This is a genomic window from Sphingomonas sp. GM_Shp_2 (assembly GCF_026540875.1).
Classification (GTDB): Bacteria; Pseudomonadota; Alphaproteobacteria; order Sphingomonadales; family Sphingomonadaceae; genus Sphingomonas; species Sphingomonas carotinifaciens.
In genome coordinates this window covers 1-45275 of record NZ_JALNUQ010000033.1, presented here as the reverse complement: position 1 = coordinate 45275, position 45275 = coordinate 1, and the positions used below count along the sequence as shown (strand labels likewise).

Here is a 45275-nt window from a genome sequence, read left to right as displayed (position 1 = left end):
CGTCGATCGGCGTGGCGAGCCAGTCGAACGGATCGTCGCCGACGATCAGGTCCACGCCGGCATCGTGCCACCATTCGAGCGCGCTGGCGGCAAGTGCGGGATCGATGGTCTGGTAAGCCCCCATATTGGGTTCACCCATGCTTCAAGGTTGACGAAAACGTCAATCTGTCGGATCGGCAAAAGGGACAAATTGGTGTTGGCCCGCGCCCGAAAGAAGCGACGCTACCGCCACCGGAGGGATGCGCATGACCGAACGCGAATCAATGCCATATGACGTCGTCATCGTGGGAGCGGGCCCGGCGGGCCTGTCTGCCGCGATTCGTCTGAAGCAGCTGGCCGCCGAGGGTGGCGCCGAACTTTCGGTCTGCGTGCTGGAAAAGGGCTCGGAGGTCGGCGCACACATCCTGTCGGGTGCGGTGATCGATCCGCGCGCGCTGGACGAGCTGCTGCCCGACTGGCGCGAGGATGGCTGCCCGATGGCCGAGGTGCCGGTGACGCAGAACCATCACTGGATCCTGTCCGCCACGAAGAAGCGCGTGCTGCCGCATCTGTGGACGCCGCCCTTCATGCACAACAAGAACACCTATACCGGCAGCCTGGGCAATCTGTGCCGCTGGCTGGCGGGCAAGGCCGAGGAACTGGGCGTCGAGATCTTCCCCGGCTTTGCCGCGGCCGAGATCCTGTTCCACGACGATGGCCGGGTGAAGGGCGTCGCCACCGGCGACATGGGCGTGGCGCGCGACGGCACGCGCAAGGCGGACTGGCAGCCGGGGCTGGAGCTGCACGCGAAATATACCTTCTTCGCCGAGGGGGTGCGCGGGCATCTGAGCAAGGAGATCATCCGCCAGTTCGACCTCGACCGCGACAGCGAGCCGCAGGTATACGGCCTGGGCATCAAGGAATTGTGGGACATCGACCCCGCCAAGCACGAACTGGGCAAGGTGGTGCATACGCAAGGGTGGCCGCTGGGCGACGATGCCAATGGCGGTGGCTGGATCTATCACCAGGCGAACGGGCAGGTGTCGATCGGCTTCGTCACCTGGCTGAACTATTCCAACCCCTATCTGTCGCCCTTCCAGGAAATGCAGAAATGGAAGACGCATCCCGAGATCGCAGAGCTGCTGAAGGGCGGCAAGCGTGTGTCCTATGGTGCGCGCGCGATCAACGAGGGCGGGTTGCAGGCGATCCCGAAGCTCGTCTTCCCCGGCGGCGCGCTGATCGGCTGCTCGGCCGGCTTCCTGAACGTGCCGCGGATCAAGGGCACGCACACCGCGATGAAGTCCGGCATGATGGCGGCCGAGGCTGCGTTCGAGGCGGTGCAGGCGGGGCGTGAGGGCGACGAACTGTCCGCCTATCCTGACGCGTTCGAGCGGTCCTGGGTCAAGAAGGAGCTGTCGATCGTCCGCAACACAAAGCCGCTGGTGGCACGGTTCGGCGACTTCATGGGATCGGGGCTGGCGGGCGTCACCATGTGGCTCGAATATTTCAAGCTGAAGATGCCCTTCACGATGAAGCAGCACCGCGATCACGAAACGCTGTGGCGCAAGGATCAGGTGAAGCCGCCGGTCTATCCCAAGCCGGACGGCGTGCTGACCTTCGACCGGCTGTCCTCGGTGTTCCTGTCGAACACCAATCATGAAGAGGACCAGCCGGTGCACCTGACGCTGAAGGATGCGTCGGTGCCGATCGAACACAACCTGCCGCTCTATGACGAGCCCGCGCAACGATATTGCCCGGCCGGCGTCTATGAAGTGGTGGGCGTCGAGGAGGGTGATCCGAAGTTCGTGATCAACGCGCAGAATTGCGTCCACTGCAAGACCTGTGACATCAAGGACCCGACCCAGAACATCAACTGGGTCGTGCCCGAAGGCGGTGGAGGCCCGAACTATCCGAACATGTAGCCGCATCATCGGGATCGTCCTGGCGTTCTGCCCTGCCGCCGCCATCGCCTCGGCGGATGGGGGCAGGGACGACCTGTCCGCCTATCTGGCGGCGCGGATCGCCGCGGCGCAAGGGCGGCCCGATGCGGCGGCGGCGCGCTTCGGCGAGGTGCTGGCGGGGCGGCCCGACGATCCGGTGATCGCGGTGCGGGCCTATCGCGAAGCGCTGGCCGCGGGTGACGATGCGCTGGTCCGCCGGGCCGCGGCGGTGTTGCAGAGGGCCGATGTCGCGCCGCTGGACGTGGCGCTGATCGCGGTCGCCGATGCCGCGCGGCGGAACGACCCGGCCGCGCTCGATGCCGCGGCCACCCGGCTTGAGCGTGGCGGGCTCGCCATCCTGGCGCCCTCGCTGCATGGCTGGGCGGCGTTTGCGCGGGGCGAGGACCCGAACCCGATCCTGACCGCGACCAAGGATGTGGTGGCACGGCGCCTGTCGCTGGAAACGCAGGTCCTGCTGTCGATCGCGGCGGGGCGTGACGATGGCGGCGGTGCGCGCATCGCGATCGAGGGGGCGCAGTCGCCGCTCGATATCCGCATCGCCGCCGCACAGTTGCTGTTCCACCGCCATCGCCGCGATGCGGCGCGGGCATTGATCGCGGGAAGCGATCCGACGCTGACCGCGCATCGCCGCGGTATCGGGGCGAAGCCGACGCTGGCTTTCGGGGTATCGCGGCTGCTCGCCCGCGTAGGTGCCGAGATTGCGGGGCAGGGGCCGCGTTCGCTCGCGATCGCGCTGGCCCGCGCCAGCCTGTCCGCCGATCCGGGATATGACCGCGCGCGGCTGGTGCTGGCCGACGCCCTGGCGCGCGACGGCAGCGAGGCGCAGGCGCTGGCGGTGCTGGACGCCGTGGGGCGCAAGAGCCCGTTCGTCGAACCCGCCGCGGCCAGCCGCATCGGGTTACTGGATGCGATGGGCAAGGGCGGCCTCGCACTCGATCTCGCACGGGCCCGCGCGACGGCCCGCAATGCATCGTCGCGCGACTGGCAGGTGTTCGCCGACCTGTTGTCGGAGGATGGCCGCTTTGCCGAGGCGGCCGGCTGGTATGCGCGCGTCGTGGCGGCGGAACCGCCGGTGCCCTGGGCGGCGTGGATGCAATATGGCAGCGCGCTCGATCAGGCGGGGCAATGGGCGCAGGCGGAGCCGGCCCTGGCGCGGGCCGTGGCGCTGGCGCCCGACGAGCCGCTGGCGCTCAATTACCTCGGCTATGCCCGGGTGATGCGCGGGCAGGATGTCGCGGGTGCGACGAAGCTGCTGGAGACGGCGAGCCGGATCGCGCCGAACAATCCGTCCATCACCGACTCGCTCGGCTGGGCCTATCATATCGCCGGCCAGTCGCGCCGGGCGGTGCCGCTGCTGGAGCGTGCGGCGGCGGAGGAACCCGCCAATGCCGAGATCGCCGAGCATCTGGGCGATGTCTATTGGGCGCTCGGCCGCAGGTTCGAGGCGCGTTATGCGTGGCGGGCGGCCGCCTCGTATGCCGAAGCGCCGGACGGCGAGCGGCTTGTCGCCAAGCTCGCCCGCGCGCCGGAGGGGTGAAGGGGTATCCGCATATGGGCGGGATGGCGCCGGTCGTGCCCCACCGGCCAGGGGGTGGGGGTCAGCCCGGACGTTTGTCCAGCAGGCGCAATTTTTCGATGCGGGTGCGCTCTTCCTCCGGGATCAGCCCTTCCAGCACCGTCCAGAAGCCGGTCACCGCCTGTTGCCCCGCGCGGGCATAGGCCAGGGACAGCTTCTCGCGCAGCGCCTCGAACAGCGTGCTTTCCATTGTCAAACCCTCGGGCGTCAGGCGCAGCAGCCTTTGGCGCCGATCCCGGTCGCCGGGCCTCGTCTCCAATAATCCTCGTTCGGTCAGTTCGTTGAGCACGCGGCCCAGCGACTGTTTGGTGATGGCCAGTATCGACAGCAATTCGCTGACCGTCATGTCGGGCCGCCGCGCGATGAAGTAGAGCGCGCGGTGATGCGCACGCCCCAGCCCTTGCGCCGCCAACCCGCGATCGATCGATCGCACGATATGGCTGTTGCCGAAATACATGAGTTCCATGCCCTTGCGGAGCTCTGGTTCGCGGAGAAATTGTGCCGATGCGGACTGGTTCAAGGCAGTCATGTTGACCGGTTTAGCCATCGGTCCTACGCGTCCGCAACCTGATTGTTTGAGAGGACCGCCATGCACGCGCCGACGACCGTCCCGTTCCGCTTCGATCCCAGCGCGACCCCGGTCGACGCGAGCGAGCGTGCGGCGCGGCTGGTCGACCCTGGTTTCGGGCGCGTCTTCACCGATCACATGGCGCTGATCCGGTGGGACGATGCGCAGGGCTGGCACGACGCGCAGATCACCGCCCGCAAGCCGCTCACCCTCGATCCGGCCGCCGCGGTCCTGCATTATGCGCAGGAAATCTTCGAAGGGATGAAGGCCTATTCGCTGGAGGATGGCGGTATCGGCCTGTTCCGGCCGGAGATGAACGCGCGCCGGTTCAACGATTCCGCGCGGCGCATGGCGATGCCCGAATTGCCCGAAGCGCTGTTCCTGGAATCGATCGAACGGCTGGTGCAGGCCGATCGCGACTGGATCCCGACGATGGAGGGCGGGTCGCTCTATCTGCGGCCGTTCATGATCGCCAGCGAGGTGTTCCTGGGGGTGAAGCCCTCGTCCGAATATCTCTACATGGTGATCGCCTCATCGGTCGGTGCCTATTTCAAGGGCGGCGCGCCGGCGGTGTCGATCTGGGTCAGCCAGGGCTATACCCGCGCGGCCCCCGGCGGCACCGGCGCAGCCAAGTGCGGCGGCAATTACGCGGCCAGCCTGCTCGCGCAGAAGGAGGCGATTGCGCAAGGGTGCGACCAGGTCGTGTTCCTGGATGCCGCCGAGCGCAAATGGGTCGAGGAACTGGGCGGCATGAACGTCTTCTTCGTCTTCGATGACGGCTCGCTGGCGACGCCACCGCTGAGCGGGACGATCCTGCCCGGCATCACGCGCGATTCGGTGCTGACGCTGGCCCGCGATGCCGGGCTGACGGTGCGCGAGGAGCCTTATTCGCTCGATCAGTGGCGCGCGGATGCGCAGAGTGGTCGTCTGGTTGAAGCGTTCGCATGTGGCACGGCAGCGGTGGTGACGCCGATCGGGAGCGTGGCGGAGCCGGCCGGGCGCTTCACCATCGGATCGGGTGGACCGGGCCAACTCACCACCAAATTGCGCGAGCAATTGGTCGCGATCCAGCGCGGTCATGCGGCTGACCCGCATCAGTGGCTCCGCCGCCTAGATTGAGGCTTTTCAAGTGGCGCGCCGCCCTTTAAGGCGCGCCACTCCACTGGGGCGTCGCCAAGCGGTAAGGCAACGGTTTTTGGTACCGTCATACGCAGGTTCGAATCCTGCCGCCCCAGCCAGTCCTTGATGCCAGCGATCGAGAACGTCACCCGCGCAGCGCGGTTCATCGGTAGCGTCGAAGGCTGCAGTTGGCGGCTGAGAGCGCAAAATCTTGTAACCGGTGTGACGATGGTCAGCCCTTCTGAAGAGGGACCAGCCGGTCGTGCGTCGGCGCGCATGACCGGGCAGAGCGACATGGTAGCGATGCGCGGCTTGGCCTGCTCGATTACGTCGTCGCGATGCGGGCGGCCGATAAAGAACATCTGTTCCCAGGCCAGGCGGTGCATAGCGGCCAGCATATGGTCTGCACCGGATTGAAGGCGTTGCAGACGTTCGAGGATACGCGGACCGACCTGCTTGGGCAGCAGATCGGTAGCGAAAACGCCGGCCGCTATGCGGGCGCGACGCGACCGCAGAAGCTGGCGGATGTCGTGGACCGCCTGCCCATCGTCACCGGTCGGGCAGAGATCATCGCAGTCCCATCCGATCCATCTTCTTGAGCAGACCGACGCGCGACAGGCCCAGTTCGCGGGCGGTGTGCGTATGGTTGTGCCCGGTACGCTGGAGCGCCTCGACGATGCGGCGCCGTTCGAGCGCGGCGACTTCCTCTTCGAGACTTTGGAATGCGATGCCGGCGACGCTCTCCACTGGCGATGACGCGTCGCCGACCGCAAAGGCGAGGTCGGCCGCGGTGACGACGGTGCCCGCCGCGTTGGGGATCGCCAATGCGGCGGCGCATTCTACCGCGGCGCGCAATTCGCGGACGTTGCCGGGCCATGATCGGTCCGTCAGCCAATCCAGCGCGTCCGGCGAGAAGCTCGCCCGGCCTTGGCTCGTCCGCCGCAAAAACAGGCTGGCCAGCAGCGGCACATCGGCCGCGCGTTCGGCCAGCGATGGCGTGCGCAGCACCACGCCCTTCAGCCGGTAGAACAGGTCTTCGCGGAAGCTGCCCTCCGCCACGGCGGCGGAGAGGTCGCGATGCGTTGCTGCAACTATCCGCACGTCGGCCGTGCGCGGGGCGCGGCCACCGACCGGCTGGTAGCTGCCATCGTTGAGAAAGCGCAGCAGCTTGACCTGCATCGCAGGCGGCATTTCGCCGATCTCGTCAAGGAACAGCGTGCCGCCATGCGCGGTCTTGATCAGGCCGGGCCGGTCGGCGGTCGCACCGGTGAAGCTGCCCTTCAGATGCCCGAACAGCTCGCTCTCGAGCAATTCGGTCGGGACCGCGCCGCAGTGGATCGTCACCAGCGGGCGAGCGGCGCGGGGCGAGGCGGCATGGATCGCGCGGGCGACCAGTTCCTTGCCGGTCCCGCTCGGGCCCAGCACCAGCCCGGGGAGCCGGGTTGGCGCGACGCGGCGGATCAGGTCGCGCAAGCCCGCCATCGGGCGCGAGGTGCCGACCAGCCCCATATCCTCCTCCGCCCCGGCCTGTGCCCGCAAGGTGGCGACCTCGCGCGCGAGCCGCGCCCGTTCCAGTGCGCGCGCGACGACGACGCGCAGCATATCGGGATCGACCGGCTTGGCGAGGAAATCCCACGCCCCGGCTTCCACGGCCTTCAGCGCCAGCGCATGATCGGCATGGCCGGTCATCACTACGACGGCGGCGGGCGCGAAGGCGGGGATCAGCGCCAGCCCCGCTGCCGGATCATGATGCGGCGGCATGGCGAGATCGAGCAGGACCAGATCGGTGGGTCTGGCCTTGAACGCCGCCACCGCCGCGTCGCCATCGCCCACGACCTCGACATCATGGCCGAGGCCGCGCAGCCATGCGCCGGTCAGCCGCTGAAAGGCGGGTTCGTCATCGGCGAGCAGGATCATCGGGGCGCTCCGAAGGTAAGGCGGAAACAGGTCGACCAGCCGGGCCGCTCGGCGAGTGTGACGGTACCACCATGCGCCTCCATGATCCGGCGAACGATGGCGAGGCCAAGGCCGGTGCCGCCGGGACGACGCGAGACGAACGGGCGGAACAGGCTGTCGCGGATCTCGGAGGTGATGCCGGGCCCATCGTCGCAAATGTCGATCGTGAGCGGCGGCCCGGCGTCCGCGATGATCGCGACGCGGGTGCCAAGCGTACGGGCATTGTCGACAAGGTTGGTCAGTGCGCGCAGCAGCGCATGTCGATCCGCCATCACCAGCAGCCCATCGGGCACGTCTACCTCCATGCCCAGCGATGCGACGAGGTCGGCGACGCGGACCGGCTGCGGTACGACCGTCCAGGCGCGGGCATAATCGAGGATGTCGGTGACGAGATGGTTCATCCGCGCCACCTGCTCGGCGATTTCGGATCGCACCTCGGGCGGCGCGCCGGTCGCGGCCATCTGAACGATGCCGAGCGGGTTGCGCAGGTCGTGCGCGACGGTCGCCGCCAACGCGCCGAGTTCGGCGAGCCGCGCCGCGCGTTCGGCGTCGACCAACTGACGCGCAACGGCAAGGCGGCGGGCGCTTTCCGTCACCAGTCCGGCAAAGCGCTCGGCGAGATGACGGGTCGCGATCGGCGCATCGGCCCACCCGACAAGGTTCACCGCCTCGCCCTCGACCGTCAGCGTCGGACCATCCGTCGGCAAACTTAGCCGATGCCGGAGCAGCGTACGCGCGAGGTCACCCAGCGATGTCTCGTCGGTCGCTTCCGCCAGCCGGTCACGCCATGCGGCCAAATCCGCCTCGCTGATCCGCCCGCCGGGAAAGACGATCCGGTCCGCCAGTCGCTTGAGCGGGGCGAGGATGGCCAGCCCCAGCGCGAGTGTCGCCGCCAGCGCGCCCCACGTCGCGAACAGCCCCGCCGGCCGGCCCGCCAGCGCCAGCGGCAGCGAAGCGATCAATGCACTCGCCGCGCCCGCGCCCGCGACGAGCATCAGCCACACCAGCCCACGCCGCGCCCAGACATCGGCAGCCATGAAGCGGTGCCGCACGATGCCATAGACCAGCGCGACCGAGTAGAAGGGTAGCAGCAGGACCGGCCAGGGATAGGAATCGATCCCCAGCGCCGGAAAAACGAAGCCGGTCAGCGCGATGAGCCCGATCAGGCTGGACACGAACACCGCGCCCGCCTGCCGCCGGTGCCAACCGTCTTGCTCGCGCCATGTCTGCGCCAGCCGCAGATGCCCTATGATCGACAGCAGCGCTGCCACCCCCAGCACGCACCAGCCGACGACCGACGGCACGAACATTCCGGGAAAGCCGTGCCACGGCACGACCGCGCCGACCCCGAAGATCAGCCCGATCAATGTCGTGAAGCCCGCGGTCGCGTACGCCGCGACCGCCACCGGCCGCAACGCCCCACATAGCGCGAAGGCGAAGGCCAGATGGACGAAGCCCGCCGCGGGCAGCGGCGACAGCGCGATCAGCGTGGTCGTCACCGGCCCGGCCACCGGGCCGAGGATCGCCGGCAGGACCTGCGCGATGCTCCAAAGGGCGACACCTAGCAGGAACACCGCCAGCAGCGTCGATCCGGGTACGGCCCTGACCCGTAGCGCCACGAACAGCGCCAGCAACACGCTGGCGATCGCGGTCAGCGAGAGCGCGCCGATATAGGCGAAGAGGCCGACAGCTATATCCATCGTTGACAGCATCGCAGCATCTTCCGTTCACGGTGTAAACATCGCACCCGCCTCGCCAGAGCGAAATGCGCGGATTTCCGCCATCCGCCGCAATTGGCATGCCATTCGCAAAGGGTCTTCCGAGCCGGGCAACCGTCGCCCGGCACTGCCAAGGAGACCATCCATGCTGTTGCCTATCGCAGCCTTGCTCATCACCTATGCGCTGACCGCGTTGATCGCGCTGCTCGCCGTCGTAACCCTGTGGCGTCCGCTGTCGATCCTGCTCGCGGAGCTGTGTGGTACCGAGGAACGCTCACGCTTCTGGACCATGTGGTCGACCGTTATGATGGTCGCGACGCCGATGCTGTTCGTGTCATGGCGTGGGGTCGCCACCGATCCGACCGAACTGGTGCAGGGTACGATGACCAGCGCGCTGATCGGCGTGCTGATGGCGCTGCTCGGCATGGGCTTCGCGGTGTGGAGCCGCAACCCCCGCGCCGCCGCCTGACGGGAGCGGAGGGGATGCATGTCCTGATCGTCGGCGCGAGCGGCTTCATCGGGCGGCACCTTGCCGCCCGGCTGGTGACGGAGGGCGTCCGCGTTACCGCCGCCGGTCGGTCGCCGGATCGCCTTCGGCGACAACTGCCGGGTGCCGCAGCGATCCGCTGCGATCTGGCCGCGGACAATGCGGACGACTGGTGCGATCGGCTCGCCGGCGTCGACGCGGTGGTGAACTGCGCCGGGCTGTTCGGCGACGACCGGGGCTATGCCAGGGTTCATAGCGGCGGCGCGATCGCGTTGTTCGATGCCTGTCGCGCCGCCGGGGTCGGCCGCGTACTCCAGATTTCCGCTTTGGGCGCGGCGGCCGATGCGGCCAGCGCCTATCATCGCAGCAAGGCCGCCGCCGACGATCATCTGGCGGCGATGGAGGCCGCCATAGGGTGGGCGATCGTCCGGCCGTCGCTCGTCATCGGCTATGGCGGGCAGAGCAGCGCGCTGTTCACTACGCTGGCCGCCCTGCCGGTCACGCCGGACCTCGGACGCGCCGATGGCATGGTCCAGCCGATTCACGTCGACGATCTGGTCGAGATACTGGTTCGCCTGCTTCGCGCCCCGCTACCACTGGCCGCCCGGATCGATGCGGTCGGCCCCACGCCGATGACCACCGCGACCTTGGTGACGATCCTGCGAGGCTGGCTCGGCCTGCGGGACGCGATCCGCATGACGGTGCCGCGATGGCTGATCGCCGGAGTCGCGTGCCTCGGCAACGGCCCCGTAACGCGCGAGGGCATGGCGATGCTCGCCGCGGGCAACACGGCCTGTGTCGAACCGCTCGTCGCCATGACCGGCTACCGTCCAGCGCCGATCGCACAAGCGCTGGCCCGCCGCCCGGCGAACGAAGCCGATCTGCGGTCGGCACGGCTTGCCCCGGTCGCGCCGGTCCTTCGCGCCGCCCTTGCGCTGGTCTGGTGCGCGGGTGGAGCGGTGCCGTTGTTGTTCACGCCGCTTGCGGTGAACATGGAGTGGCTGGCGCGGGTCGGCCTGTCGGGTACCCTTGCGACCACCGCCTTGTGGGCTGGCGCGCTGACCGACGTCGCCATCGGGGGCGCGTTGCTCCTGCGGGTACGCGGTGCAGCGCTCGCCGGGATCGGATTGATGGCGGTCTACATGCTGATCCTGACGGCGATCGCACCCGAACTCTGGGCCGATCCCTTCGGCCCGCTCGTCAAGAACCTCGCTGTCTTCGCCCTGTCACTCGCCGTCAGCGCGCTGGAGACTCGTCATGGCTGACTATCTGCTGCTGAAAACCGTCCATATCCTCAGCTCGACGCTGTTGTTCGGCACCGGCCTCGGCACCGCCTTTCATGGATGGATGGCGAACAGATCCGGCGACGGAGGGGCCCGGCGGGTGGTCAACCGTAACGTCGTCCTCGCCGACTGGCTGTTCACGACCCCGGCCGTCATCGTCCAGCCGGTGACGGGCGTGTGGCTGGCGCATATCGCAGGCTTTCCGCTGACCACCGGCTGGCTGGCAGCATCGATCGCGCTTTACCTGATGGTGGGAGCGTGCTGGCTGCCGGTCGTCGGAATCCAGATCCGGATGCGCCGCATCGCCGATGCCACCCCGTCGCACCTGCCGCTGCCGGCTCGCTATTTCCAGCTGTTGCGATTGTGGTTCCTGCTCGGTTGGCCGGCGTTTATCGGGGTGATCGTCATCTTCTGGCTGATGGTGACCAAACCGGAGTTCGCATGGTGACCCAGCCCCTGTTCCGCCGCCTGCTCGGGGCCACGATAGACGACCTGCCGCCAGTCCTGCGCGAAGCGCATGACAGCCGGATCGACCAGCACTGGCGTGGCGTTGCGCATGTCGAGGCAAGCACGAACCCGCTGGCGCGGTTGCTCTGCCGTCTGATGCGACTGCCCGCCGCCGGGAGCGCCATTCCGGTGACGGTCCGGTTCGAGCGGCGTGGTGCCGCCGAGCATTGGCACCGCGATTTCGCCGGGCGCCGCTACCACAGCAGCCTGGTCGAGCGGGACGGGCTGATGATCGAGCGGATGGGCTTGGCGACCAACATCTTCCGCGTGTCGGTGGAGGAGGGCGCGCTCCGACTGGATCTGATCGGCTTTCGGTTTCTGGGCCTTCCTTTGCCGTCCGCCCTCCGCCCGCATTGTCCCGCCCGGGAGCATGAAGACGACGGACGCTATGTCTTCGACGTGCCCATCGACCTTTGGCCTTTCGGCCGGATCATCCGCTACGTCGGCCGCATGGACGGGATCGATGACTGACGGCCCGATCATCCTGTTCGACGCGCAGTGTGTCCTGTGTTCCGCCAACGCCCAATTCATCCTTCGCCACGACCGCCAGCGTCGCTTCCGGCTGGCTGCGATGCAGGGCACGACAGGGGCAGCGCTGTTTCGCCAGCACGGCATCGACCCGACCGATCCCGACACGATCCTGATCGTCGACGGCGATCGGGTCTGGCGCGACAGCGATGCGGTGATCGCCATCTACACCGGCCTCGGCTGGCCGTGGCGCGTCGCGGGGGCGGTCCGCCTGGTACCGCATTGGCTGCGCGACGAGGCCTATCGCTGGATCGCTCGCAACCGCTATCGCCTGTTCGGCAGGCGGTCGACATGCTGGCTTCCAGCGCCGGAGGATGCTGGCCGGGTTCTATCTTAGCCGCATGATGCAGGCCGCTTCGCAAAGAGGGCGGGGTGGCGATGTATAGCGGCCGCAGGAGAGCGACCTGCGCAATACCGGAAGCGGTGGTTCGATCGTGTTGCTCGCGCCGAGGCGAGGGCGACCGGCGTCGGGACACTTCTGCCGTGCTCTAGCGGCATGTAGAACGGCAGATCTTGCCGATGGCCAGCATGCGGCGTCTGTCCAACCCACACCATCAAACCGATGGATGAAATACCTGCATCTTCGCGGGCGCCGAACGTAAAGACCTGCGGGTGGTCGATGCACTGCCGGTGCTGCGCACGGGCAAGCTCGACCATGTCACCATGATCGAGCGCGCAGCCGAAGGAGCACGGGCCGCTCCGGAGGAGGAGGACGCCTAACCCGCGATGTCCGCCCAGCTGAGATCGAACCGCGCCAGATATTTGCGCAGACGGTCGGCGTCGTTGGTCGAGGTGCGTTGGCGGCGTGAGGCGGCGAACAGGGTACGGCCGGCGTCGGACAGCGAGCGACTGGCGCGGCAGGTTTCGACGACATGTGCCAGTTGGACGCGATCAAAGGGATCGAGTGCGTCACGCTGCTCGGCGGTCATCAGGGTCGACAGCGCGTCCCCGTCCGCTTTTCCGCTTCGCCATAGCCGTTGCAGACGCGCGATCTCGGCCGTGACACAGTCGAGATTGATCCGCCCGGCCGGGCTGAACGTCGCCATCCGGGTCACGCTGGCAGCGAGATCGCGGAAATTACCGGGCCAGCGCGCCTCGGCGCTGGTCGCAAAGCTCAGATAGCGGTCGCGCGCCTCCTTGTTGAAGGTGATGCGGTCGCCCTCACGCTCGGCATGGCGATCGAGTTCATAGTCGAGATTGGGTGCGATATCCTCCCGCCGCCCGGCAAGACCGGGCAGGACGAAAGTCCAGAGGTTGAGGCGCGCATAAAGGTCGTCGCGGAACGTGCCGTCCGCCACGCAGGCGACAAGGTCGCGGTTGGTGCCGGCGATCAGCTGGAAGTCGCTCTCCACCTCCCGGTCGGCGCCGACCGGGAGGAAGCGCTTGTCCTCGATCGCGCGCAGGATCATCGCCTGTTCGTCCAGGCCGAGCTCGCCGATCTCGTCAAGGAACAGGACGCCGGTGTCGGCGGTCCGCAGCAGGCCGGCGCGGTCGGCGGCGGCGCCGGTAAAGGCGCCCTTGCGGTGACCGAAGAGTGCCGACATCGCGCCGTCGCCCTTGAGCGTGGCGCAATTGACCTCGACCAGCGTCCCCTTCACCTGACGCTTGAGCCGCTTCAATTCATAGATGCGCCGGGCGAGCTGGCTCTTGCCCGCGCCCGTCGGCCCCATCAGCAGCAGCGGCGCGCGGCTGCGGATCGCCACCTGCTCGATCTCGTCGATCATCGCGTTGAAGGCTGAGTTGCGGGTGTCGATGCCCGATTTGAGAAAACTGGTGCTCTCGGCACTGTCGGCGGCGAAGCGCGTGGCGATGCTATCGTAGCGCGACAGATCGAGATCGATCGCGTTCCAGCGTCCCGCCGCGCTGCCGCCGCTCCGGCTGGGCTGCGTCTGGAGCAGGCGGCCGGGGAGATAATGGGCTTCGCTCAGCAGAAACAGGCAGATTTGCGCAACGTGCGTGCCCGTCGTGATGTGGACGAGGTAATCCTCGGCCTCCGGATCGAAGGGATAGGCCCGCGTGAAGTCGAGCAGCTTGCCGTACACCTCCTCGAAATCCCACGGGTCGGCAAAATCGAGGATGTGTGGCTCGACGCGCGTTTCGGGCGACACGGAGGCGATGTCCTCCGCCACATAATGGGCGAGCCGCTGGTGCTGGGTGCCGTGCAGCAGGACCAGTCGGTCGACACGCAGATCCTCGTGCATCGTCAGCCCCACCGACGGCCGCCATTTCGACCAGCGTGACGGGCCAAACTTGCTCGCATCGAGCGTGGAGCCAAGGAAGCCTATGACAACAGTTGGGCGCACGACGATACTGTAGGATAAAAGATGATCGACGTCGATCGTCTATGCTCGGAGAGGCTGTAGAGCACCGATCGTCGCGCGTCATTGCAGCAGCCTTATTAAGCCACCGGAAACGCACGGTTTTGCCAGTTTCTTCTGCTCGCTTCCTGGAATTGGCACGGCTTTCGCAATGCTATTGGCATCGGGTCACTTGGTATCGAACGATCCGATAAGCGGCAGGGGCGGTCGGAATGGGCCGGCCGCCCCCAAGCAAACAGGACGTAGCTTGGTCTGTGTAGAACGCCTGCTTTGGGAGCAGGATGTCGCAGATTTGAAAGCTACCGCCCTGTCTGGTTTTCGAAGGGAGTTGGACGATGGCCAACAGGGGATTGTTCGCAAGTGCGGTGGCAAGGCTGTTGCCACGCACCGATGCGGTGAACCGGGAGGGCGCGGCGGCCTATGCCTATGGGCCGGAAGCCACGCTCGCGCAGCTTGCCGTGACCGTCACGCTGGCCGACAGCTTCTACGCCGGTGCCGACCAACACCTCGCCGAAGCGCTGGCAGCCGCCCGGGCGTGCGATCCCGCGTTCGTCGCCAGGGCCGCGGTCTATGCGCGGCAATCGGGTACGATGAAGGATATGCCGGCGCTTCTCGCTGCCTATCTGACGATTGCCGACCCGGATCTGTCCGTGGCGGTGTTCGACCGCGTGATCGACACCGGGCGGATGGTGCGCAGCTATGTGCAGATCCTGCGTTCGGGGCAGGTCGGGCGGACATCGCTCGGCTCGCGGCCGAAGCGGCTGGTGACGCAGTGGCTGGAGCGGGCGTCGATGGGCGACCTGATGGCAGCAGCGACCGGTAGCGACCCGAGCCTCGCTGACATCGTCAGGATTGTTCATCCCAAGCCTGCCGATGCGGCTCGCCGCGCCTTTTATGGGTGGCTGATCGGAAAGCCGTACGACCTTGCTGCACTGCCAGCCGAAATCGCCGCCTTCGAGGCGTGGAAGCGCGATACGTCGCTACCGCTGCCGCCGGTGCCGTTCGAGTGGCTCACGGCCTTCCCGCTGACCCGGGAGCAATGGGCCGAGCTGGCGACGCGGATGGGTTGGCAGGCGCTCAAGATAAACCTCAACACGCTGGCCCGCAATGGCGCGTTCGGCGTGGCGGGGGTGACCGAGGCGGTGGCTGCACGGCTCGCCGCGCCGGCGCCGGGTGTGCTGCCCTATCAATTGCTGGTCGCCTTGCGCTCGGTGGGGGATGGAGTGCCGCTGGCGGTGCAGGCGGCACTGGAGACGGCGCTCGAGGCATCGCTGGCCAAGGTGCCGGTGGTTGCGGGCAACGTCGTCGTCTGCCCCGACGTTTCGGGCTCGATGCAGTCGCCGGTCACCGGTTATCGCAAGGGGGCGACGACCACGGTGCGGTGCGTCGATGTGGCGGCTCTGGTCGCCTCGGCGATGCTGCGCACCAACCGCCAGGCGCGGGTGGTGCCGTTCGAGGTCGATGTCGTCGATCTTGCGCTCGACCCCAACGCCCGTCTTGCCGTCAATGCGGCGCGACTGGCGGCGGTTGGCGGGGGCGGCACCGATGTGTCGGCCCCGCTCGCCCGGCTGAACCGGGAGGGGGCGAAGGTCGATCTGGTCGTCATCGTCTCCGACAACGAGTCGTGGGTCGATGCGGCGTGGCACGGGGCGACCGCGACGATGCGGGAGTGGGAGCGGCTGAAGCGTCGCAACCCGAACGCTCGGCTCGTCTGCATCGATATCCAGCCGCACGGCACCACCCAGGCGACAGGGCGGCCGGAGATACTGAATGTCGGAGGGTTCTCCGACGCCGTGTTCGACACGATCGCCCGTTTCGCCCTCGGGCAAACGCGCGACTGGGTCGAATTGGTCAACGAAACGGAGGTTTGAAGGAAGGCCGTGGCGAATGCCGGCGGGACTACATCCCAGACAGACCGGAGAGTAGAGCGCCCGGGCAACCGGGAGATGCGGGTTCAAATCCCGCCATGGGAGTGTAGCTCAAGGTCGCTCGACGTCTCGCCACCTCTCGTCGCCACGGCCCATTTCAACACGGCGAATGCTGGTCGGACTACATTGTAGGATGCCAGCCGCCCGGCCGATAACCGGGAACGCATCTCACCATCCCCTCGTCGCCGTGACCCATCCATACGCTGGCAAATGCCTGCGGGACTACATCGGTAAAGGCCGAAAGGCCGAGCGGTTCGAGTCCGCACCGGGGCGATCCGGATGTCTCGCAGATCCTCGTTGCCAGCACCTGATTATGCAAGGAGGTCGTCATGACCGCAACGACGTACGAATATACTGATGTTCCCGGCGGCGTGCCGATCAAGGCCTGGACGCGTGGTGTGCCGGTCGAGGACGGCGCACGGGCACAATTGGCGCGGGCGGCGCAGATGCCGTTCATCTTCAAGCATGTCGCCGCCATGCCCGACGTCCATGTCGGCATCGGCGCGACCGTGGGGTCGGTGATCCCGACCAAGGGCGCGGTCATCCCCGCCGCGGTTGGGGTCGATATCGGCTGCGGCATGATGGCGGCGCGCACCTCGCTGATGGCAAGCGATCTGCCCGACCATCTGGAGGGCGTCCGCTCGGCGATCGAGCAGGCGGTGCCGCAGGGGCGCAGCGTCGGCCGGGGCAAGCGCGACAATGGCAGTTGGGGCAGCCCGCCGCCCGCGATCGTATCGGCGTGGGCGACCCTGGTGCAGCGCTTCGACAGGATCTGCGAGAAGCACCCGCGGCTCAAGAACACGAACAACCTTGTGCATCTGGGGACGCTGGGCACCGGCAATCACTTCATCGAGCTGTGCCTCGACGAAGAGGCGCGGGTGTGGGTGATGCTGCATTCCGGCTCGCGCGGGGTCGGCAATGCGATCGGCAGCTTCTTCATCGAGCTGGCGAAGCAGGACATGCGCAAATGGCACCTGAACCTGCCCGACGAAGATCTGGCGTACTTCCCGGAAGGGACCGACCATTTCGACGATTATGTCGAGGCGGTCGGCTGGGCGCAGGATTATGCGGCGCTCAACCGGCGGATGATGATGACCAACGTCATCGCCGCCCTGCGCCAGGTCATCGCCAAGCCGTTCGAGGCGGAATTGGAGGCGGTCAACTGCCACCACAACTACGTCACGCGCGAAAACCACTTCGGCGAGAATGTGCTGGTGACCCGCAAGGGCGCGGTGCGGGCGGCGAGGGGGGTGATGGGGATCATCCCCGGATCGATGGGCGCCAAGTCGTTCATCGTCCGCGGGCTCGGCAACCCAGACTCGTTCGATAGCTGCTCGCATGGTGCCGGGCGGGTGATGAGCCGGACGCAGGCAAAGAAGCTGGTGACGCTCGACGAGCATATCGCCGACACCGCCGGCGTCGAATGTCGCAAGGACGAAGGCGTGATCGACGAGACGCCCAAGGCCTACAAGCCGATCGAAGCCGTCATGGCCGCGCAGGCCGACTTGGTTAAGATCGTCCATACGCTGAAACAGGTGGTGTGCGTGAAGGGGTGAAGCGGGAACAGCGACAGGCCGGGGGCCTGTTGCTTCCCTTCACCGGCGGTAGCGCCGCCGCCGCCGCAACAAGGAACTTCCGATGACTATCCTGCAAGGCGATGCAATCCCCCCGGCCGTCCGGAGCGACATCGAGCGCCGGCTGGCGGCGGTCGAGGCGAACGAGGGCGTGCGCCTGCTGCTCACGGTCGAGTCCGGCTCGCGGGCGTGGGGCTTTCCGTCACCCGACAGCGATTACGATGTTCGCTTCATCTATGTCCGGCCGCGCGACTGGTATCTGTCGCTGACGCCGGGCCGCGACGTGGTCGAGGCGCCGATCGTCGATGACATCGACCTGAGCGGATGGGACATCCGCAAGGCGCTGGGCCTGCTGCTGAAGTCGAACGCCGTGGTCAGCGAATGGATCGAAAGCCCGATCCGCTATCGTCCCGACGACGAGATCGTTGCTGATCTCGCCGCGTTCGCGGACAGCGTGATCGATGCCCGCTCGCTGGCCTGTCATTATGCCAGCCTGGGGCGGAACGCAGCCGATCGGTGGCTGGATGGCGATGGCGCGGTGCCGGTGAAGAAGTATTTCTACGCGTTGCGTCCCGCGCTCGTGATCCGGTGGTTGCGGCGCGAGGGTGGAGGTCGTCCGCCGATGAACTTGCAGGCGCTGGTCGACGCCGTCGGCCTGCCGGACGGACTGGCGGACGACGTTGCCGCTCTGGTGGCCGCGAAGCGGCGGAGCAACGAGCGGAGCAACACAGCGCGCCTTCCCGCACTCGACGCCCTGATCCGTGACGAGCTTGCCCGCGCCGACGAGGTGCAGGGCGGTACCGTCGATCCGCGCTCGCGCAAGCGGGCCGAGGCGCTATTCCTGCATCTGGTGAACACATGATCGAGATTGACGGGGCGGAGGGCGAAGGCGGGGGACAGGTCGTGCGCAATGCATGTGCGCTGTCGCTCGTCTCCGGCGAGCCGGTTCGCGTGACCAACGTCCGCGCGAAGCGGTCGAAGCCGGGACTGATGCGCCAGCACGTTACCGCGATCGAGGCGGCGTGCACGATCGGCAGCGCGACGTGCGAGGGTCTGGTCGTCGGGTCGTCCGATCTGACCTTCCGTCCCGGCCGGGTGAGCGCCGGCGACTATCGCTTCTCGGTCGGAACGGCGGGATCGACGGGGCTCGTGTTGCAGACCGTGCTGATGCCGTTGCTGCTCGCCGAAGGCCCGTCGCGGCTGGTGCTGGAGGGCGGCACCCACAACATGCTGGCCCCGCCGTTCGACTTCATCGAGCGCTGCTTCCTGCCGATCGTGCAGCGGATGGGCGGCCAGATCGAGGCGCGACTGGTCCGGCACGGCTTCTACCCGCGTGGCGGTGGACGGATCGAGGTGGATATCATTCCCGGTCCGCTCCGGCCGATCGAGTGCCTGACGCGCGGCCAGGCGCTGGGCGTGTCGGCGTGCGCCTTGTTCGCCGGCCTGCCCATGACGATCGCCGAGCGGGAGATCGCGGTGGTCTGCAAGGCGTTCGACTGGTCGGAGCGCGAATGCTTCATGCGGGAACTGCCGGTAGATCAGGGGCCGGGCAACATCCTGTTGCTGGAGGCGCGGTTCGAGCATGTCACCGAGATCGTCAGCGGTTTCGCCCAACTGGGCGTGACGGCGGAGCGGGTCGCAAAGACGGCGGTAGGCCGCATGCGCGGCTATCTGGCGTGCGAGGCGTTTGCCGGACCGTATCTGGCCGACCAGTTGCTGCTGCCGATGGCGCTGGCAGGCGGCGGCGTGTTCACCACCGTCAAGCCCAGCGAACATGCGCGCACGGCGGCAACGGTGATCGAGCGCTTCACCGGGCGACATACCCGGTTCGAGCAGCAGGCGGGAGGGGCCCATGCGGTGACGATCACCTGACGGATTGCGAGCGTAACGACTTTCTGCTATCTGCCCCGCGAGCCCGCGCCAATCGGCGGGCCATACGGAGACATGCTGTGTTCGACCTTGCCGCCCATTGCGGTGCACGGGTCGGCGGTCTCCGGCCTTTCGCGTAAACGTCCCACGACGTTGGCGGCGGGCCGGCATCCGCCCCCGCCGTACCTCACCCATTCGACAGGAATGACGTCGATGCGCGCTCTCGCGCCATCGGCCCGAGACTCGTGGATACGATATGGACGAACTGGATATCGTCCGGGGCCTGATGCTCCGGACGGCGGGCGCGTTGCCCGCCACGGCACCGCTCGCCAAGGCGCTGCTGGAATGGGCGGAGCCGCATCGGCCCTGGCTGCTGCCCGAGATGGAAGGCGAATGGAACTGGGAAACCCTGCTCGCCGGTCTCAATGCCTCGCGCGACCTGCCGGTGCGGGTGGAGGCGCTCGCCCTCGCCGGTGCGCTGGCGCGGTTGCTGGGCTTCTCGCCGATCGATGCGGCGTTGCTGCACCTTATGGTCGCGTGCGACCGATTGCCTCGCGTTGGAGCACTGGCGCGATTGCTCAGTCGTCACGGGCGTGATCTGCCGCAACTGCTTGGCGAAATGGCCGGAGCCGAGGCGGAGGATGCCGAACGTACGGCACGCCGAGGAGCCGTCACGCGGCTGGGCCTCGCCTGCTTCACGGCAACCCGTGAGGGGGAGGCGGATGTCGAGATTCGCTGGACCTTGCAGCGCCTGCTCGACCGGGCTCCGGGAAGCGAAGAGGCGATGCTCGACACGCTGGTCGGCCGGCGGCAGGCTGCCACCCTGGGTCTGGACGCCTTCGGGCATGTCGAGCCGATCGACTTCCTCGTCCGGCTGCTGCGCGGGGCGCTGGGCGAGGGGGCGGCGGGGGTCAACATCCTGATCTACGGCCCGCCCGGCACCGGCAAGACCGAAGTGGCGCGTACGCTGGCCGCGGCGGCAGGCGCGGTGCTGCACGGCGTCGGCGAGGCGGACGAGGATGGCGAGGAACCGCTTCGGTGGGAGCGTGTCGCGGCGCTGGCCCTGGCGCAGCGTCTGCTCGGCGGACGGGGGCCGGCGGTGCTGCTGTTCGACGAGATGGAGGACCTGATCGGCGATGCCAGCCCATCCTCGGGCGGCGACTGGTTCAGTCGGCGCGAGGGCAGCAAGGTCTTCGTCAATCGGCTGCTGGAGGCGAACCCGGTGCCGGTGATCTGGACGACCAACGCGATCGGCAATGTCGATGCGGCGATCCTGCGGCGGATGAGCTTCGTGCTGCGCCTCGACCTGCCGTCGCGCGCGGCGGCGGCGGCGATGCTCGACCGGGTCGCGCGGGAGGAGCGGGTGACGCCGGGTCCGGGCTTCGCCACCCTGCTCGACGCCGCACCCGAGGCGGCGACGGTTCTGCGGATAGCAGCGCGTGCTGGCAAACTGGCCGGTGAAGAGGATGGCGGCACCGTCGCGGCCGAGGCACTCGTGTGCGCGTTGCGTGGCGGCACGTTGCCGCCACCGGGACCGGCGGCGTTCGACCTCGACCTGTTTGAAACCGATCGGCCGGTCGATCGCCTGTTCGCGGCCATGGCAGATGGTGGCGCCAGCGACGTCTCGCTGCTGCTGACCGGGCCACCCGGCACCGGCAAGACCGCCTTTGCACACCATCTAGCGCGCGCTCGACAGGCCGCTGCTGGTCAAGCGGGCATCCGACCTGCTGTCCAAGTGGGTCGGCGAGACCGAGGCGCAAATCGCCGACGCCTTCGCCGAGGCGCGGCGCCGCGAGGCGGTGCTGTTGTTCGACGAGGCGGACTCGCTGCTGTTCGACCGCAGTACGGCGCGGACCAGTTGGGAAGTCGGACAGGTCAACGAACTGCTGACGTGGCTCGACCTGCATCCGCTGCCGGTAGTTGCGGCGACGAACCACGAGGCGGCGCTGGATCCGGCGACATTGCGGCGGTTCGTCTTAAAGCTGCGGCTGAAACCGCTCGGCGCGGCGCGCGCCGCCGCCGCATTCCAGCGCTTCTTCGGAGAGCCCGCTCCGAGGTGCCTTCACGCCGTAGAGGGACTGACGCCCGGCGACTTCGCGGTGGTCGCGCGGCAGTTACGGCACTGGCCCGCCGCCGACGCGGCGGACCTTGTGGCGCGGTTGCAAGCCGAGGTGGCGGTTCGGCCCGGGATGTCGGTCAGACTGGGCTTTTGAACGGCGGACGCGTGGCAACCGTCACGCGTCCGCCACTCCGTCCAGCGCGTTGGAAGGCGGCTGGTTGGAGGAGCTAGAGCCGCCGGCGCGGCTCTAGCTGGACGGTATCGGGAGCGGCTTGAGACATCATGCAATGGCCGCAACTACGTCGGCACGGCGGTCGTGTGGGGCGAGGCTGGCCACCACTGATGCGAAGCCAAAAAGACATTGTGATCAAACGAGGTGACGGTCCAAGCATCCGTCCCATCCGCGAGCGCAGGCTCGGCGTGCCGAGGGTAAAGATGCCCATGAGTGCGACCAGCAACACTCTTTAGCTGAGACGTGCGGTCGCCTGCGTCATCAACGGCGCGACGATCAGCACGCCCATCACTCGGCCGATGACCAGATTGCGATAGGCGGTCGCGGTGGTCCGGACCGCGGCGCCGTCATAAGCGGTTTCCAGATTCACGATCTCGTGGTCGACGTCATGACGCGGTGCGCAAACGGCACCGCTGATCTGCACTTCGGTCGCAGGCGTTGCGGCGGCTCGCCGGTGCATATCCGACGATTGTGCATGCCATTTGCCTTGATCCCGACCTATTGCCTGCCCTACGGTGTTACGTGATAACATAACCATACAAAAGGGTTTGCCATGAGATCGTTCGCGATCGCAGTGTCCTTCGCCTGCGCGTTTTCGTCACCGCTTTCGGCACAGGATGCCGGTCAGGCCGCCGATCCGGAAGAGCCGGACACCGAACGGGGCGAGATCATCGTGACGGGCAGCCGCTTTGGCGGCCGCACCGCGACGCAATCCTCGACGCCGGTGGATGCCATCTCCCGCGAGGAACTGCAGCAGAGCGGCCGGGTCGACCTTATCCAGATGCTCAAGGTCCAGGTGCCGAGTTTCAGTGCGCCCCGGCCGCTTGCATCGGGCGTCGGCGACTTCATCCAGCCGCCATCGCTGCGTGGGCTGGGTGCGGGCGAACTACTGGTGCTGGTCAACGGCAAGCGTCGGCATACGACGGCGGATCTGAATTCGAGCAACGGCATCGGCCGCGGCGACGTCGCGGTCGACTTCAACGCCATACCGACGCTGGCACTGTCGCGGATAGAGGTGTTGCGCGACGGCGCGGCGGCCCAGTACGGCTCCGACGCGATCTCGGGCGTCATCAACATGATCCTGGACCGCTCCATCGGCACCCATGCCCAGGCAAGCTACGTGCAGACCACCCAGGGGGACGGCGATACTTATGAGGTTTCCGCCTCGACCGGGGTACGGCTTGGCGAGGAGGGCGTTTTTCGTCTCACCGCCGCCTATCAGGATCGGGGCGGGACCAACCGTGCCCGGCCGGATACCCGGCAGCAATATTTCGGACTGAATGCTGCCGGCCGCCCGGTTGCGCCATCGGGCAATTACGGGTCGGGCGTCGGCCTCACGCCCAGCAACGGTGCGCTCGACCCGCGTGAGGCGGCTTTCGATCGCAACGTCTTCCAGCAGGGCGATCAGCCGAGCCGCAACTACCAGCTCTTCTACAACCTCGTGGCACCGATGGCTGGTGGCGCCGAGCTGTACAGCTTTGGCGGGTATAACCGCCTGAACGGCGACATCCGGTATCTTTTCCGCCGGGCCGGGCAGGACGAAACCGTGCGCGCCCTCTATCCCGACGGCTATAGCCCCGGCCTCGCCACGCGCTTCGAAAATGTCTCCACGGCGCTTGGCCTGCGCGGCGACGATATGGCCGGGTTCGCCTGGGACCTTTCGACCGCCTATGGGCTCAGCACCGTCCGCACCAGCTATGTCGACAGCGTCAACGTGACGCTTGGCGCCGCATCACCCTCGCGTTTCTATCGGGGCGGCAGCGACTTCTATCAATGGACCAGCAACCTCGACTTCACCCGCGAAATCCCGCTGGGTGACGACCAGCCGCTGCGGATCGCGTTCGGGGCGGAGTATCGCGAAGAGGATTATCGGCTCTTCTCCGGTGCACCCGACGGTTATCGCAACGGCGGCGTGCTGATCCCCGATGGCCCCAATGCCGGCCGGCCGGGGCCGATCGGCTCCCAGCCCGGACCCAGCAACGGTCCCGATGATCGCGCGTCGATCGATCGCAACAGCGTTGCTGCCTATGCCGAGGTCGAAAAGCAGGTTTTCGAGCGCCTGCTTCTTTCCGGCGCGGTCCGGCACGAGCGATACTCCGACTTCGGCAACACGACCAATTTCAAGGTCGCCGGGCGCCTGGGGCTGTTCGGTGGGCTGGCGCTGCGCGGGTCCTATAACACCGGCTTTCGCGCACCGGCGCTGGCGCAGTCGGGCTACAACGCGTCGAACACGCTGATCCTGAACGGGACGCAGGCGATCGTGCGGGTCGCAGCGGTCGACAATCCCGCGGCGCGACTGGCAGGCGCGACCGATCTCAAGCCCGAAAAATCCCGAAACGTGTCGGTCGGGGCGGTGTTCGAAGCCCAAGGCTTTACGGCCACACTGGACGCGTATCGGATCAAGGTGCGCGACCGGATCGCGATTTCGTCGACGTTCCAGGATACGCGGCTGACCAACTTCCTGGCCGCCAATGGCCAGTCCGGCTTTGCCGCGCTGTCCTTCCTGACCAATGCGGTGGATACCCAGACGCAGGGTATCGATCTGGTGGTGAATTACCGGCACCGCTTTGGCGACGGCAGCCGGTTCAGCGGCACGCTGGCAGGCAATTACAACAAGACCCGCTTCGATCGGATCGCGGGCACGCCTGCGCCGATCGCCGCGCTGGGCATCACGACGCCGTTGTTCGACCTGACGCAGCAACTGCGCTTTTCGGACAGCCTTCCCCGCGACAAGGTGACCCTCGACCTCAACTATGCGCGCGGGCCGTTCACCCTGTCCGTCACCAACACGCGCTATGGAAAGGTTTCCACGGTGGCGCTGCTCAACCGGACACCGGCCCAGGTTGCGGCGCTGGTGCCCGGCTATGACGTGCAACAGGTGCCGGCTGCGAGCAATGCGGCCAATTCCGACATCATCCAGCGGTTCGGTGCCAAGGTGCTGACCGACGTCGAACTGGGCTGGCAGGCGACACCGGCCCTCCGGTTGAGCGCCGGTGCGCAGAACCTGTTCGACGTCTATCCGGACGAGAACATCGCCTCCACCGTTGCCAGCGTTGCCGCCGGCACCAACGGTTCCGACAATGCCGGCACGCAGCCCTATAATGCGATATCGCCTTTCGGTTTCAACGGGCGATCGGTCTTCGTTCGCGCCGGCCTCGCCTTTTGAACAGGGCGGGTGTCGGCGGCGGCGGCAGACCGGGCGCAAATGCCCAAGTGACACCGGCCGGCATCGACGATAACCCGCCAGCGTGATCGTCGTCCGGCATCTTCTGGCGCAACGCCGTCTTGCCGTGCTGATCTGCGCGGCGGCCTTGCTGCTGAAGCTGTTGGTGCCGGCCGGGTACATGATCGGGAACGATCACGGGGGCCTCGGCATCGTCATCTGCCCGGGCGCGGCACCGATGATGACGATGCCGGCCGGTGACGGCGCCATGGCGGCGATGCATGACACGGTGCCCGAGCAAGGGCCATCGAAGGAGCATGGCAAGTCCGAGATGCCATGCGCCTATGCGGGCCTGTCGGCGCAGATGCTCGGTGCCGTCGATCCGGTCGTGCTGGTGGCCGCGCTTGCCGTCGTGGCGGCGATGGCGCTGCTCCCGGCGCCGCGGCGCGTTCATCGATCCGCGCACCGTCTACGACCGCCCCTGCGCGGCCCTCCGCTCCCCCGCGACTGACGGTTGCGGGCGTCCGGTCTGACCGGACGCGGCCGCTGGCTTTCATGTGATCCGGCCCGCGCGCGTGGTGCGCGCCCGCGACGTTTCGACGGGCAGGCGGGGCCGGATTCCGGCCATGTTCGCTCTGGCCGGAATGTGGGGAATGGCATGTTTCGAGTTCATCGTCTGACAGGCGCGGCATCCTGCCTGCTGCTGTCCACGGCCGCCGTCGCGCAGGAGCGTGAGGCGTCCACCACCCGGCCCGATACGCAGGTCGCGATCGGCGGAGGCGAGATCGTCGTCACCGCCCGCGCGATGGCGCGATCGACCGCCAACGTGCTGACCTCGGTCGACGTGCTCGGCGGCGACGTGGCGCAGCGTCAGAATGTCGACAATGCGTGGGAGCTGTTCGCGCGGCTGCCGGGCGTGGTGCTGACCGATTTCAACCAGGGTACGACCTCCGGCCGCTTCTCGATCCGCGGCTTCAACGGCGAGGGCGAGATCAACGCCGTCAAGCTGCTGATCGATGGTGTGCCGTCCAACGACAATGCCGGGCGGATGGACTTCATCGACATGGTGTCGCCGCTCGACATCGCCTCGGTCGAACTGGTGCGCGGCACGTCCGACCCGCGCTGGGGCCTCCACGCCATCGCCGGCAGCGCGAACGTCAGGACGCGTACCGGCGGCACCTATCTCGACGCGCGTGGCATCGCCGGCGCGTTCGGCACCCGGGACGCGCAGCTCTCAGCCGGGGTCGAGAGCGGCCGGCTGAGCCAGAACTACCTCTTCGCCTATCGCCGGACCGCCGGATACCGCGACCATGCCGATCTCGACCGGCTGAACTTCGCGGGCAAGTGGTTCTACGACCTCGGGCCGGCCAAGCTCGGCGCGATCGTCCGCCACAGCCGCGCGGAGGCGGAAGAGCCCGGCTATCTGACCGATGCCGACGCGTATCGCGACCGGCGCCGGTCCTATGCGGTGTCGGAAACCGATGGCGGCACGCGCCGCTTGTCGCAATACAGCCTGCATCTCGATGCCGATCTTGCCGCCCGCCTGTCGCTGACCGCGGTCGGCTATGCCAACAGCATCGACGACAATCGCTATGTCCGTTTCTCCGCCGATGTCGCGCAGCAGCAGCGGCTGACCGACGAGCAGCAATATGGCGTCGTCACCGGCCTTCATTGGCATGCCGCCGACTGGCTGATGGCGGAAGCGGGCGGCGATGTGCAGTGGCAGCACAACCGGAGTTTGCGCTGGACCACCGACCGCCGCACCATCGTGGCGGCAACGCGCGACCAGGATTTCGACCTGACGGTCGGCGGCGCCTATGTGCAGGCGATCGTGACGCCGGTGCGCTGGCTGACGGTAACGCCGGCGTGGCGGATCGACCGGGTGGGCGGCTCCTATACCAACCGGCTGAACGGGGTCAGCTACCCCCTCAACGATTATGGCACGATCAGCCAGCCCAAGCTGTCGGTGGCGCTGACGCCGATCACAGGCATCACCGCCTATGGCAATTACGGGCGCACCTTTCAGATCGGTGCCGGCTCGGGCACGTTCGTCGTGCCGCCGCGGGTCCGCGACCTCGAAGCATCGATCAACGAAGGTTTCGAGGCCGGGATAAAGCTTGCACAGGGCCGCTGGCTGACCGCGCGCGCGGCGGTGTGGCAGCAGACCGCCAGCGGCGAGCTGCGCCGGCGCCTGAACGATCCGTCGGGCGAGTTCGACAATCTGGGCGAAACCCGCCGCCGCGGCTTCGACCTGGAGGCAAGCGTGCAGCCGGTATCGGGCCTTTCCGCCTGGGCAAGCTGGTCGCACCAGAAGGCGGTGATCCGCGTCGCCGATCCCGCCGCGCCGCTGACCGCCGGCAACGAGATCGATCACGTTCCCCGCAACGTCTACACCGCCGGCATCGAATGGGCGCCGGCTGCGCTTCCATGGCGCGCTTCGCTATGGGGCAATGGTCAGTCCGCCTACGAACTGAACACGGCGAACAGTCAGGGGCGCTATGGCGACTATTTCCAGGTCACCGCCGAGATCGCCTATCGGCTGACCAAGGCGATCGAGGTGTCGACGCAGATCCGCAACCTGACCAACGACCGTTATGAATATGTCTGGTTCGACGGGGTCCAGCGGCTGCACGCGCCCGCCGATCCGCGCAGCCTGTTCGCATCGGTACGGGCGCGCTTCTAACGCCCGATAGGGGCGAGGGCGTCGCCACCGCTCGGGCCGACCGGTTCGTGGCTGGGCGGTGGCTGCGGCCTCAATCCTTGCGGATCAACGCCTTTGCCTGTTCCGCGGCGGTGGCGGTCGTTGCCTCGCCCGAGCGGATATCGTCGGCGAGCAGCATCAGCTCGTGCGCGGTAACCGATCCGGTGTCGGCGACCTCGCCCAGCGTCAGGCTGTTCTGGGCCGCGATACGTGCATCCCATGCGGCACGCACGATCGCCCAGTAATCTCGGGTCCGCGCCCAATAGTCATCGGCGGCTGCGATCCGGAAATCGGTGGCGGGGACATAGGTGTTGACCACATATTCATGAACAAAGGTGGTGGCGCGCCCATCCTTGCTGCCGATCTTGGCGTTATCCTGTTCATGGACCCAGCCGCTTGGCGTCAGGACATGGCGATTGGTGCCGAGATAATGGTCATAGGGTACGCCGCGCGTCGCATCGCGGCGTGCGAGCGGGCGGCGCGTTTCTTCACTGGTCCAGCGGGTGGCGCCGTCATCATATCGCCAGCGGCCGATCGCGCCGTAGCGCGGCGAATCGTCGGTCTGCCACACGGTTTGCGACCAGGCGCCGCGACGCTCCCGCTTCGGCACGGGGCGCAAACGCCATTGACCGGGTGCGACATAGGTGAGCACGCTGGCCGGCTGGTACGTCCAGTCCTGCCGCCAATGCTTTACGACCATCGTCTGGCCATTGCCGTCGTCGACCACCAGCAGGTGCTGCAGCACGATGTGGTCGGGCGTATCGACGATCGCGTGGACGACTTCGTGGCCGCCGCTGAGCTTGGCCGGGTAGGGGGTGTAGCCGGCGACGAGCGGCGTCGTTTCGCGCATGTCGAACGTCACCTTGAAGGTGCCGGCCATCGCCATGATCGCGGCATGGTCGCGGGTGCGGTCGGCATATCGGGCCTGTTCGGTCTGGGCGGTGGCAGGGGCGGCAAGCGCAAAGGGGGAAACGGCGAGCGCGAACGCGAGCAGGAAGCGGGTCATCGAGCGATCCTCTAGAAGCTGAAGGACAGGGAGGCGCCGGCGTTGCGGCCCGGCTGCGAAAAGGCGTCACGGATGGTGGAGGTGGCAGACAGGCCGCGCACGTCGCTCCACCAGAAATACCGGCGGTCGGTGATGTTGAAGACGCCCACCCGCAGCGTCGCGCGCTCCATGACGCGCAGCGAGGCGGTGGCGTCGAACACCCAGAAGCCGTCCGGCGTGAAGCAGGTGGTGGTCGCCGTGTTGCAGGTGTTGTTGGTGTCGGACAGGTCCTTGCCCGCCGAATGGGTGGCAACGACTTCGGCACGAAACGGGCCACCATCCGGCTGGTAGAACAGGCCTGCCACCAGCTTGAGCGGCTCGATACTGTCGAGCGGCCGCGTGCCGGCGATGCCGTTGGTCCGCATCGTGCCCTTGGCATAGGATGCCGCCGCGCGGATGCCGACGCCGACCGGCAGGCGGGCCTCGCCACGCGCTTCCAGCCCCTCGATCCGGACCCGGTTCCAGTTGACGAACTGGAAGGTAGCCGGATCGGCAAAGTTTCCGAATTGTCCGCCAACCTGTTGCTGGTCGATGAAGTTGCGGAAATGGCTGCGAAAGGCGGTGCCGCTGAGCGACCAGTGGGCCCCGTTCAGGCGGATGCCCCCCTCAACGCTGCGGCTCGTCTCCGGCTTCAGGTCGGGATTGGGGATCGAGCGATAGGCTTGGGCAAGATTGGCGAAGCCGTTGTTCACCTGGTTCGGCTCGGGCGGCTTGAAGCCCTGGCCATAATTGGCGAACAGCCGCACCATCTCGGTCAGCTTCGCCACCGCGCCGATCCGCGGCGTCCATTTCGATCCGGACTGACCGCGCGGGGCAAAGCCGGTGAACAGCGGATCGGTACGCGGGTCCAGCCGGTAATGGTCGTAGCGGATCGCCGGAAACAGCGTCAGCAACCCGTCGGCGACCGCGATCTCGTCCTGCACGAATAGCCCGAACAGCGTGTAATCGGTGGTAGGAAATGCGCGCGTGGGATAGGTTTCGCCCGCCGGCGGCACGGTGCCGTCGCGCACACCCGTCTGGCGGGTATGCGAATAATCCGTGCCATAGGCGAACAGATGGGTGAGGGGGCCGGTTGCGGCGCGGCTTTCCAGTTGCAGCGTGCCGCCATAAACGCGGTTGTCGAAGGTGTTGATGCGGATACGATCCACCGCTGTGTTCCGATCCTCCCAACCGGTCTGCACCGTGCCGCTGTCCTGAATGAAGGCGGCGGCGCGGATGCCGCTGACGATGCCGTCTCCGGTATAGCGATAATCGATCGTGCCGCGGTCGCGCGCCGCGGTGTCGCGTGCGTGCAGGCCGCGAACGGCGGTGGGGGCCGCCAGGCCGGCGGCGGATGGCCTGGTGATCGCGCTCAGCACGTCGGTTTCAACTACCGAGCCAAAGCGTTCATAGGTCGCGCGCACCCGGCTGTGGTCGTCCGGTGTCCAGACGACCCGCGCCAGCAATGCGTCGGACTCGATATCCTGCGGATTGGGGGTGGTACGGTCGGTGTCGGCGCTGTCGTTGCGGCCCTTGTTGTCCAGCGCATGACCGTCGCGGCGGGTATAGGCGAGCATCGCCTGCACGTCGCCTTGCTGACCGGCGAGTACGAAACCCTTGGTCCAGCTATCGTCCGACCCGTCATAGCCGAGGCGTAGGCCGCCGCCGACCTGCTCGCCGCCGCGCAGGAAATCCTGCGGGTCCTTTGTGATGAAGCTGACCGCGCCTGCGACCCCGTCGCTCCCGTAGAGGGCGGACGCGGGGCCACGCAATATCTCCACCGAGCGAACGAGATCGAGATCGACATAGTCGCCGCGTCCCACCGATTGCGCGCCGAAGCTGAAGGCGTCCGGTACCCGCACGCCGTCGACGGTGATAAGAACGCGGTTGCCCTCCAGCCCGCGGATGTTGAAGCCGCTGTTGCGGTCGCGCCCCGTCGCGGCACCCGCCGCGGTGAAGCGTGCCGGTGCACGGCGCACCGCGACGCCGGGTTCGTAGCGGACCAGATCCTTGATGTCGGTGATCAGCCGGTCGTCGATCGTCTTTGCGTCAATGACCGATACGGTTTGCGGCACGTCCTCGACCCGTTTTTCGCTGCGCGTGGCGGTGACGGTGATCTCTGCACCGGGTTCACCGCTCGCACTCGGCTGGACGACCTGTGCCGCGAGTGGCGCAGCCGCAAGGATAAGTCCCGCAACGGCCGTGCCGCACAGGAGGTACGCATGGTTCATAGTGCCTTCCCCTTTACCTAATCAAGTAATGAGAATCACTATCACTAGCAAGAGCTTTCGGTGCACCGTGTGGGTGGCCGCCGCCGGTGGTCGTCATCGGTCATGGACGGGACGTTGCTCGGAGGGCTACCTCTGCCCGGCATCCGTGTCGGTAGGATCAGCCACCGCCGTGGCGGCTGCTCGGCAGATGTCCGAACCGCTCGCGATACCGCTTGGCGAAGTCGCTCATGTGAACGAACCCCCAGCTCGCCGCCACCTGACGGATCGTCTCGCTTTCGGAGAGGCGAAGTTGCGCATGCACCCGGTCGAGACGCCGTGCGATGATGTAGTTGATCGGCGTGCAGCCCATTTGCTGCTTGAAGGCGATTTGCAGCGCACGCACGCTGATGCCGGCGGCTTCGGCCAGATCGCGGATGGCGATCCGCTCGCGCAGATGCGCTTCGATATAATCGACCGCCTGCCGGACCGCGCGGCCGGTCGCGGTGGGAATGTGCAATGAGGATCCGGTACCGATCATCGGCCAGCTTCCGGCGAGTTGATAGAGCAGCACCTCCTGCAACAAGGGGAGCATCAGGTCGATCGGGCCTGCCGCCGTGGACAGATGCTGGCGCAGGGCGGTGACCGTAGAGCGCACCGCGCGCAACCCGGTGGTGTCGAGATCGACCACCGTTTCGAACTGCGGCAGCATCGTCGTCTCGGCGCCGAACAATGCACGGCAGGCGTCCAGAACGGCACTGCGGCTGACGGTCGCGCTGATCGCGGAAAAACCCGGCGTGGCCTGTTCACGCCGCATCACGTCGAACGAGGTGAGCAGCGCCTGTGCCGGGCTTACGATCACGTCCGCGCCGTTCTGGTTGATCCGGACCATGGCCCCGGCCTCGACGAACCGGATCGTGACGAGTTCGGCCGTCATCATCGGGCTGGTGATGAAGCCGGTCCGGCTCTGCGTTTCCCAGACGCTGAGGGTTTCGCTCTGGCTGCCCTGGAACGCCAGATGGACGCTCCGGCCCTGAGTCGCGAAGCTGACCGCGATGCCGCCGCTCGCGTTCAGGCGTTCCAGCTGATCCGGGCTGGTGACGCTGTGGATGAAGCCGGCTTGCGGCCGCCACCCGATCGACACTCCGTCATCCGCCGCCTGAGCATCGATCCTGTTGCTGTCGATCTTACTTGACATGTGATATATATGCACCACTGGGTCAGGTTGTCATGCAAAGATTGCGAAGGCGTTCGTAACGCCGCCGCAATGGTGACGAGGTGGCGGACGGCTACCATGTCAATATTGCGAAGACGTGTTTACCGCCATCGCGATCGATAACTGTAAACTGTTGATATTATCTCACTTTTGCCGGTTGTCGCCTTCAATGGCACCCGGATTTGCTTTAAAAGTCCGATTATCGACTGCCATTTCGGGGCAATCGTCGGACGGAGGAGTATTCGGGAAATGGCAAGTCGTGACGTCGCCGTCGCGCATATGCGCAAAGCGTTGGCGATCCTCGACGCGGAGTCGAGCGATGTGGCGGCATGTCACGTGCAGCTTGCGATCGATCTCATTCTCGCGCCGCGTTCCGGTTCGCTCGACACGGGGTCTTTGGCCGCTGTCGCGACGTCGGCGGCCGCCTGAATGTTGCGGCATCCGGACCGGATCCAGGCATTCTACCCGGGGATTGCTCGGCAGGACCTTGGCAAGATCTCAGGACATCATGGCTTGCGGACCAGCGCAGCCAGCGAAATCAAGAGCGTGTTCACGATGATCCGCAGCAACTGTCACACCGATTTGGCGGAAGATCATGAGTTGGCGACCGAAAAGGTCGACACGGCTCTGGATGTGCTGAGCCATTTCGACGGTTCGATCTTCAGGGGTGACGGATGCTGGGCGGATCCGTCCGCCGCCTTGCGCGCGATCCGCGAATCCATCGCACTCCTGCAAAGCGCCGAGGCGATTGCACTACGCGGGCTGAGGGCGAAATCGGCCGGCCCGGACCGCGACACGATCCCGGCCTCCAACGAAGGGGCGCGGTCGCTGCTGCCAGGATGACTGCGCCGCCTGGCGGTGGCGGGGTTCGGCAACCGCCGACCCCGCCACCGTCGCGACGCGGTTTATTCGCCGGTCAGATGCGCCTGGGCCGCAGCCTTGGCCTCGCTGGCGTTCTTCGGCTTGCGCGCAGGAGCGGCGCCGGCCTTGCGACCAAGGCCAATCTTGTGGGCCATGGCGCGGCGGCTTTCCGAATAGGTCTCGGCGACCATCGGATAATCCGGCTTCAGGCCGAAGCGTTCGCGATAGGCTTCCGGCGTCAGCCCGTTGGTCTTCAGGTGGCGGCGCAGCGTCTTGTACGGCTTGCCGTCGATCATCGAGATGATGTGATCCTTCGACGCGAGCGACTTTCGCACCGAAACGGCGGGCGTATAGTCCTGCGTGTCCGGCTGCGCGGTGTCCTGCACCGTGCCGCTGGCAAGCTGTGCCACCGTGTCGTGCATCGTGCGCAAGAAGGCCGGCACGTCTTCCGCCGAAACCCGCGTGTTGGAATTGCCAAGCCAGGCGACCGTCAGTTCCGTTGCCAATTCTACCGTGTTGAACACGTCGTCCGCCATATCAAGTCCTTGCATCGTGGGAGTTCGATTGGGTCGAGTTAATTACAATCTCAAGCTAAGCAAGTGTTTTGCGAAGAGTTTTTGTCAAAATGCGACAGGATTGGGACGCGGCTTTGCTGATGTCCGCGATTGGGATAAGGCGGGGGCATGGCTGTTATCGGAACACGGATCGACGAAACGGGCATGCTGATCCGCGATGGCGGCGGCTTCTACCTGCGGCGTGATCTCGGCGGCCGCTATCTGCTGGCACTGCCGCGTACACCGGTCGATCTGGTGGAGAAGCGGGTGCGGCTTGTCGGCACGCTGGTCGGCGTCGATCTGGTCGATGCCGACGGCGTCGCGCCGGCGTGACCTGCCGCCCGTTCTGACACCGGTTCTCCGCTACCTGCGATAGCCATCTGTCGCCAAGCCGCATTTTGCCCGCTAAAGGCGGCGCCCCAATTGGAGACGATCATCATGAACAATGCCGAACTCGCCGAAACGCTTGTGACCAATCATGGCCTGACCAAGGCCGATGCCCGCAAGGCGGTCGACGATCTGATGGCCGCCATCGTGGCCGCCGCCGCCAAGGGCGACGAGGTGTCGCTTTCCGGCTTCGGCAAGTTCAAGATCAAGGACAGCCCGGCGCGCGAAGGCCGCAACCCCGCCACCGGCGAGACCATCCAGATCGCCGCTGCGCGCAAGCTGACCTTCGTGCCGGCCAAGGCGGTCAAGGACGCGCTGAACGGCTGAACCGGACCGGCGACCGCGCGGGGCTCCTCGCGCGGTCGCCCGTTTTCCGTTACTTCCCGTCCGGCGCGACGCCGAGCTGGTCGAGCATGAACGCCTGCCACTCGGCGTTCTGGCGATAGCGTTCGAACCGGCCCGACTTGCCGCCATGCCCCGCCTCCATGTTGGTGCGGAAGAGGAGCGGATTGCTGTCGGTCTTGCGCTCTCGCAGCCGGGCAACCCATTTCGCCGGCTCGTAATATTGCACCTGGCTGTCCCACAGGCCGGTGCCGACGAACATCGCCGGATAGGCCTTGGCCGCGACATTGTCGTAGGGCGAATAGCTCAGCATATAATCGTAGAAGGGCTTTTGCGCCGGATTGCCCCATTCGTCATATTCGAAGGTGGTGAGCGGGATCGACGCGTCGAGCATCGTCGTCACCACGTCGACGAACGGCACCTGCGCGACGATCACCTTGTAATCGGCGGGTGCCATGTTGGCGACCGCGCCCATCAGCAGCCCGCCGGCGCTGCCGCCCATCGCCGCGACCCGGTCCTTGGCGCCATATTTCTGCGCGACGAGATAACGCGTCACGTCTATGAAGTCGGTGAAGCTGTTCTTCTTGTTGAGCAGATGGCCGTCATCATACCAGCCGCGCCCCATTTCCTGCCCGCCGCGGATATGGGCGAGGGCGTAGACGACGCCGCGATCGAGCAGGGCGATGCGCCCGGCATCCACCGCCGGGTCCATCGATATGCCGTAGCTGCCATAGGAATATTGGAACAGCGGGGCGGTGCCGTCGCGCGCCACGCCCTTCTTGTACACCACCGATACGGGGATGCGCGTCCCGTCGCGCGCCGGCGCCCATAGCCGTTCGGTGACGTAGTTCGCCGGATCATAGCCCGGCACCGGCGCGACCTTCAGCACCCGGCGCGCGCCCGTCTTCGCATCGACCTCATAGGTGGTCGTCGGCGTCTTGAGCGAGCCGTAGCTGTAGCGCACGACGCGCGCGCCGGGCTCCTCGTTGACCGACAGCGCCATCTGATAGGCGGGCTCGTCCGCCTCGACGGCGGTCGACCGCCCCTGCGCGTCCAGCAGGCGGATCATCCGGTTGCCGCCCTCGCGCTGGTTGATCGCGACAAAGCCGTCAAAGGGCTTGAAGTCCTCGATGAACACGCTGTCGCTTGGCCGTGTCAGGTCCTGCCACCCGGCGACGCCCCCGGCGATCTGCGCATCGGCGAAGGTGACCAGCTTGTAGTTCTTGGCCGCGCGATTGGTGCGGATCACCCAGCGGCCACCGGCATGATCGGCACTGTAGCGGAATTCGCGCGCGCGGGGCGCCAGCACGGTGAAGCGCGTCGGATCGCCCGCCGGGGCACAACGCTGTTCGTCGCTGACCGTGCTCTGCACGGTGATGCAGGCGTATCGATCGTCCATCGTGCGCATGATGCCCATCTGGAAGGTGTCGTCCTTCTCCTCGTACAGCAGGCGGTCGGCGCTGACCGGGGTGCCCAGCACATGCGCCATCACCCGGTAACCGCGCAGCGTGACGGGGTCCTTGGCGATGTAGAGCAGGGTGCGGTTGTCGTCCGCCCACACGATGTTGGGCTCCACATTGGTGATCGTGTCGCTCAGCACGCGGCCGGTGGCGAGATCCTTGACCTTCAGCACATATTGGCGCCGGCCAACGACATCCTCGGCCCATGCGACTAGTTTATTATCGGGGCTGACCTGCCATTCGGACAGGGCGAAGAAGCTGTGGCCTTTGGCCATCGCCGGCTGGTCGAACATCAGTTCGGCCGGGGCGTCCGGTGCGCGGCGCCGTTCGACCACCGGATAATCGGCACCCGTGGCGAAGCGCGTCTGATACCACCAGCCATTGTCGCGGTAGGGGACGCTGCTGTCGTCCTGCTTGATGTGCGACACCGTCTCTTCGTACAGCCGGGCCTGCAGCGGCTTGAGCGAGGCCAGCCGCGCATCGGCATAGCTGTTCTCCGCATTCAGATAGGCGAGCATCTCCGGATTTTTGCGGCTGTCGTCGCGCAGCCAGTAATAATCGTCCTCGCGCACGCCGTTGGGCGACGTGACCTGATAGGGCTTCTTGGCCGCGCGCGGCGCTTCCTGCGCGGTGGCGGCGACGCCGATCATCGCCGCACCTGCCACCATCAACCTCATCATCGCTGCGTTCCCCTTGTTCCGGAACGCCAAGGCTAGGCGCGGCATCGCCCGGCCGCCAGCAGGAAAATGGCGGCCGGGGTGGCGTCGTCAGGGGCGAGGCTTACGGCCCGACATCGGCAGCGTCCGACTTGACGCGCAGCGCCTTGCCCGCCTTGAACCCGAGCGCGGAGCCGATGCGATCGTCCCAGCCATAGGGATCGTTGCGCACGATCGGCTCGCCGGCCTCGTCGAACAACACCGTGTGGTAGAGCATGCGGACCGGGATCTGGCGCGGCAGCTTGACGAACGTCTCCTTGCCCGTCGCCCGTGCCTTGTGCCACTCGTCCAGCACGCCCTCGTCACGGGCAAGCATCTCGGCAAAGCCGAGCGCATCCTCCACCCGCACGCAACCATGGCTGCGCTGGCGCTGTACCATGTTGAACATCGCCTTGGCCGGGGTGTCGTGCAGATAGATCGCATGCTCGTTCTGCATGTCGAACTTGACCAGTCCGAGCGAATTCTTCGGACCCGGCTGCTGCACGATCCAGCCATCCTTCCAGGCCATGTTGTTCGCCCGAAGATAACCGGCGCCCTTGCTCGCCAGCTCCTTCTTCTGGATCGAACGGGGCACCGTCCAGGTCGGGTTCGCCACCAGCCGGAAGATGGGGGAGCCGAGTTGCGGCGTTTCGGTATCCGGCTCGCCGACGACGACCTTGCGGCTGTCGACGATCTTGCCATCGCGCCAATAGGTCAGGCGTGCCGCGGCCAGGTTCACGTCGATCCGGGTGGCGGGCGGATTGCGGTCCAGCCAGCGTACCCGCTCCATGGCGATCGCGATGGCGCGCGCGCGGTCGAGGTCGGACATGTTGAGGATGGCCAGCGCCTCGTTGCCGATCAGGCCATCGGGTTTCATCCCGTAATCCGCCTGCATCGTGCGCACGGCCGCGACCATCGCCGGGGTATAGCGATCCCCTTGCGCACCCTCGGCCGGCAGATAGTCCAGCACCACCAGTTCGCGGGCGATCGCCGGAATGCGCGGATCGACCGCGTTCGGCTCGATCGCCTCGCCGGTGCCGGCGATGGCGGGTGCCGGACCGTCCGGCTGGCGGCTCAGCTTGCGATAGGCCGCCGACAGCCGCTTGTAATTGGCGTCGGTGGGCGCCAGCCCGTTCAGCCAGCCACTGATGTCGCCGGCGCGCAGCGCCGCGGCCAGACCGGCGCGCAGATCCGGATCGGGCCGGGGCACGGTATAGACCTCGTATAATTTGGTCGGATCGGTTGCGCCGCGTGCCAGCGCGCCGGCAAAATCCAATGCCTGCTTGGTCAGGGCGGCATTGTCCGAACCGCTCGCGGCGAAGGGCAGGTGATCCAGGCCGTGATCGGCACGCGCGGCGATGGCGTCGCGCAACTGCTTGCTCGTCCGGTCGCTCCACTGTGCGGGTTGTGCCGCCTCGCTCGCATTCGACCCCGCCGTCTGCTCCGCCGGCTGCGTGTTGCAGGCGGCGAGCAGCAGGGCCAGCGCTACCGAGGTCCCGATTTTCGAATGTCCGATTTTCGAATGCCCGATTATCGAATGCACGTGTTTCTCCGCCAATGGTCGCCGGGGGAAACGCGCGACCTGGCCACTCGGCTCCCGCGACGGAAACGCGTCCGTAACGAAACTGTCGCGGCTTTGACCTTTGGGTGACACGCATACCGGTTAGCCGCCCGGCAAAGGGCGCCAAGCCAATGGCGCCAAAGGGGAATTTACTCGATGGTGTCTCTTCGCAGCCTGTTTCGGGCATCGGTTTCGCTCGCCCTCTTCACGGGCACGGCTGGCATGGCCCACGCCCAGTCTGTGACCGCGCAGGATGAACGCACGGGCGGGAGCGATGCCGATGCGACCGGCGAGGATATCGTCGTCAACGGCTCCTATGCCCGCAGCCTGTCGGCGGCCGCGGAAACCAAGCGCCGGGCGGCTTACGGCGTCGATTCGATCAGCTCGACCGATATCGGCAAATTCCCGACCCAGAATGTCGCGGAGGCGTTGCAGCTCGTACCCGGCGTCGCGATCACGCGGCCGCGCGGCGAGGGGCTGTATGTCAGCGTTCGGGGGCTCGGGCCGCAATTTCAGAACACGCTGATGAACGGTCGCACCGTCGCCCTAAACGACCTTATCGAAAATGGCGGCGCCGCTGGGCGCCAGTTCCGCTTCGAAATGCTGCCGGCCGAATTCACCAGCAGCATCGATGTGGTGAAGACGCCCACCGCCGACATGAGCGAGGGCGCGCTGGGCGGCAATATCGACGTCAAGACGTTCCGCCCGCTCGACGTGGGCAACCGGACCACGCTGAACCTGCGCGGCACCTACACGACGCAGACCGAGAAGGTGAAGCCCAACGCGACGATCCTGACCAGTGCCAGGAGCGCGGACGGCAGCTTCGGCATCCTTGCCGGCGCGCAATATTGGGGCAAGGCGGTACGCAACGACCGCTTCATGAATTTCGGTTGGCTGCTCGATCGCTACACCGCTGCCGCCGCCGGCGGACTACCCACCGGCCTTTATTCGCCCACCCGTACCCGCCCGACGGTGGAGACCGAGGATCGCAAGCGCGTGTCCGGCATCGTGTCCGCCCAGTGGCGCCCGACGCCTGAGCTGGAGACCACGCTGGATGTGATCGCGACGCGGCTGGATGTCGCCTATGACGAATTCGGGCTCGACATCTATCCCGACGATCCCGGCACGTCGGTGGTGCCCGGATCGGTCGTGCGCGACGGCGACACGATCACCCGCGCGACGATCAACCGCGTCCGCTTCATGGCCTCGCGCGAATACAGCCTCAACCGGCACGACCTGCTGACGATCGGGCTGAAACAGACCTGGAACCCGGATCGCTGGCACCTGTCGGCCAATGTGAACTGGTCGGCCGCGCACAGCTTCCATCCCGATTACCGGACCGGCACGGTGCGCAGCCGCGCGGTGTTCAACGCGCCGCTGACCTATGACGCCTCGGGCGGGTACAAGGTGCTGCCCGTCTTCACCACGCCGGTCGATCCCACGGTTGCGGCCAACTACACCCTCTACCCCTTCAACATCGCACCCAAGGACAGCAAGGACTGGGACAGCTATTCGCGGGTCGACGTGGCGCGCGACATGGGCGGCGTGCTGGCCAAGCTGGCGGCGGGTGCCGAATATCACTGGCGCAAGCGCGACTATTTCCGGCGCGACTATAACGTCAATCCGGCGGCGAATACGCCGCTCACGTCGCTCGGTGCGGGGGCGTTCGAACAGATGCCGTTCAACGATTTTCTGAAGGATGTCGGCGGCGCGGTGCCGCGCAACTGGCTGGTGCCGGTGACGGGCGCGTTCGTGAACGCCTTCTTCACACCCGCGGTGGAGAACGCGCCGCTGACGCTGGGCGATCGCCGTTCGTCCTTCGTGGTGACGGAAAAGATCGCGGCGGGCTATCTGCGCGCGGATTACGAGCTGGGAATGATCAGCGGGAATGTCGGCGTGCGCTACGTCCACACCGATCAGGTGGCGAGCGGTACGCTGACCAGCGGCACCACCGCGACGCCGGCCAGTTTCCCCAAGACGTTCAACAACGTGCTGCCCAGTTTCAACCTGCGTGCCGACCTGTCCGCCACCCTGGTCGGCCGCCTGGCCGCCAGCCGCGTCCTCACCCGCCCCAACGTCACCGACAGCGCCCCGCGCATCACCGTGTCGACCGACGCCCCCACCGCCAGCGGCGGCAACCCCGAACTCGTCCCCTTCCTCGCCACCCAGTTCGACGGCTCGCTGGAATGGTACTTCGCCCCCTCCGGCCTCCTGTCCGGCGCCATCTTCTACAAGGCGATGGACGACTATATCACGCAACAGAACCTCAACATCGACATCCCCGGCCGGGGCACCGTCCGCCTCGCCACCCAGGTCAATGGCGGCAATGCCAAGGTCTACGGCGCCGAGGTCGCCTACAGCCAGGTATTCACCTTCCTGCCCGCGCCGTTCGACGGCTTCGGCGTGCAGGGGTCGTACACGCACACCTCGGTCAAGGCGGATTATACCGCCGGCTCGCGTACCATCCGCGACCAGCTGATCGGCTTGTCCAAGAACAGCTTCAATCTGGTCGGCTTCTACGACAAGGGGCCCTTGTCGGCGCGGCTTTCCTATGTCTGGCGTGACCGGTACCTGGCGGGAACCGGCAGCACGGTACAGGCGCCGACCTATGTTGCGCCCTTCGGATCGCTGGACGGCAACCTGTCCATCCGCGTCACCGACGCCGTGACGCTCAGCCTCGAAGGGATCAATCTCGCCGGCGCGCGGCAGAACAGCTACAACGACGACCGGCTGCGCTTTGGCGAGATCAACTATTATGGCCGCACGATCCTGTTCGGCGCGCGGGCGGCATTCTGATGATGAAGCGCGCACTTCTTGCCCTTTGCGCACTGGGAGCGGTGGCGGCGGGCGAGCCGCCCGCGCGGATGAACGACATCCAGGTCGTCGGCTCGCACAACAGCTTCAAACGACGCATTCCCGCCGCGGTGATGGCGGAGTTGCGGCGGCGCGAGCCGAAGCTGGCGGACGGGCTGGATTACGATCACCTGTCGATCACCGAACAGCTCGACCGCGGGGTGCGCCAACTGGAACTGGACATCTTCGCCGACCCGGATGGCGGCCGCTATGCCGATCCCAGGGGCGAGGCGCTGGCAAAGGCGGCGGGGGAAAAGACGGGCTTTGACCGGGCGGCGATGCTGCAACCGGGGTTCAAGGTGTTCCATATCCCCGACATTGATTATCTGTCCGGCTGCGTCACCTTTCGCCGCTGCCTGGCGGAAATCGACGCGTGGTCGCGCGCCCACCCCGATCACCTGCCGATCATGGTCACGATCAACGCCGCCGACCAGCCCTCCGGCCGCCCGGGCATCACCGACCCGCTCCCGCTGACCGCCCCCTTGCTCGACGCCCTCGACCGCGAACTCCTCGCCGTCCTGCCCCGCGACCGCCTGATCACCCCCGACACCATACGCGCCCACGCACCAAGCTTACGCCACGCAATACGCACCCGCGGATGGCCCACAGTATCTGCCGCGCGAGGCCGGTTGTTCTTTCTCCTCGACGTCCGGCCCGCGGTGGGCGAACTGTACCGCGCCGGCCATCCTTCACTGGCCGGGCGGCCCATCTTTGGCTGGTACGACGTGGGAGATCCGGATGCTGCGGTGGCGATCGTCCAGGATCCGCTGGTGGACGGCACGTTGATCCGGCGTTTGGTGAAGGACGGCATGATCGTCCGCACCCGCACGGATGCCAACACGTTAGAAGCGCGAGCGGGCGACTATCGCAAGGCTCGAGCCGCAATTGCTAGCGGTGCGCAGGCTGTCAGCACGGATTATTATCCGGGCGCCCCGACGCGCATAGGGCGAAACTTCACGGTGACGTTGCCCGGCGGGGTGATGGAGCGGTGCAATGCCTTGCTGTTGTCGGGGCATCGTCATGTGGGGAAAGACTGCCGGTGAGGTGAGGCGACAGCGCGCGTTCATGTTGAGGATGCAAAGGGCGCGGGTGCCATGGCGGTGATTGCGCATGTCTGCCGAGCGGCAGATGAGGCAGGTCACCATATGGTGTCGCCGGTAAGCGCGAAGGGACCCGATGCTGAACACGATGATGATGCTGGCGCTGTCGATTGCTGCCGCAGCGACGAGCGTCCAGGGCAGCAATCCGACGCAAGGTGGGGCGTGCGAGGCGGGGACTGGGCAGCGGGTCATGGTGACGGTGCGAGGGCTGAAGGGGGCGACGGGGATGGTGCGCATCCAATTGTACGACGGCCCCGGATTCCTGAAGAAAGGCACGTGGTTGAGCCGTGTCGAGGCGAAGGCGAATCGGTCGGAGATGACGATGTGCATCGCCGCGCCTCGCCCCGGACAATATGCGATCGCGGTGCGCCATGACGCGAACGGCAACGGCAAGTCCGACTGGAACGACGGGGGCGGCTTCTCACGCGATCCCAAGCTGTCGCTGCTCAACCTGAAGCCGAGCTTCGACAAGGTGGTCGTCCCGGTCCATGTCGGCACCACCAATGTCGTGGTGACGATGAACTACCGGCAGGGATTGAGCATCGGGCCGGTCGATTGAGCGGTGCCATGAATCTCTGATCTTTCCCGCCGCCAACTTTGTGCTAACAGGCGCCGGCATGACAGGATTCAAAGTTCCGAGCTTCCAGGATCGCGCCGCCGCGGCGCGTGAAGCAAAGCAGCGCGCGTTGGAGAAGATGCGCAACAAGCCCGTGGTCGATGCGGCGGTCGTGGCAGAGCGCCTGGCAGCGGCCGAGGCGAAGGAGGCGGCAGCGGCCGAGCGACGGGCCGCCCGACAGGCCGAGATCGAGCAGAAAAAGGCGGCAAAGGAAGAGCTTCGCGCCAAAGCCGCCGCCGAGGCCGCGGAAGCCGCCGAGCGCGCCGCAGCCGCGCGCCGGCCCGCACCGCCGCCCGTCCTGCCCACCCCGGCCGAATTGAAAGCCGCGCGCGATGCGCGCTATGCCGCACGCAAGGCACGCCAGCGGGGATGACCCCCCGCGAGCTGATCGGCGTTGCCGAGGTGCCCGGGGGACCGCCGCTCAGGCTGTTCCGCCGGGGCGGCGACTTCATGATCGTGCTCGAACGCAACGAACTGATGAGCACGCGCATGAGCGGGTCCGAGGTCGCACTCGGCACAATGACGTGCGAGCGGTTGCGCGGACATCCCGCGCCGCACCTGCTGATCGGTGGATACGGCATGGGGTTCACGCTGCGCGCGGTGTTGGGGCTGCTGGGCGGGCACGCGCGGGTGACGGTGGCCGAGCTGGTGCCGGGCATCATCGAATGGGCGCGCGGGCCGATGGCGGCGATGACCGACGGATGCCTGGACGACCCCCGCGTCACGCTGGCGATGGGCGATGTGGCCGAGGCCATCCGCGCCGGCGTCGGGCGATATGACGCGATCATGCTGGACGTGGATAACGGGCCGGACGGCCTGACCCGGCCAGCGAACGACGGCATCTACACGCCGGGGGGACTGGCCGAGGCCCGCCGTGCCCTGCGCCCCGGCGGGGTGCTGGCGATCTGGTCTGCGGGTGCGGACGCGGCGTTCACGCGGCGGCTGGGGCAGGCGGGGTTCGCGGTCGATGAGGTGCGGGTGAAGGCGCGCGACAACGGCAAGGGGCCGACGCATGTGATCTGGTTCGCGCGGCGTTAGACCGGGACGGCTTCATTCTGATTCGCTGAGACGCACGGCGATGTGTCTCTCGATACGTCGTCTCGATACACGGCTTTGCCGCCATTCGGCGATCGATCGAAACCGAGGGTAGGGATGCATCAAGCCGATGTCATCTGATCCGAGGTCGTGAACTCATAAACGACCGCTGTCGGTAACCCGCCTGAATGTCTGAGATTGGTAGGTTAGCTGCCGGTCCGCTTTCGGGCGCACATAAGGGTAAGCGGACGTTTTGGCCGCGAGGGCCGCTGCGCACCCTGATTGCGGCGCGCAGCGGCCCTTGACCGGTCAGAGTCACAAACCGGTCGACGAGCCGAATACGTTCTTCAGCAGCCTTTGCCGTGGTTGGCCGCCATGATCACGTGGAAAGCTCTGTACGTCGTCACATGCCAGCTATTATCCTAGCTTGACGGCATGCAGCCCGGTCGACGTGGAAATAGTAAGATACCCGTCTGGCGTGAGGGCCAGTTCGCCCCCGAAGGACGTTCTCCAAACTACCGGATAGCTGCTGTCGTTTAGGTCCACCGCATATGTCGTAGTCGCACTCGACACGAACAAATGGCTGTCGGTCAACACCACGTTACCGGTCAGGTTAACAGGCCCACCAACGTCAATCGAGCCGGACACAAGACCCGTCGCCACGTCGATCAAGTCCACGATCCTGCTGGACGAGCGAATGGCGAACAGCCGGTTTCCACGAACAGCGGGTTGGCCAGTGTAACTGTAGCTCGTACGCCAAATCGCTCTGTCAGCTGTAAGCGAAAAGGCTGCAAGCGGAAGCGATTGGCTATATGAATAGTTGTCTATGAACGTGAAGATCCGGCCGTTGCCGTCAAGAACCGGAGCTCCCTGGTATCCGCCGAAGTAACTTAGCCCATTCTTCGAAAAGAACGGGTTTTCCAATGCCTTCACCAAGGCGCCGTCGCGCCCGAGCACTACAAGAGACCCGCCCTTGAAGAAGTAAACGTAATTCTCGTCTACGGCAACGGACTCACCTTCCATCACATAGCCACCATAGGAGCCGGTGGCTTCCGTACGCCAAAGCCTGTCGCCACTGATCGCATTCGCAGCGAAGACGACGTTCCCGTAATAGCCCGACGCGAAGAACAGTTCGTCGCCAACCGCAGTTACGGCACTGCCATCGCTGTGCTGTGCATCATAGTTCGGCGCGCTGACATATCCGCCAGTAGTGGCGTTGATAACTTGGAGAGGATTTGCACTCGACGTCGAGTTCGACGGCATGGATGCTACCCGGTCATTGGCGTAGGAGGGCGCGTAAGGGCGCCTGCTCGCGGCGTAGCTGCCCCCACCGACGTCATATGCCCATAGCGTCGCGCCACTCGCGGTCGAAACCGCGTGTGTGTAGACGTGGCCATCCGTATGCGCGACATTGAAGAACACGCTTCCCGGCCGCGCTGCGACGCCGCTGGGAGCGTAAGGCGTTGCGATCGTCCAGGCGTCCGCAAAGCTTGCAGTCGAGTAGCTCGCCGGCAAATATCCGGTGTGTCCGGCATCGCCCTGAAAGGTGGACCAATTGGCGTCGCCAACCGTCAGCTTGACGGGCAACTGCTTGGTCGATCCTGGATAGACGGTCGCGCAATCCGCCGATGTGCAAAGGCGGAACGTCACGTTGGCGCTCGACTGACCTTTCGGTGCGGAAGCCAAGCTTTTGATTGTGACTTCGAACAACCCGTCGCGTCCAACCGGCGCTTTTGCCAGCGCGACATAATTACCGCTTACCGTAACATCCGGCACAACCGGCATCGAACTGCTGCCTGTGTAAGTCGCCGTGAATGTCGACCTAGCCGACTGCCGAG

General features: G+C 66.5%; 38 protein-coding genes, 1 tRNA gene and 1 pseudogene. 28 read left to right on the top strand and 12 right to left on the bottom strand.

From position 1 onward, the window contains the following. Window positions 1-245: 245 nt before the first annotated feature. Both OXR08_RS12125 and OXR08_RS18720 read left to right on the top strand, forming a co-directional pair. Entirely contained in the window at window positions 246-1901 is a 1656-nt protein-coding gene (locus OXR08_RS12125) for an electron transfer flavoprotein-ubiquinone oxidoreductase (protein ID WP_267350172.1), read from the top strand. Then, window positions 1873-3477 (top strand): tetratricopeptide repeat protein, encoded by a 1605-nt coding sequence (locus OXR08_RS18720; RefSeq protein ID WP_267350170.1) that lies wholly within the window; start codon window positions 1873-1875, stop codon window positions 3475-3477. Before OXR08_RS12125 ends, OXR08_RS18720 begins: the two co-directional genes overlap by 29 nt. 61 nt (window positions 3478-3538) lie before the next feature. Here the strand turns inward: OXR08_RS18720 and OXR08_RS12115 are convergent, their stop codons facing one another. After that, window positions 3539-4045 (bottom strand): helix-turn-helix domain-containing protein, encoded by a 507-nt coding sequence (locus OXR08_RS12115; RefSeq protein ID WP_174236566.1) that lies wholly within the window; start codon window positions 4043-4045, stop codon window positions 3539-3541. Window positions 4046-4105: 60 nt separating this feature from the next. On the opposite strand from OXR08_RS12115, the gene OXR08_RS12110 reads away from it, so the two are divergent. The 3 genes from OXR08_RS12110 (at window position 4106) to OXR08_RS12100 (ending at window position 5802) form a co-directional block, all read left to right on the top strand. After that, window positions 4106-5203, top strand: a complete 1098-nt coding sequence (locus OXR08_RS12110) for a branched-chain amino acid aminotransferase (RefSeq protein WP_149680728.1) — start codon at window positions 4106-4108, stop codon at window positions 5201-5203. Window positions 5204-5247: 44 nt separating this feature from the next. Then, window positions 5248-5322: transfer RNA gene (locus OXR08_RS12105), tRNA-Gln, on the top strand. 219 nt (window positions 5323-5541) lie between these two features. Then, entirely contained in the window at window positions 5542-5802 is a 261-nt protein-coding gene (locus OXR08_RS12100; protein ID WP_267350167.1) for a hypothetical protein, read from the top strand. Here OXR08_RS12100 and OXR08_RS12095 read toward each other — a convergent pair. Both OXR08_RS12095 and OXR08_RS12090 read right to left on the bottom strand, forming a co-directional pair. Further along, window positions 5771-7120, bottom strand: coding sequence for a sigma-54 dependent transcriptional regulator (locus tag OXR08_RS12095; RefSeq protein WP_267350165.1), 1350 nt, complete (start codon window positions 7118-7120; stop codon window positions 5771-5773). The two genes, OXR08_RS12100 and OXR08_RS12095, sit on opposite strands and share 32 nt — an antisense overlap. Next, on the bottom strand, window positions 7117-8859 hold the full coding sequence (locus OXR08_RS12090) for a sensor histidine kinase (RefSeq protein WP_267350163.1): 1743 nt from the start codon (window positions 8857-8859) through the stop codon (window positions 7117-7119). The genes OXR08_RS12095 and OXR08_RS12090 overlap by 4 nt, the downstream gene beginning before the upstream one ends. A gap of 163 nt (window positions 8860-9022) precedes the next feature. On the opposite strand from OXR08_RS12090, the gene OXR08_RS12085 reads away from it, so the two are divergent. From OXR08_RS12085 to OXR08_RS12065, 5 genes are read left to right on the top strand one after another with little or no spacing between them, the layout of a single operon-like run. Further along, entirely contained in the window at window positions 9023-9346 is a 324-nt protein-coding gene (locus OXR08_RS12085; RefSeq protein ID WP_267350162.1) for a hypothetical protein, read from the top strand. A gap of 14 nt (window positions 9347-9360) precedes the next feature. Continuing rightward, window positions 9361-10629 (top strand): SDR family oxidoreductase, encoded by a 1269-nt coding sequence (locus OXR08_RS12080; RefSeq protein WP_267350160.1) that lies wholly within the window; start codon window positions 9361-9363, stop codon window positions 10627-10629. Continuing rightward, on the top strand, window positions 10622-11095 hold the full coding sequence (locus OXR08_RS12075; protein WP_267350158.1) for a DUF2269 domain-containing protein: 474 nt from the start codon (window positions 10622-10624) through the stop codon (window positions 11093-11095). Before OXR08_RS12080 ends, OXR08_RS12075 begins: the two co-directional genes overlap by 8 nt. Continuing rightward, a complete protein-coding gene (locus OXR08_RS12070; protein WP_267350156.1) occupies window positions 11089-11625 on the top strand; it encodes a DUF4166 domain-containing protein in 537 nt (178 codons plus the stop codon). Before OXR08_RS12075 ends, OXR08_RS12070 begins: the two co-directional genes overlap by 7 nt. Then, the gene (locus OXR08_RS12065) at window positions 11618-12019 is read left to right on the top strand and encodes a thiol-disulfide oxidoreductase DCC family protein (protein ID WP_267350154.1); all 402 of its coding nucleotides are present in this window, start codon (window positions 11618-11620) and stop codon (window positions 12017-12019) included. Before OXR08_RS12070 ends, OXR08_RS12065 begins: the two co-directional genes overlap by 8 nt. Before the next feature lie 379 nt (window positions 12020-12398). Here the strand turns inward: OXR08_RS12065 and rtcR are convergent, their stop codons facing one another. Beyond that, a complete protein-coding gene (gene rtcR / locus OXR08_RS12060) occupies window positions 12399-13985 on the bottom strand; it encodes an RNA repair transcriptional activator RtcR (RefSeq protein WP_267350151.1) in 1587 nt (528 codons plus the stop codon). A 350-nt stretch (window positions 13986-14335) separates the two neighbouring features. Here rtcR and OXR08_RS12055 point away from each other — a divergent pair, with 350 nt between their 5' ends. The 6 genes and pseudogenes from OXR08_RS12055 (at window position 14336) to OXR08_RS12030 (ending at window position 21584) form a co-directional block, all read left to right on the top strand. Continuing rightward, on the top strand, window positions 14336-15871 hold the full coding sequence (locus tag OXR08_RS12055; protein WP_267350149.1) for an RNA-binding protein: 1536 nt from the start codon (window positions 14336-14338) through the stop codon (window positions 15869-15871). A gap of 386 nt (window positions 15872-16257) precedes the next feature. Beyond that, window positions 16258-17484 carry an RtcB family protein gene (locus tag OXR08_RS12050; protein WP_267350147.1) on the top strand — a complete coding sequence of 409 codons (1227 nt, stop codon included), beginning with the start codon at window positions 16258-16260 and terminating at the stop codon, window positions 17482-17484. A gap of 82 nt (window positions 17485-17566) precedes the next feature. Then, window positions 17567-18364 carry a nucleotidyltransferase domain-containing protein gene (locus OXR08_RS12045; protein WP_267350146.1) on the top strand — a complete coding sequence of 266 codons (798 nt, stop codon included), beginning with the start codon at window positions 17567-17569 and terminating at the stop codon, window positions 18362-18364. Further along, the gene (gene rtcA, locus OXR08_RS12040; protein WP_267350144.1) at window positions 18361-19374 is read left to right on the top strand and encodes an RNA 3'-terminal phosphate cyclase; all 1014 of its coding nucleotides are present in this window, start codon (window positions 18361-18363) and stop codon (window positions 19372-19374) included. The genes OXR08_RS12045 and rtcA overlap by 4 nt, the downstream gene beginning before the upstream one ends. A 253-nt stretch (window positions 19375-19627) precedes the next feature. Further along, window positions 19628-20614: pseudogene (locus tag OXR08_RS18715) on the top strand (AAA family ATPase); the annotation flags it as partial. Between the two features lie 457 nt (window positions 20615-21071). Further along, on the top strand, window positions 21072-21584 hold the full coding sequence (locus OXR08_RS12030) for an ATP-binding protein (protein ID WP_346731905.1): 513 nt from the start codon (window positions 21072-21074) through the stop codon (window positions 21582-21584). A 310-nt stretch (window positions 21585-21894) separates the two neighbouring features. Here OXR08_RS12030 and OXR08_RS12025 read toward each other — a convergent pair whose 3' ends face one another. Further along, window positions 21895-22122: a hypothetical protein gene (locus OXR08_RS12025; RefSeq protein ID WP_267350142.1), complete on the bottom strand. Its 228-nt coding sequence runs from the start codon at window positions 22120-22122 to the stop codon at window positions 21895-21897. 93 nt (window positions 22123-22215) lie between these two features. Between OXR08_RS12025 and OXR08_RS12020 the strand changes: the two genes are divergently transcribed. The 3 genes from OXR08_RS12020 to OXR08_RS12010 all read left to right on the top strand — a co-directional run bounded on the left by OXR08_RS12020 (window position 22216) and on the right by OXR08_RS12010 (window position 27508). Continuing rightward, window positions 22216-24828, top strand: a complete 2613-nt coding sequence (locus tag OXR08_RS12020; RefSeq protein ID WP_267350140.1) for a TonB-dependent receptor — start codon at window positions 22216-22218, stop codon at window positions 24826-24828. An 82-nt stretch (window positions 24829-24910) separates the two neighbouring features. After that, window positions 24911-25336 carry a DUF2946 family protein gene (locus OXR08_RS12015; RefSeq protein WP_267350138.1) on the top strand — a complete coding sequence of 142 codons (426 nt, stop codon included), beginning with the start codon at window positions 24911-24913 and terminating at the stop codon, window positions 25334-25336. Between the two features lie 147 nt (window positions 25337-25483). Continuing rightward, entirely contained in the window at window positions 25484-27508 is a 2025-nt protein-coding gene (locus OXR08_RS12010; protein ID WP_267350136.1) for a TonB-dependent receptor, read from the top strand. Window positions 27509-27578: 70 nt separating this feature from the next. Here OXR08_RS12010 and OXR08_RS12005 read toward each other — a convergent pair whose 3' ends face one another. From OXR08_RS12005 to OXR08_RS11995, 3 genes are all read right to left on the bottom strand, one after another. Continuing rightward, window positions 27579-28532, bottom strand: a complete 954-nt coding sequence (locus OXR08_RS12005) for a DUF6607 family protein (protein WP_267350134.1) — start codon at window positions 28530-28532, stop codon at window positions 27579-27581. 11 nt (window positions 28533-28543) lie between these two features. Continuing rightward, on the bottom strand, window positions 28544-30781 hold the full coding sequence (locus OXR08_RS12000; protein ID WP_267350132.1) for a TonB-dependent hemoglobin/transferrin/lactoferrin family receptor: 2238 nt from the start codon (window positions 30779-30781) through the stop codon (window positions 28544-28546). Between the two features lie 157 nt (window positions 30782-30938). Further along, window positions 30939-31955: an AraC family transcriptional regulator gene (locus OXR08_RS11995; RefSeq protein WP_267350130.1), complete on the bottom strand. Its 1017-nt coding sequence runs from the start codon at window positions 31953-31955 to the stop codon at window positions 30939-30941. Between the two features lie 168 nt (window positions 31956-32123). On the opposite strand from OXR08_RS11995, the gene OXR08_RS11990 reads away from it, so the two are divergent. Together OXR08_RS11990 and OXR08_RS11985 are read left to right on the top strand one after the other, a co-directional pair. Further along, a complete protein-coding gene (locus tag OXR08_RS11990; protein ID WP_267350129.1) occupies window positions 32124-32402 on the top strand; it encodes a hypothetical protein in 279 nt (92 codons plus the stop codon). Further along, complete coding sequence (locus OXR08_RS11985) at window positions 32403-32816, top strand: hypothetical protein (protein WP_267350128.1); 414 nt, start codon at window positions 32403-32405, stop codon at window positions 32814-32816. Between the two features lie 62 nt (window positions 32817-32878). On the opposite strand, the gene OXR08_RS11980 is transcribed toward OXR08_RS11985, so the two are convergent. Further along, window positions 32879-33370: a MucR family transcriptional regulator gene (locus OXR08_RS11980; RefSeq protein WP_112382762.1), complete on the bottom strand. Its 492-nt coding sequence runs from the start codon at window positions 33368-33370 to the stop codon at window positions 32879-32881. Window positions 33371-33517: 147 nt separating this feature from the next. On the opposite strand from OXR08_RS11980, the gene OXR08_RS11975 reads away from it, so the two are divergent. Further along, window positions 33518-33721 carry a DUF5818 domain-containing protein gene (locus tag OXR08_RS11975; protein ID WP_267350124.1) on the top strand — a complete coding sequence of 68 codons (204 nt, stop codon included), beginning with the start codon at window positions 33518-33520 and terminating at the stop codon, window positions 33719-33721. Window positions 33722-33826: 105 nt separating this feature from the next. After that, the gene (locus OXR08_RS11970; protein WP_112382917.1) at window positions 33827-34102 is read left to right on the top strand and encodes an HU family DNA-binding protein; all 276 of its coding nucleotides are present in this window, start codon (window positions 33827-33829) and stop codon (window positions 34100-34102) included. Between the two features lie 49 nt (window positions 34103-34151). On the opposite strand, the gene OXR08_RS11965 is transcribed toward OXR08_RS11970, so the two are convergent. Continuing rightward, complete coding sequence (locus OXR08_RS11965; RefSeq protein WP_267350122.1) at window positions 34152-36257, bottom strand: S9 family peptidase; 2106 nt, start codon at window positions 36255-36257, stop codon at window positions 34152-34154. A 100-nt stretch (window positions 36258-36357) separates the two neighbouring features. Then, entirely contained in the window at window positions 36358-37815 is a 1458-nt protein-coding gene (locus OXR08_RS11960; protein WP_267350120.1) for a L,D-transpeptidase family protein, read from the bottom strand. A gap of 240 nt (window positions 37816-38055) precedes the next feature. Here OXR08_RS11960 and OXR08_RS11955 point away from each other — a divergent pair, with 240 nt between their 5' ends. The 5 genes from OXR08_RS11955 (at window position 38056) to OXR08_RS11935 (ending at window position 43440) form a co-directional block, all read left to right on the top strand. Then, window positions 38056-40629 (top strand): TonB-dependent receptor, encoded by a 2574-nt coding sequence (locus OXR08_RS11955; protein ID WP_267350118.1) that lies wholly within the window; start codon window positions 38056-38058, stop codon window positions 40627-40629. Next, entirely contained in the window at window positions 40629-41729 is a 1101-nt protein-coding gene (locus OXR08_RS11950; protein ID WP_267350116.1) for a Ca2+-dependent phosphoinositide-specific phospholipase C, read from the top strand. The genes OXR08_RS11955 and OXR08_RS11950 overlap by 1 nt, the downstream gene beginning before the upstream one ends. Before the next feature lie 133 nt (window positions 41730-41862). Then, window positions 41863-42345: a DUF2141 domain-containing protein gene (locus OXR08_RS11945; RefSeq protein ID WP_267350114.1), complete on the top strand. Its 483-nt coding sequence runs from the start codon at window positions 41863-41865 to the stop codon at window positions 42343-42345. Between the two features lie 58 nt (window positions 42346-42403). After that, the gene (locus OXR08_RS11940) at window positions 42404-42775 is read left to right on the top strand and encodes a DUF6481 family protein (RefSeq protein ID WP_112382766.1); all 372 of its coding nucleotides are present in this window, start codon (window positions 42404-42406) and stop codon (window positions 42773-42775) included. Beyond that, window positions 42772-43440 (top strand): spermidine synthase, encoded by a 669-nt coding sequence (locus OXR08_RS11935; protein ID WP_267350112.1) that lies wholly within the window; start codon window positions 42772-42774, stop codon window positions 43438-43440. Before OXR08_RS11940 ends, OXR08_RS11935 begins: the two co-directional genes overlap by 4 nt. Window positions 43441-43854: 414 nt before the next feature. Here OXR08_RS11935 and OXR08_RS11930 read toward each other — a convergent pair. Next, window positions 43855-45275 (bottom strand): PQQ-binding-like beta-propeller repeat protein (locus tag OXR08_RS11930; protein ID WP_267350110.1); only part of this gene is annotated, 1421 nt, incomplete at its 5' end.

Coding starts and splice junctions, on each gene's coding strand:
- OXR08_RS12025 (WP_267350142.1), bottom strand. CDS start 22,122: ATGCACCGGCGAGCCGCCGCAACGCCTGCGACCGAAGTGCAGATCAGC.
- OXR08_RS12125 (WP_267350172.1), top strand. CDS start 246: ATGACCGAACGCGAATCAATGCCATATGACGTCGTCATCGTGGGAGCG.
- OXR08_RS12075 (WP_267350158.1), top strand. CDS start 10,622: ATGGCTGACTATCTGCTGCTGAAAACCGTCCATATCCTCAGCTCGACG.
- OXR08_RS11955 (WP_267350118.1), top strand. CDS start 38,056: ATGGCCCACGCCCAGTCTGTGACCGCGCAGGATGAACGCACGGGCGGG.
- OXR08_RS12020 (WP_267350140.1), top strand. CDS start 22,216: ATGAGATCGTTCGCGATCGCAGTGTCCTTCGCCTGCGCGTTTTCGTCA.
- OXR08_RS12055 (WP_267350149.1), top strand. CDS start 14,336: ATGGCCAACAGGGGATTGTTCGCAAGTGCGGTGGCAAGGCTGTTGCCA.
- OXR08_RS12110 (WP_149680728.1), top strand. CDS start 4,106: ATGCACGCGCCGACGACCGTCCCGTTCCGCTTCGATCCCAGCGCGACC.
- OXR08_RS12095 (WP_267350165.1), bottom strand. CDS start 7,120: ATGATCCTGCTCGCCGATGACGAACCCGCCTTTCAGCGGCTGACCGGC.
- OXR08_RS11995 (WP_267350130.1), bottom strand. CDS start 31,955: ATGTCAAGTAAGATCGACAGCAACAGGATCGATGCTCAGGCGGCGGAT.
- OXR08_RS12085 (WP_267350162.1), top strand. CDS start 9,023: ATGCTGTTGCCTATCGCAGCCTTGCTCATCACCTATGCGCTGACCGCG.
- OXR08_RS12065 (WP_267350154.1), top strand. CDS start 11,618: ATGACTGACGGCCCGATCATCCTGTTCGACGCGCAGTGTGTCCTGTGT.
- OXR08_RS12045 (WP_267350146.1), top strand. CDS start 17,567: ATGACTATCCTGCAAGGCGATGCAATCCCCCCGGCCGTCCGGAGCGAC.
- OXR08_RS11985 (WP_267350128.1), top strand. CDS start 32,403: ATGTTGCGGCATCCGGACCGGATCCAGGCATTCTACCCGGGGATTGCT.
- OXR08_RS11945 (WP_267350114.1), top strand. CDS start 41,863: ATGCTGAACACGATGATGATGCTGGCGCTGTCGATTGCTGCCGCAGCG.
- OXR08_RS11970 (WP_112382917.1), top strand. CDS start 33,827: ATGAACAATGCCGAACTCGCCGAAACGCTTGTGACCAATCATGGCCTG.
- OXR08_RS12070 (WP_267350156.1), top strand. CDS start 11,089: ATGGTGACCCAGCCCCTGTTCCGCCGCCTGCTCGGGGCCACGATAGAC.
- OXR08_RS11950 (WP_267350116.1), top strand. CDS start 40,629: ATGATGAAGCGCGCACTTCTTGCCCTTTGCGCACTGGGAGCGGTGGCG.
- OXR08_RS11935 (WP_267350112.1), top strand. CDS start 42,772: ATGACCCCCCGCGAGCTGATCGGCGTTGCCGAGGTGCCCGGGGGACCG.
- OXR08_RS11975 (WP_267350124.1), top strand. CDS start 33,518: ATGGCTGTTATCGGAACACGGATCGACGAAACGGGCATGCTGATCCGC.
- OXR08_RS12010 (WP_267350136.1), top strand. CDS start 25,484: ATGTTTCGAGTTCATCGTCTGACAGGCGCGGCATCCTGCCTGCTGCTG.
- OXR08_RS12115 (WP_174236566.1), bottom strand. CDS start 4,045: ATGACTGCCTTGAACCAGTCCGCATCGGCACAATTTCTCCGCGAACCA.
- OXR08_RS12080 (WP_267350160.1), top strand. CDS start 9,361: ATGCATGTCCTGATCGTCGGCGCGAGCGGCTTCATCGGGCGGCACCTT.
- OXR08_RS11965 (WP_267350122.1), bottom strand. CDS start 36,257: ATGATGAGGTTGATGGTGGCAGGTGCGGCGATGATCGGCGTCGCCGCC.
- OXR08_RS12000 (WP_267350132.1), bottom strand. CDS start 30,781: ATGAACCATGCGTACCTCCTGTGCGGCACGGCCGTTGCGGGACTTATC.
- OXR08_RS12090 (WP_267350163.1), bottom strand. CDS start 8,859: ATGGATATAGCTGTCGGCCTCTTCGCCTATATCGGCGCGCTCTCGCTG.
- OXR08_RS11940 (WP_112382766.1), top strand. CDS start 42,404: ATGACAGGATTCAAAGTTCCGAGCTTCCAGGATCGCGCCGCCGCGGCG.
- OXR08_RS12100 (WP_267350167.1), top strand. CDS start 5,542: ATGCGGGCGGCCGATAAAGAACATCTGTTCCCAGGCCAGGCGGTGCAT.
- rtcA (WP_267350144.1), top strand. CDS start 18,361: ATGATCGAGATTGACGGGGCGGAGGGCGAAGGCGGGGGACAGGTCGTG.
- OXR08_RS12050 (WP_267350147.1), top strand. CDS start 16,258: ATGACCGCAACGACGTACGAATATACTGATGTTCCCGGCGGCGTGCCG.
- OXR08_RS11980 (WP_112382762.1), bottom strand. CDS start 33,370: ATGGCGGACGACGTGTTCAACACGGTAGAATTGGCAACGGAACTGACG.
- OXR08_RS12005 (WP_267350134.1), bottom strand. CDS start 28,532: ATGACCCGCTTCCTGCTCGCGTTCGCGCTCGCCGTTTCCCCCTTTGCG.